Source organism: Chitinophagales bacterium, from assembly GCA_041392475.1.
In the GTDB taxonomy this organism is placed as follows: domain Bacteria; phylum Bacteroidota; class Bacteroidia; order Chitinophagales; family UBA2359; genus JAUHXA01.
Genome location: JAWKLZ010000003.1, coordinates 668,870 through 726,540, shown reverse-complemented (window position 1 = coordinate 726,540; position 57,671 = coordinate 668,870). Strand labels below are relative to the sequence as shown.

Annotated in this window: 43 protein-coding genes (2 of these 43 running past the window's edge); 27 read left to right on the top strand and 16 right to left on the bottom strand. The window is 38.8% G+C overall.

Annotation, left to right across the window (positions count from 1 at the left end):
- On the top strand, nucleotides 1–243 hold the end of the coding sequence (locus R3E32_25740; GenBank protein MEZ4888157.1) for a sodium/solute symporter. Its footprint begins 1,323 nt before the window's first position; the window shows 243 of its 1,566 coding nt (coding positions 1,324–1,566); its start codon lies off the left edge, out of view; it ends in the stop codon at nucleotides 241–243.
- 215 nt (nucleotides 244–458) lie between these two features.
- Here R3E32_25740 and R3E32_25735 read toward each other — a convergent pair whose 3' ends face one another.
- Entirely contained in the window at nucleotides 459–971 is a 513-nt protein-coding gene (locus R3E32_25735) for an RNA polymerase sigma factor (protein MEZ4888156.1), read from the bottom strand.
- 688 nt (nucleotides 972–1,659) lie between these two features.
- Between R3E32_25735 and R3E32_25730 the strand changes: the two genes are divergently transcribed.
- Nucleotides 1,660–6,069: a PKD domain-containing protein gene (locus tag R3E32_25730; protein ID MEZ4888155.1), complete on the top strand. Its 4,410-nt coding sequence runs from the start codon at nucleotides 1,660–1,662 to the stop codon at nucleotides 6,067–6,069.
- Between the two features lie 262 nt (nucleotides 6,070–6,331).
- Here the strand turns inward: R3E32_25730 and R3E32_25725 are convergent, their stop codons facing one another.
- The 3 genes from R3E32_25725 to R3E32_25715 all read right to left on the bottom strand — a co-directional run bounded on the left by R3E32_25725 (nucleotide 6,332) and on the right by R3E32_25715 (nucleotide 9,596).
- A complete protein-coding gene (locus tag R3E32_25725; GenBank protein ID MEZ4888154.1) occupies nucleotides 6,332–7,084 on the bottom strand; it encodes an SDR family oxidoreductase in 753 nt (250 codons plus the stop codon).
- Nucleotides 7,085–7,153: 69 nt separating this feature from the next.
- Nucleotides 7,154–8,332, bottom strand: coding sequence for a hypothetical protein (locus tag R3E32_25720; protein MEZ4888153.1), 1,179 nt, complete (start codon nucleotides 8,330–8,332; stop codon nucleotides 7,154–7,156).
- A 7-nt stretch (nucleotides 8,333–8,339) separates the two neighbouring features.
- Entirely contained in the window at nucleotides 8,340–9,596 is a 1,257-nt protein-coding gene (locus tag R3E32_25715; protein MEZ4888152.1) for a serine hydrolase, read from the bottom strand.
- A 196-nt stretch (nucleotides 9,597–9,792) separates the two neighbouring features.
- On the opposite strand from R3E32_25715, the gene R3E32_25710 reads away from it, so the two are divergent.
- Nucleotides 9,793–10,464 (top strand): C40 family peptidase, encoded by a 672-nt coding sequence (locus tag R3E32_25710; protein ID MEZ4888151.1) that lies wholly within the window; start codon nucleotides 9,793–9,795, stop codon nucleotides 10,462–10,464.
- 154 nt (nucleotides 10,465–10,618) lie between these two features.
- Nucleotides 10,619–11,512, top strand: coding sequence for a metal ABC transporter permease (locus tag R3E32_25705; protein MEZ4888150.1), 894 nt, complete (start codon nucleotides 10,619–10,621; stop codon nucleotides 11,510–11,512).
- Nucleotides 11,513–11,527: 15 nt separating this feature from the next.
- On the opposite strand, the gene R3E32_25700 is transcribed toward R3E32_25705, so the two are convergent.
- Nucleotides 11,528–12,523, bottom strand: a complete 996-nt coding sequence (locus tag R3E32_25700) for a DUF2279 domain-containing protein (GenBank protein ID MEZ4888149.1) — start codon at nucleotides 12,521–12,523, stop codon at nucleotides 11,528–11,530.
- 139 nt (nucleotides 12,524–12,662) lie between these two features.
- Here R3E32_25700 and R3E32_25695 point away from each other — a divergent pair, with 139 nt between their 5' ends.
- The 3 genes from R3E32_25695 to dnaE all read left to right on the top strand — a co-directional run bounded on the left by R3E32_25695 (nucleotide 12,663) and on the right by dnaE (nucleotide 18,739).
- On the top strand, nucleotides 12,663–13,028 hold the full coding sequence (locus R3E32_25695) for a nuclear transport factor 2 family protein (protein ID MEZ4888148.1): 366 nt from the start codon (nucleotides 12,663–12,665) through the stop codon (nucleotides 13,026–13,028).
- Nucleotides 13,029–13,163: 135 nt separating this feature from the next.
- Nucleotides 13,164–13,928 (top strand): hypothetical protein, encoded by a 765-nt coding sequence (locus R3E32_25690; protein MEZ4888147.1) that lies wholly within the window; start codon nucleotides 13,164–13,166, stop codon nucleotides 13,926–13,928.
- A gap of 275 nt (nucleotides 13,929–14,203) precedes the next feature.
- A complete protein-coding gene (gene dnaE, locus R3E32_25685; GenBank protein MEZ4888146.1) occupies nucleotides 14,204–18,739 on the top strand; it encodes a DNA polymerase III subunit alpha in 4,536 nt (1,511 codons plus the stop codon).
- Between the two features lie 114 nt (nucleotides 18,740–18,853).
- Here the strand turns inward: dnaE and R3E32_25680 are convergent, their stop codons facing one another.
- Nucleotides 18,854–19,606, bottom strand: coding sequence for an IS5 family transposase (locus R3E32_25680; GenBank protein MEZ4888145.1), 753 nt, complete (start codon nucleotides 19,604–19,606; stop codon nucleotides 18,854–18,856).
- A 701-nt stretch (nucleotides 19,607–20,307) separates the two neighbouring features.
- Between R3E32_25680 and avs2 the strand changes: the two genes are divergently transcribed.
- The 15 genes from avs2 to R3E32_25605 all read left to right on the top strand — a co-directional run bounded on the left by avs2 (nucleotide 20,308) and on the right by R3E32_25605 (nucleotide 38,922).
- Entirely contained in the window at nucleotides 20,308–25,056 is a 4,749-nt protein-coding gene (avs2, locus tag R3E32_25675) for an AVAST type 2 anti-phage system protein Avs2 (protein ID MEZ4888144.1), read from the top strand.
- Nucleotides 25,043–26,143, top strand: a complete 1,101-nt coding sequence (locus tag R3E32_25670; protein ID MEZ4888143.1) for an MBL fold metallo-hydrolase — start codon at nucleotides 25,043–25,045, stop codon at nucleotides 26,141–26,143. Before avs2 ends, R3E32_25670 begins: the two co-directional genes overlap by 14 nt.
- A 206-nt stretch (nucleotides 26,144–26,349) precedes the next feature.
- Nucleotides 26,350–26,790, top strand: a complete 441-nt coding sequence (locus tag R3E32_25665; GenBank protein ID MEZ4888142.1) for an NUDIX domain-containing protein — start codon at nucleotides 26,350–26,352, stop codon at nucleotides 26,788–26,790.
- An 85-nt stretch (nucleotides 26,791–26,875) separates the two neighbouring features.
- Nucleotides 26,876–27,913, top strand: coding sequence for a serine hydrolase domain-containing protein (locus tag R3E32_25660; GenBank protein ID MEZ4888141.1), 1,038 nt, complete (start codon nucleotides 26,876–26,878; stop codon nucleotides 27,911–27,913).
- Between the two features lie 47 nt (nucleotides 27,914–27,960).
- Nucleotides 27,961–28,761, top strand: a complete 801-nt coding sequence (locus tag R3E32_25655) for a GNAT family N-acetyltransferase (protein ID MEZ4888140.1) — start codon at nucleotides 27,961–27,963, stop codon at nucleotides 28,759–28,761.
- A gap of 70 nt (nucleotides 28,762–28,831) precedes the next feature.
- Nucleotides 28,832–29,410 carry a hypothetical protein gene (locus R3E32_25650; protein ID MEZ4888139.1) on the top strand — a complete coding sequence of 193 codons (579 nt, stop codon included), beginning with the start codon at nucleotides 28,832–28,834 and terminating at the stop codon, nucleotides 29,408–29,410.
- A gap of 139 nt (nucleotides 29,411–29,549) precedes the next feature.
- On the top strand, nucleotides 29,550–30,122 hold the full coding sequence (locus R3E32_25645) for a hypothetical protein (GenBank protein ID MEZ4888138.1): 573 nt from the start codon (nucleotides 29,550–29,552) through the stop codon (nucleotides 30,120–30,122).
- A 98-nt stretch (nucleotides 30,123–30,220) separates the two neighbouring features.
- On the top strand, nucleotides 30,221–31,693 hold the full coding sequence (mqo, locus tag R3E32_25640; GenBank protein MEZ4888137.1) for a malate dehydrogenase (quinone): 1,473 nt from the start codon (nucleotides 30,221–30,223) through the stop codon (nucleotides 31,691–31,693).
- 99 nt (nucleotides 31,694–31,792) lie between these two features.
- Nucleotides 31,793–32,836 (top strand): hypothetical protein, encoded by a 1,044-nt coding sequence (locus tag R3E32_25635; protein MEZ4888136.1) that lies wholly within the window; start codon nucleotides 31,793–31,795, stop codon nucleotides 32,834–32,836.
- Between the two features lie 15 nt (nucleotides 32,837–32,851).
- Nucleotides 32,852–33,325 (top strand): DUF1572 domain-containing protein, encoded by a 474-nt coding sequence (locus R3E32_25630; protein MEZ4888135.1) that lies wholly within the window; start codon nucleotides 32,852–32,854, stop codon nucleotides 33,323–33,325.
- A 12-nt stretch (nucleotides 33,326–33,337) separates the two neighbouring features.
- Complete coding sequence (locus R3E32_25625) at nucleotides 33,338–34,402, top strand: pyridoxal-phosphate dependent enzyme (GenBank protein ID MEZ4888134.1); 1,065 nt, start codon at nucleotides 33,338–33,340, stop codon at nucleotides 34,400–34,402.
- A gap of 150 nt (nucleotides 34,403–34,552) precedes the next feature.
- Nucleotides 34,553–35,626, top strand: a complete 1,074-nt coding sequence (locus tag R3E32_25620) for a DUF1611 domain-containing protein (protein MEZ4888133.1) — start codon at nucleotides 34,553–34,555, stop codon at nucleotides 35,624–35,626.
- A 91-nt stretch (nucleotides 35,627–35,717) separates the two neighbouring features.
- Nucleotides 35,718–36,773: a dipeptide epimerase gene (locus R3E32_25615; protein ID MEZ4888132.1), complete on the top strand. Its 1,056-nt coding sequence runs from the start codon at nucleotides 35,718–35,720 to the stop codon at nucleotides 36,771–36,773.
- Between the two features lie 152 nt (nucleotides 36,774–36,925).
- Nucleotides 36,926–37,696, top strand: a complete 771-nt coding sequence (locus R3E32_25610; GenBank protein ID MEZ4888131.1) for a hypothetical protein — start codon at nucleotides 36,926–36,928, stop codon at nucleotides 37,694–37,696.
- 11 nt (nucleotides 37,697–37,707) lie between these two features.
- Nucleotides 37,708–38,922 carry an NAD(P)/FAD-dependent oxidoreductase gene (locus R3E32_25605; protein MEZ4888130.1) on the top strand — a complete coding sequence of 405 codons (1,215 nt, stop codon included), beginning with the start codon at nucleotides 37,708–37,710 and terminating at the stop codon, nucleotides 38,920–38,922.
- A 179-nt stretch (nucleotides 38,923–39,101) separates the two neighbouring features.
- Here R3E32_25605 and R3E32_25600 read toward each other — a convergent pair whose 3' ends face one another.
- From R3E32_25600 to R3E32_25590, 3 genes are all read right to left on the bottom strand, one after another.
- Complete coding sequence (locus tag R3E32_25600; protein MEZ4888129.1) at nucleotides 39,102–41,189, bottom strand: tetratricopeptide repeat protein; 2,088 nt, start codon at nucleotides 41,187–41,189, stop codon at nucleotides 39,102–39,104.
- A 528-nt stretch (nucleotides 41,190–41,717) separates the two neighbouring features.
- Entirely contained in the window at nucleotides 41,718–42,212 is a 495-nt protein-coding gene (locus R3E32_25595) for a GAF domain-containing protein (protein ID MEZ4888128.1), read from the bottom strand.
- 199 nt (nucleotides 42,213–42,411) lie between these two features.
- Nucleotides 42,412–43,470 (bottom strand): hypothetical protein, encoded by a 1,059-nt coding sequence (locus R3E32_25590; protein MEZ4888127.1) that lies wholly within the window; start codon nucleotides 43,468–43,470, stop codon nucleotides 42,412–42,414.
- A gap of 119 nt (nucleotides 43,471–43,589) precedes the next feature.
- Here R3E32_25590 and R3E32_25585 point away from each other — a divergent pair, with 119 nt between their 5' ends.
- Nucleotides 43,590–44,855 (top strand): DUF5706 domain-containing protein, encoded by a 1,266-nt coding sequence (locus R3E32_25585; GenBank protein ID MEZ4888126.1) that lies wholly within the window; start codon nucleotides 43,590–43,592, stop codon nucleotides 44,853–44,855.
- Nucleotides 44,856–45,186: 331 nt separating this feature from the next.
- On the opposite strand, the gene R3E32_25580 is transcribed toward R3E32_25585, so the two are convergent.
- Together R3E32_25580 and R3E32_25575 are read right to left on the bottom strand one after the other, a co-directional pair.
- Nucleotides 45,187–45,645 (bottom strand): hypothetical protein, encoded by a 459-nt coding sequence (locus tag R3E32_25580; protein MEZ4888125.1) that lies wholly within the window; start codon nucleotides 45,643–45,645, stop codon nucleotides 45,187–45,189.
- Between the two features lie 60 nt (nucleotides 45,646–45,705).
- Nucleotides 45,706–47,775, bottom strand: coding sequence for an OmpA family protein (locus R3E32_25575; GenBank protein ID MEZ4888124.1), 2,070 nt, complete (start codon nucleotides 47,773–47,775; stop codon nucleotides 45,706–45,708).
- Between the two features lie 247 nt (nucleotides 47,776–48,022).
- Between R3E32_25575 and R3E32_25570 the strand changes: the two genes are divergently transcribed.
- The 4 genes from R3E32_25570 (at nucleotide 48,023) to R3E32_25555 (ending at nucleotide 51,592) form a co-directional block, all read left to right on the top strand.
- Nucleotides 48,023–49,690 carry a hypothetical protein gene (locus R3E32_25570; protein ID MEZ4888123.1) on the top strand — a complete coding sequence of 556 codons (1,668 nt, stop codon included), beginning with the start codon at nucleotides 48,023–48,025 and terminating at the stop codon, nucleotides 49,688–49,690.
- A gap of 179 nt (nucleotides 49,691–49,869) precedes the next feature.
- Nucleotides 49,870–50,331, top strand: coding sequence for a hypothetical protein (locus tag R3E32_25565; protein ID MEZ4888122.1), 462 nt, complete (start codon nucleotides 49,870–49,872; stop codon nucleotides 50,329–50,331).
- Nucleotides 50,277–50,687, top strand: coding sequence for a retropepsin-like aspartic protease (locus R3E32_25560; GenBank protein MEZ4888121.1), 411 nt, complete (start codon nucleotides 50,277–50,279; stop codon nucleotides 50,685–50,687). The genes R3E32_25565 and R3E32_25560 overlap by 55 nt, the downstream gene beginning before the upstream one ends.
- Nucleotides 50,688–50,701: 14 nt before the next feature.
- Nucleotides 50,702–51,592 (top strand): lysylphosphatidylglycerol synthase transmembrane domain-containing protein, encoded by an 891-nt coding sequence (locus R3E32_25555; protein ID MEZ4888120.1) that lies wholly within the window; start codon nucleotides 50,702–50,704, stop codon nucleotides 51,590–51,592.
- Between the two features lie 6 nt (nucleotides 51,593–51,598).
- On the opposite strand, the gene R3E32_25550 is transcribed toward R3E32_25555, so the two are convergent.
- From R3E32_25550 to R3E32_25530, 5 genes are all read right to left on the bottom strand, one after another.
- A complete protein-coding gene (locus tag R3E32_25550) occupies nucleotides 51,599–52,372 on the bottom strand; it encodes a hypothetical protein (protein MEZ4888119.1) in 774 nt (257 codons plus the stop codon).
- A 201-nt stretch (nucleotides 52,373–52,573) separates the two neighbouring features.
- Nucleotides 52,574–53,398, bottom strand: a complete 825-nt coding sequence (locus tag R3E32_25545; GenBank protein ID MEZ4888118.1) for an RICIN domain-containing protein — start codon at nucleotides 53,396–53,398, stop codon at nucleotides 52,574–52,576.
- Nucleotides 53,399–53,598: 200 nt separating this feature from the next.
- Entirely contained in the window at nucleotides 53,599–55,113 is a 1,515-nt protein-coding gene (locus R3E32_25540; GenBank protein MEZ4888117.1) for a long-chain fatty acid--CoA ligase, read from the bottom strand.
- Between the two features lie 39 nt (nucleotides 55,114–55,152).
- Nucleotides 55,153–56,142, bottom strand: coding sequence for a ketoacyl-ACP synthase III (locus tag R3E32_25535; GenBank protein ID MEZ4888116.1), 990 nt, complete (start codon nucleotides 56,140–56,142; stop codon nucleotides 55,153–55,155).
- A gap of 354 nt (nucleotides 56,143–56,496) precedes the next feature.
- Nucleotides 56,497–57,671: the 3' portion of a hypothetical protein gene (locus tag R3E32_25530; protein MEZ4888115.1), read on the bottom strand. It continues 307 nt past the right edge of the window; only the last 1,175 of its 1,482 coding nucleotides appear in the window; its start codon lies off the right edge, out of view — the gene reads right to left on this strand; the stop codon is at nucleotides 56,497–56,499.

The following is a 57,671-nucleotide window of genomic DNA, read 5'->3' as shown; positions in this document are numbered from 1 at the left end:
GCGGTGAATGTTTTTCTGTGGTTATTTGTGCCACAGGTATTTTGGTTTTGGTGGAACGTCACTGGAGCAGTCGTTACCCTTGCAGTTGCCTATATGGTAAGTTTGATTTCAGTCAAACAAGACACAGAGGATGGATATTTTATCCCCCTTCAATGGGAATTTAGCGCAGTGAACGCCTCCATTTTGGTTGGATTTTTCTTCCTCATTTTATTGATTTCTTGGGCGATTCCTTATTGGATTTAAACGAAGATTTCATAAACATACTGATTTACTTTAATAACGTAACAACGGGGCTGTTTGGCTTGTTGAATGTTCAAATTAAAATATGGCATCGAAGCCAAAATTGAACTCACCCAATTTGACCAAGCATCATTCTATCTATACCTTCAAAAAAATGCCCGCTTCACAATCACTGCAAAGCGGGCATTCCTATAAAAATAATTGGATTCTGTATCTATCTATTTTTCATCTTCATAAACCATCAACTCTTGCTTCAATGCCTTACGAGCAAAGAAAATACGGCTCTTGACAGTACCCAAAGGCAGGCGTAAATCATCTGCAATCTCTTGGTACTTAAACCCCTTAAAGTGCATTACAAAAGGAACTTTGTAGTCTTCATTCAACCGTTCTATAGCTGTCACTACATCCTTCATCACAAAGTTGGACTCTGCCCGATTACGAATAGATGTTTGTGAAGAATTGATGTAATATAGATTTTCAGTTGTATCTACAATTGTATTACGCTTCGATTTCTTTCGGTATTTATTAATGAAGATATTGCGCATGATGGTGAACAACCATGCCTTTAGATTAGTCCCTTCTTTGAACTTGTCTTGATGCGAAAAAGCACGAAACATAGTTTCTTGTAATAGGTCTTTAGCCTCGTCCATATTCTTGGTAAGGTTAATAGCATATGGTTTTAGACTAGAAGTCATTCCCAACACGTCTTGATTAAAACTATTAGAAGCCATAATAACTTTTGTTTAATGTTACGGTTCAAAAATACAACAAAAAATGATAACCGCCAAATTTTTATTGCATTTTTAGTCAATTTCATTACAAAATTATGATATTTTCAATTTTTACTGAAAATATCATAATTATGCTACAAAAACACATCTCAAAGAAAGAATGTTTTGGGAAACAGATTATTTTACAGAAAAATGATAGCCCCAAAACATAGCAATACTACTTAGAATTGCCGATTAAATCATCCTCCATTTCAATTGACTCCTCTATATCAACTTTTTATAAAAAAGGGCATAAGCCAAAAAGTTTTTTTATAGATGCCACATAATCTCACCTTCTACAACTCATTGGATGAAGCAGGAAAATGAGCCGCAATAAATCAATACTTTTTAAGCTTCACCCAACGAATAACAAAGTCCATACTTACAAACTTAATATTTGCAGTAAACACTCTATCCATTTTTCCGCAAATATTTTATGTTTAACTCTTAATGAAAAAAAATAAACAATCCTATTGCTTCACATAGAAGAATTCAGTGAACATTTGGGTGATAATCCCCAAAATTGGATAGATTAATGCCATATACCCGACAAGAAATGAGCATTTCTCTATCATATTAAATAATAATGTAGTAGATTGCATCTGAAAATAATGGCGCACATTTTGAAGCGAAATTTAAACACCCAAATATGAACAGACGAGTAGCCTTCTTTATCAGCTTACTACTTTTTTTATCCCTCACATTGAGCCTTAAAGCACAAAAACCACCTACCGAAGCAGCCCGTGATACCAGCAATTACCCCTACTGGATCGAAATGATGCAAGACCCCAATGCCAATTTTTACGCCACTGTGCGTGCCTTTGAACAATATTGGGAAGGTAGAGACATTCAAAAAGGCAATGGTTGGAAACCCTTCAAACGTTGGGAAAGTTTCATGCAAACCCGCATCAAAGAAGACGGCAGTAAACCTGCTCCCGATGAAGTGTGGAACGCCTATTGGAAAGCTCAAAAAGGGAAAAGTCCTTTAAAAACCACTTCTACCTCCAATGCGAACTGGACAGAAATAGGCCCAACTTACCTCCCTGCAAATGGTACAGGACAGCCCAATGGCGTGGGACGACTCAACGGCATTGGCTTTCATCCTACCAATGCCAACACCTTTTATGTAGGCGCACCACAGGGCGGTGTTTGGAAAACAACAGATGGAGGACTAACTTGGAGCAGCACTACTGACGCACTTCCCACTTTGGGAGTTTCGTCCATCTTAGTAGATTACAATACCCCTAACACTGTCTATATCGGAACAGGAGACCGAGATGCAGGAGATGCGCCAGGCCTGGGTGTGATGAAATCAACCGACAGTGGAGATACATGGGTCAGTTCAAATACGGGCATGAACAATAAAACCGTGGGCATGATGGTGATGCACCCTACCAACCCCAGCATCATCTTGGCTGCCACAAGCGGTGGAATTTATAAAACCATCAATGGTGGAACCAACTGGACACTCGAACAAAGCGGCAACTTCAAGGACATCGAATACAAACCAAGTGACCCCAATATTGCCTATGCAACCGCTTCAGGCAATTTTTACCGTTCGACCAATGGCGGAGATAGTTGGACACAGTTAGGAACTCTACAGGGAATTCCAAGTGCAAACCGAATGGTAATTGCAGTCACTCCAGCCAACCCCAACTACGTTTATGTATTGGCCTCTAACTCTTCTACATTCAAAGCCTTGTACCGTTCTACTGATAGCGGAGCAAGTTTTACTACCCAATCTACTACTCCCAATATCATGGACTACTCTACCGATGGTAGTGGATCAAGCGGACAGGCATGGTACGACCTTTGCTTGGCTGCCGACCCCAACAATGCAAATACCATCTATGCAGGTGGAGTGAACATTTTCAAGTCCACCAATGGTGGAGCAAACTGGACGCTTAGTGCCCATTGGGTGGGAAGTGGTGGTGCAGACGATATTCATGCCGACCAACACGCTTTGGAATTTTCTCCTGTCAATGACTATTTATACAGCGGCAATGATGGTGGTGTGTATTTCACTAGCGACAATGGCACCATTTGGACAGACCGAAGTAGCGGGCTGGGCATTGCTCAGGTTTATAAAATCGGACAAAGTGCCACCGTCAAAGATTTAGTCATCAACGGTTATCAAGACAATGGAACAGCAGTATATGATGGTGCTTGGCGAACCGAAATTGGGGGCGACGGAATGGAATGTATCATTGACTACACTGACTCCAATTACCAATACGGAGCATTGTATTACGGAGATATGCGTCGTTCTACCAACAATGGTGTTAGTTTCTCCCAAATAGCAGCCAATGGAACAAACGGCATTACCGAAAGTGGCGCATGGATCACCCCCTATGCCCTACACGAAACCGACCCCAATACCATGTTTATTGGCTACCGAAATATTTGGCGAAGCACCAATGTCAAAGCAGCCAATTCAGGCAGTGTTGCTTGGACAAAAATCACCAGCACCAACTCAACTGTTTATGTGGTAGAACCTTCTCCAGCCAATACCAATATACTCTACTATGTAACCAATAGTGTATTGTACCGCATTGACAATGTGATGGCTGCCTCACCTACGGTGGTTGACCTCAATAATGGATTGCCTACTTCAGGAACACCAACCGACATTGAAGCCCATCCCACCAACGAAAATATTGTTTACATGACCCTTTCCAATAATGTCTATAAATCCACCAACAAAGGAGCAAGTTGGACAGACATTTCCGACAATATTCCCAACATTAATACCAATTGCTTGGTTTATCAAATCGGCACAGACGAAGGTTTGTATGTAGGCACAGATGCAGGAGTTTACTACAAAGACAATACACTAAATGATTGGGTAGTGTTTGACGAGAATCTACCGGTCAACTCAGAAGTAACCGAATTGGAAATCTACTACGATGCCGAGAATTTATGTGAGAGTAGAATCAGAGCATCCACTTATGGACGTGGCTTATGGGAATCTACATTGCAGAATTCGGACGAGTTTATAGCAGCAGATTTTAGAGCATCAAGTACTGAAAGCTGTACAGGAAGCAGTATATTATTTGAAGATTCATCTTGCAATGCGTCAACATACCAATGGACATTTTCACCCAGTACCGTCACCTATACTAACGGTACAAGTGCAACGAGTGCCAACCCAGAAGTACAGTTCAATGCTGCGGGAACTTATAGTGTTAACTTATCTATTACAGGTACCCTTGGAAACGACACAAAAACGATCAATAACTACATCACTATCAACCAATCCACCAATCTCCCACTTTCAACAGATTTTGAGAACGTAAATGCTTGTGGTACAAGCAGTGATTGTGGGGCAACAGTCTGCAACCTGAACCTAAGCAACAACTGGTTCAACGAAACAAATGGAGTAGCCGATAACATTGATTGGAGAGCCAATAGCAATGGAACACCCAGTGGGAGTACAGGCCCAAGCGCTGACCACACAACAGGAAATAGTACAGGTACTTACCTCTACTTAGAAGCCTCCAGCGGATGTTTTGGACAAACTGCTTTGCTTACAAGTCCTTGTCTATCTATTCCTTCTGGCACCACCGAACTGCGTTTTTGGTACCATGCTTATGGATTTTCAATGGGTTCTCTACATGTAGATGCCCTCGAAAGCAGTGGGTGGAATGAGGATATTGCAAATACTGTCAGTGGCGATCAAGGCAACCTTTGGTTAGAAATGGTAGTGGATTTGAGTGGATATGTAGGTCAAACCATAAAACTACGGATCAGAGGAGTTACTGGAAGCGAATATGCAAGCGACCTCGCCATTGACGACATCACTATCCAAAACACGCCTCCAACGGGCATTGTCGCCAGTTTCACAGCCAGCACCACACAAGGTTGTCAAGGAACAATGGTCAATTTTACCGATACTTCAACAGGCACCCCCACTGCTTGGTCTTGGAATTTTGCAGGAGGCACACCCTCCACTTCCAACCTCCAAAACCCAAGTGTCACTTACAATACTGAGGGAACATATACAGTTTCACTCACTGCAACCAATGCTGGTAGCAACAATACCCTTGTCAAACAATCACACATCACCATTTTCGCTCCTCCAACCGCCAACATCACAGGCGATTTGCAGATTTGCCAAGGAGAAAGCACCACTTTGACCGCTTCGGGAGGCGGTTCTTACCTTTGGAATACTGGCAGCAACAATGCGGCAATCAACGTAAGCCCAACCCAAAACACATCTTACTCTGTGGTCGTAACCGATGCAAATGGATGCACAGATTCGCAGCAAGTAAGCGTCAATGTAAATGCTGCTCCAACTGCAAACATTGCAGGAAACTTAGACATTTGTGAAAACGAAAGCACCACTTTGACCGCTTCGGGAGGCGGTTCTTACCTTTGGAATACTGGCAGCAACAATGCCGCAATCACCGTAAGCCCAACCCAAAACACATCTTACTCTGTGATCGTAACCAATGCAAATGGATGCACAGATTCGCAGCAAGTAAGCGTCAATGTGGGTACAGGTACAAACTGTTGTGAAACAGTTGTGTCAATTGAATATGAAAACACCAATGCCTTGCCGCCTTGCGTGACCGCAAGCGACTATATCACTGCGGGGAACTATGGAGCAGGAAATACGGTTATTGGCAGCAGCCAACAAGTGCATTTCTCGGCAGGAAACTACATTAGTTTTGATCCAGGATTTTCAGTTGAACAAGGCGGTGTTTTAAGCACAACTATTACAACCATACCCACAACTACCAGCCCCAACGAAGCTGCCAATCTTAAAAAGGAATTGGACACCAACACCTTATCAAACCATCTTACACAGTTATGGATTTATCCCAACCCTTTTGCAGATGCCACAACGGTTACTTACCAGCTTTTTGAAGAAGCAGAAGTGAGCTTGAACATTTACGATATGGCGGGTAAAAAAGTAGAGTCGCTCATCAACTTACAAGGGCAAGTTGAAGGTACTTATAAGGTTCGCTTTGAATCCTGCAATTTGCAACAAGGCGTTTATTTGTGTGTATTGGAGGTAGATGGCGAGCGAAAAATGAGTAAGTTATTGAAACAGTAAGCATTAGTGAAAACTTTGGAATTTTATAAAGACTTCCCAAGTTTTCAATTAAAGACTAAAAAAGAACAGGCGAGTGGTTCACACTCGCCTGCCTTTGATAAGGAATTATACAAAAAAACACTATGAAAGAAAATTTACTGGTTCAACTGAAAGTTTGACTGTTTCAGTTGCTTATTGTAACATTTGGGTAATAATTATTGTTGCGTCTTTAATTTTATTTTTGATAAAAATCACTCCAAATATTATACTAATAGCTTGTATGTCACAAAGTTCGAATAGAGGACAATCCTCCATCAATATGCAATATTTGCCCTGTCATCCAAGAAGATTGCTCTGACAAAAGGAACATGGCTGCCGATGCCATATCATTCGGTGTGCCATACCTTCCAAGCGGATGCCTTTTGTTGGCTGCGGTTTGTTTGGATTCCGTTGAAAGCAAATCTCCTGCTAAAGGCGTATCTGTCAAAGAAGGTGCAATCGTATTGACCCGAATATGGCTATTTGCCCACTCTGCCGCCAGTGATTTGGCGAGCCCTTCCACAGCCGATTTTGCAGTAGCGATAGCAGCATGAAATCCCATTCCCTGCGAACTTGCAACTGTACTAAACAACACCACACTTGCGCCTTTGCTTTTCTTCAAATTTCGATAACAAGACTGCAATACTTTCACTGCTCCCAACACATTGACCCGAAAGCTGTCCAAAAACTCCTCCTCGCTGATTCGGTGAAATGGCTTCAATTGAATGGTACCAGGACAATAGACCACTCCATGCAATTCATTGGGTAAATCCGTCAGTTCAAAATCCGCTGCTGTCACATCCAATGCTTGATAATGCACCTTCAATGTGTCAAAATCAGCGTGTTTGCTCCTTGACACAGCATACACATTCGCACCATTTGCAGCCAAATCCCGTACTATTTGAAGTCCAATACCAGAACTTCCCCCGATTACCAAATAATTTTTGCCGTCCATATTTCGTTGTAAATGTTGAAAAACATTCGCAATAACAGACATTGCTGCAAAAGGTTCAACCTTATTTTTAGACTTTAGACAAAAGAGGAAAGACGCAAGAATAGATATTGATTACTTCCCATCCTTACACTCAAACTGCTCCAAAATCTTTTTGGACTCCCATCGACTGTCAATCCGAAACAGCAAACCACGATTTTCCCACTGACTGAAATAATCACAGAAATAGCGAGCAATGGCATATTGCACCCTCGCTTGAGGATAAACAGGTACATTTAACTCCTTCAAAGCCCATATATCGGCATTGATATACACAAACAAAGGCGTATTGGAAACTGCTTGCGTATGTTGTCGAATAGCAATAGGTAGTCGGTCTTCATAATTTTCTTTGGGCATCACCACCAACAAACGGGTCGTTTTTCCAGCATACAGCGTGTTCGACAGATAATAATCCCACATCCCGAAATGACTGAACAAAGGCATCACTACCACCAAAACCACAATCCCCCACCTCAATAGATTCACACTCAACATAGAAGGCAACAAAAGACTTTGCAATGAAACTTCCTCGTTGCGGTAAAAAACAACCACCACCAAAACCATCATCGCCACATTCCATGGAACGATGACCAGATTTTCGGCTCGACCAAAAGGCCCTAAAACCACCAAAATAAACAAGTGCATCCCCAAAGCTGCAATAATGGCATACTTTCTACTGGGTTTCCACAGCAAAGCCAAACCGATGCCCAACTCCGACAATGCCATGCCATACGCCAAAACCGTGTGTATCGTTTTCGTTTTATCTATCTGCATACCAAAGGTTTCGACCAAATAGGGGTAAACAAAATTGGCGAATCCAGAATGTAGTTTATGGACACCACTCCAAAAGTACATACTGCTCAAAATCAATGCGGCAACGGTGAAAACAATCCTTTCGCGTTTTCGATTGGAAAAGGGTATATGCACAATCAGCAGCAAGGCAAATAACAACAAATACAAATAAAACCACGGCTGCCAACGCATTTGATCAAAAATGCACAGGATTATGGCTACCGTCAAAAAACCTATCAACCATCGCCGTTTTCGCTGCAATAACAACAAAACCAAAAACAACAAAGCCATCCCAAACAACACATAGTCAAAAGGATAGGCAATTTCAGGCAATTGTGAACTAATAGGAACATTCGGAAAAAAACGGGTGCTGACCCACAGTTTGAAGCTAAAAAGCATGGTTGCCATTGCAGCCAAAATATTGACGGTTGTAAGCCACCAAATACGGGTTTGTTCTTTCATTTTCACCTCAATTTTTATTTTCCTTCAAAAACGATTCATAAATCACCTCATGTATGCGTGGGCGAATGTTCAGGTTGTAAATCACTGAATTGTTGCGGGTTGGATAGACCCGATTCGACAAGAAAATATACAACAAATCGTATTTGGGGTCTGCCCATACAAAAGTTCCTGTATAGCCCGAATGTCCAAAACTATCAGGACTTGCAGCTTTGGCAGTCGAACTTAGATTGGCATCGTAGGTAATCAAGGGTTTGTCAAAACCCAACCCTCTCCTATTTCCTTCCTCACAGTATTGACAGCGAGTAAATTCTTTCAATGTCGCTTCACTGATGTAGCGTCGATTATCATAAACCCCTCTATTGAGGTACATCTGCATTAATTTTGCCAAGTCTTCGGCATTGCCAAACAAGCCTGCATTGCCGTTCACACCGCCCACCATTGCTGCCCCTTCGTCATGCACATATCCATGCAGTACTGATTTGCGAAAAAAAGTGTCTATTTCAGTCGGAACAATTTGATTTAGAGAATAATACCGCCACGGATTGAAGGTCAAAGTATGCGCTTCAAGAGGTCGGTAAAATTCGGTTTTGAGGTAGATTTCGTAGTCGGTTTTGGTGAGTTTTTCGATGATGTTGGGAAAGAGATAAAACGCCAAACCTGAATATTTGTAGCCTGCATTCTCGTTGAGCGGCGACTCTTTGATGGCTTCAAACATTTTTTTGTGGTACTTCCGATGCAGCCACAAATTGGGTGTCACCTTGACCGAATAGCGTCTGGAAGAATCGGTTTTGAAGGTACGGCGTTGGAATTCTCCTTTTTCATCCACCGTATTTTCCCAAAAGGCAATCCACGCTTGCAGTCTGGCATTGTGCGCCAAAATAGGCCGCATTTGCAGGTCGGCTTTGTTGGATTTTTTGAGTTTCGGCACATAATCCGCCAATGTCGCTTCTAAATCAAACTTACCCTCATCGTAGAGTTTCATCAAGGCAGGTAAAACGGTAGTAATTTTGGAAACAGAAGCCAAATCGTATATATCGGTTTGTTGCAATAACTGCAACTTGTCGTAGGTATGGTAGCCAAATGCCTGATGGTAAACAATGTAGCCACCCTTTGCTACCAACACTTGCGCCCCTGGAAATGCCTTTCCTTCAATGCCTTGCATGATAATGGCTTCAATGCTGTCCTTCAAAAATTGACCATTCATGCCCAATTGTTCGGGAGTTGCGTATTGCAGTTTGCCGAGATTTTTGGGTAAGTTTTCCATTGAAGCAATTTTGCTTTGTTCTACAAAGTAGTTGCATTTAAAAAATAGAAGAATAAGAAAAAAAGGTTGTAACTTCATAGCTGGTATTTTTAACAGAAATCAAGATAGACATTTTGAAGATTTTTAAACCCATACTCTTTCAAAAAGTCAAAAAAAGGTCTGTAATTCATTGAAGATGAAATATTAAACATAAAAAATGAAAAACCTATTTTTCTTATCCATCGCCTCTCTCCTACTCTCTTTTACTTTTTCCTCTAATGTATATGCCCAAAAAACCTTTGTACCCAAGGGTAAACAGGAACAAACGCCTAAAACAGAGATAGTGAAACCTGGGCCTGAAAGAAAAACTACCCCTGCCCCAAAGCCTCTTCCTTCAAAAAACAGCAAAGTCGAGACGCTTCCCAATATGGCAAACCTACTTACCATTGCCCAACAACACATTGGCGTTCCTTACAAATGGGGCGGTTCTACAACGCAAGGTTTTGACTGTTCGGGATATGTGCAGTATGTTTTTAAAAATGCGGACCACAATCTAAGTCGCACCACAAGTACGCAAGTAAATGAGGGCAAAAAAGTATGCGTTAGAAAGGTGCAGAAAGGAGATTTGGTGTTTTTTGGGGAGAAAAAACGGGATATTGACCATGTTGGATTGGTTGTATCGAAAAAAGGTGAACCGCTTCAAATGATTCACGCTTCTTCTTCAAAAGGGGTCATGATTACCAATGTCGAGGCTTCAACTTACTGGAAACCAAAGCTGCAAAAGGCTCGGCGGGTGTTGGATAAATACGCATTGAAGATGGTCAATGCCAAATCTGAAGGGCAATTGAAACGGGCGGCTCGTAGGTATTTGAAAAAACAGCAAGGGTGAGAAAGCTTAAAATTCAAACACAAAGAAAAAATCAAGAACCTCTGTTGGAAAAATCTAACAGAGGTTTTTTGTTAGACATTTCTAACAGATTTCAAACCATTTTCTACTATCATACGTTACATGTGATTGTTCTTTTTCGAATAGAGTTAATACTATGAATGAATTTTGGATTATCTTAACTGGCTCTCTCATAGCCGTTTCTTGTGGATTGTTGGGTTGTTACCTCATTTTGAGGCAAATGGCAATGATGGGAGATGCAATATCCCATGCTGTTTTGCCGGGGATATTTTTTGCCTTTCTAATTGCAGGGCATGGTTCGATAGCGAGTCTGATTGGAGCTTCAGTTTTGGGAATCATTGCCGCATTGATGATTGAAACTTTCTCTCGAAAAGCCAAGTTGCAATCGGATGCAGCGATTGGTTTGACCTTTACCCTCCTTTTTGCTATTGGTGTGATACTCATTGCAGCGTATGCACAACAGGTTGATTTAGACCAAGAATGTGTGTTGTATGGTGAAATTGCTTTTGTTCCTTTCGATACTTTTACCTTCAATGGGATGGATTTGGGACCACGAGCCGTTTGGATTGGCGGTGTCGTTTTGGCTTTGATTGTCACGATGATTGTGGTGGGTTACAAAGGTTTGTTTTTGACCACTTTTGACCCTGCGTATGCAGCAGCGTTGGGTTTTTCGACTGCTTTTTGGCATTATTTGTTGATGGCAGCCGTTTCTTTGACTACCGTAGTATCTTTTGAATCGGTCGGTGCGATATTGGTCGTAGCGTTTTTGATTGGCCCTGCGGCAACAGCTTATTTGCTCACCAATCGCCTTGAAGTGATGTTGGTTTTGTCGGCTGCAATTGGCGTTTTGACTGCCATAAGTGGTTATTATTTAGCAGTTTGGCTAAATGGCTCTATTGCAGGGGCGATGGCTGCAATGGTCGGATTTTGGTTTCTATTGGCTTTCTTGTTTTCGCCTATTCAGGGAGTGTTTAGGTTGGGTAAAGCGGTGGATGAAAGTGGATTGGATGAGTTAGCTCAGGGTATATAAAATGAATTATCCACTTCAATAATAAATCGCATGAAATTTCGTCCCCTCTTTCCCAAACTCCAATGCAGGAGCAGGAAATTTCAATACATTCACCGCCCCTAAGATCACCTTCAATAGTTTGCTATTTGTCGGAATGCGGTCTAAATCTACATCTACCGACAAATAGTATTGCCGAGTACGAGGAATCGAGTTTTCATAGTCGTGATATACACCCCCATCATCCGTCCACTGATTGAAGTGACCACCAAAAATGCCATCCCCACCGTACCCCACTGCAATGCTCAACCATTTCGGAAACTTAGAATCTGGATTTTTGATAAAAGTCGAAGGATTCACCGTCAGCCAATACGTCTGTCCATTGTAGTCCTTCAATAGCTGTTCTGCAATCGTCGTTCCATACAAATCCTCTGCCCTAAGCTGCAAAGGTGTGTCAAAATCCTTGTAATCAGGACGGTGTGCCGAATACTTCAACCGAAAACGCTGCTCTTGCCAAGCCAATTCTTGAAAAATCACCAAAGCCGAACCCGTAGAATTTGCCACCAAATCGCCCACACTTGCGCCCCATCTCGCCGAAAAACCATCCAAGACTTCAATGCCTGCCTGAAAAAACGTGCCGACCATTCCGCCAATCCAAATCGCCTTTTTGTCCTTCAATCCTGCCCATCGAAACAAGGCCACTCCATACAATCCCTCAGAATAAGAAGTCCAAGCATGACCCACCTTGTCCATTTGCAGCCACTCTGAATTGTCATTGAAGAAGTGAAACTTGCTCCGTTCATACTGCGAATACCAAACATTGTTGAGTGAAATCATGGTGGCAGTATAACTTCCCAAACTCCACGCTGTCAAGCCAATAATGCGTCCTTTGTGCGGTTGAGGTGCAATATCTAATAAGCCCAAATGTGGTTTATCAACTTTCTTCTCTTCAATAGGACTTTGAGCTAAAATGCTCGTACTTATCAAAAACAGAAAAAGAATGAGAAAATGTGGTAGTATATATTTTTTTGTCATTGAAGTAAAATTTGAAAACCAAGCTATTTATTTGTTTGAGGATTGTCAATAAAATGATTCGATAATCTTTGCCAAATATAGCGGTTTGTTTTAGATTTGAGGGTGCATGAATATTTAAAAAAACCAAAAAAGAACACACATGGCACAATCACCGATGCAAGTTTTTGAAGCGTTTAGAGCAAGTATGATGGCAAAATCAGAAGACTGGATGGATTTATTGGCTGAAAATGTGAGCCTAATCGGCCCTTTAGCACAAGTAGAAGGCAAATCGCTTTTTATTGAAGTAAACAAGCCTTTTTTTAGTTCTATCACTGATAGTACCCTTTACAAACTCGTAGAAACTGAGGATTATATCATTACCCAAATCTCAACAACAATTGCTGTACCATCTGGCGAAACGCTTACTTTGGAGGTCAGCGAATGGTACGAAATTCGAGAGGGCTTACTTCAATCCTTGCGGGTATATTTTGATACGGCTGAATTTTTGAAAGCGGTGACGGGGTAAAGTTGTTTGACAATTTTTGCGAAAAAATCGAGGAATATAAATTCCTCTCTCTCGTTATTTTATCAAAGAACCAAACGTTAAATATTATTAATATTTTTGTATATGATTATCTTGCCATTACACAGTATAAGCCCAATGGATTTAATAACTTTGGTTTACAAGCCTTATGACAAAAGTTCGCCTCTTCAAATTACAAATTCTTTAGAAAAAGATGCTGTAAAAGACGTTAAATTTATTCAGTTCTGTATGCACTTTTTGATGGATATGCAGACTACGAAATACTATAAATTGACTAAAACTGGAAATTTGATTCGTAAGGTTTTGCATCAATTGTATGATTACCGAATTTATACGGATGAGTACGTTGATGATGGTACCAGAAAGATTCTGCAAGAAGAAGATTTTGATTATGCTCATCTTACCCATACATTGCTCAAAATGGGAGGAGTTGTTAGAAAGCAGCACAATAAATTGTTGATTACCAAGAAAGGGGAAAAACTCATGCAAGACGAAGGAAAGTTATACCTTCAATTATTAGAAACTTATACTTCCAAATACAACTGGTCTTATATGTCTTATGACCCAGAAGATGTAGTACAATTAGGCTGGGCATATACCATGTATCATTTTATGAAACACGGCAATCGAGAAATCCCAGTGGAAACCTATGCAGAAGCATATTTGTTAATTTTCCCTAAGCAATTAAAAGAATTTAACCGTTCTTATTCTACTCCTAAAGAGCAATACTTAGCGTGTTTCCGAAATCGCTTTTTTGGGACTTTCAATAACCTTTTTGAATTTGCTGAAGTTAAAAGAGTAGAAGGCAAATACAAAACTCAAATAATTTCGGCAGTAAAAAAAACACCCTTAGCTGACAAGGTTTTTGCTATACGCAATTAGTCTCCTTTAAAGTTTGGCGCATCTCTTATGTGATAGGTTTGGAGGAAAATATTCCCATTTATTCAATTGATGCGGAAATTTCTTTGAAGGACATTTATGCCTTTATTGAATTTTTGGGAGGCGTGTAGCGAAAGATGGATTTGTGATGGAAAAATCGTTCAATAATCCCTAACTTAGCCTTCTCAAAACTAATAATCACCTACTTAGTTTTCAATAATTTCTAACACAAAAAGCCGCCTGTCGCCCTTCGTCAGCCGTCTTCCAAATAAATAGCCATGCCCGAATTTTGTCACCTACATTGTCATACCCAATATTCCCTACTCGATGGCGCAAGCGACATCGGCGTAATGATGGACAAAGCCGTAAAAGATGGTCAAAAAGGTGTTGCCTTGACCGATCACGGCAACATGTTTGGAGCCTTCAAATTTGTAGCCGAAGCCAACAAACGAAACATCAAACCCATTGTCGGTTGTGAATTTTACATGGTCGAAGACCGCCACAAACAAGCCTTTTCCCGAGCTAAAGGCGAAAAAGATGTGCGCTACCACCAATTGATGCTCGCCAAAAACCAAGTCGGATATCACAACCTCGTCAAACTTTGTTCCTTGGGTTACATTGAAGGAATGTATGGTAAATATCCACGAATTGACAAAAGTTTGGTCGAAAAATACCATGAAGGAATCATTGCCAGTTCCTGCTGCATTGGTGCTGAAGTTCCACAATTACTTTTGCACAAAGAATACGACAAGGCAGAAGAAGCATTGAAGTGGTGGCTCAATATTTTTGGAGAAGATTATTATATTGAAATTCAAAGACATCGAGGCTTAGAAAACATTGACAATTCAGGAGTCAGTCAAGAAGACATCAACCAGCATTTACTTCGATTGGCGAAAAAATACAATGTCAAAGTCATTGCCACCAACGATAGTCACTATGTAGAAGAAGAAGACTCCGATTCACACGATATTTTGCTGTGTGTCAATACAGGCAATTTATTGGAGGAGAAAAATCGCTTCAAATTTCCCTCCTCAGATTTCTACTTCAAAACGCAGGCAGAAATGGGGCAAATCTTTCAAGATGTGCCTGTGAGTTTGGACACCACAATGGAAATTTTAGACAAAATCGAGCCACTTCAATTGGCACGAGATGTACTCCTTCCAGCTTTCCCGATTCCCAAAGGCTTTAACACCCAAGACGATTACCTCAGACACCTCACCTTTCAAGGTGCAAAAAAACGCTACGGTACGATTACCCCCGAAATTGAAGAACGCCTCAACTTTGAACTCGAAACCATCCGACGAACAGGTTACCCTGGTTACTTCTTGATTGTGCAAGATTTTACGACTACTGCAAGACAAATTGGCGTAGCGGTAGGGCCAGGTAGAGGATCGGCGGCAGGATCGGCGGTTTCTTATTGCATTGGAATTACCAACGTCGACCCCATCAAATACGACTTGCTTTTTGAGCGTTTTTTGAATCCAGAACGTATATCCATGCCCGATATTGACATTGATTTTGATGATGAAGGGCGGCAGAGAGTAATTGATTATGTGGTAGATAAATATGGGAAAAGTCAAGTTGCCCAAATCGTAACCTATGGCTCGATGAAAGCCAAATCTGCACTGCGAGATGTGGGGCGTGTAATGAATATTCCCCTACCAGAAGTAGATAAAGTAGCCAAAACATTTCCCGATCATTTGAAGGCAAGTTTGGCAAATGTATTGGCTGAAGGTGATGTCGATAAAAAATTGAAGGAGAACCTCAATGCCGATGAATTGCAGAAAGCGCATGAGTTTCGCAAACTCGCCGAAGGAAATTTACCCATTGCCCAAATGATTCGAGCCGCCAAAAAACTGGAAGGTTCTGTTCGGAATACAGGTGTTCATGCTTGTGGAGTGGTGATTACACCTGACGATGTGACCCAATACGTTCCTGTCTCAATGGCGAAAGACAACGACCTCTATATTTCGCAATTTGACAACAGTGTGGCGGAAGATGCGGGTTTGCTCAAAATGGACTTTTTGGGTCTCAAAACGCTGACCATCATCAAGGATGCAGTCGAAATGATTGAGGAAAACCATGGCGTTAAATTGGACATTGACGAAGTACCTTTGGACGATTTGAAAACCTATGAACTCTTCCAACGTGGTGAAACAGTCGGTATTTTTCAGTATGAAAGTGCTGGAATGCAGAAATACATGAAGGAATTGAAGCCCACTACCTTCAATGACCTCATTGCGATGAATGCCCTCTACCGCCCTGGCCCATTGGAGTACATCCCAAACTTTATCAATCGAAAGCATGGACGTGAGGAGATTGTCTATGATTTGGATGCGATGGAGGAGTATTTGCATGAAACTTATGGAATTTGTGTAACTGGTGACACTTTGGTTTTCAATCCAAAAACGGGTGAGCGCACTCGCCTTGACCAAATTGCAGGCAGTGCAGAAATCTTTGAAGTACAAGGTGTAAGTAAGGATTTAAAAACAAAATTTGCGAAAGTCAGCTATTGGGTCTGTAATGGTGAAAAAGAGGTTTGGGAGGTCAAATTGAAGAACGGCAGCAAGGTTCGTTTGACTCCCAACCACCGTGTTTTGACCGAAAATGGTTGGCAAGAAATTGGTGATTTGAAGGTAGGAGATGCGATTGCAACTCCTCGAAAACTGGAGGTAATTGAAGGGAAGGAATACGACAAAACGGCTTTGAAGGTCCTGGCTGAACAGCAACTTATTCCTGAATTTGTGTTTTCATTGAAGGAAGAATTGATTGTATTTTTTGTGGCAGAACTTTGGAAAAATTGTGATTTTTCGGAAACTGCAAAAAGAACTTTTACAACTGGCTCTGAAAAATTTGCTTTTGATTTGCAGACGCTTTTGTTGAGGTTGGGGATTGCTGCAAATATCATTCACCGCACTATCCACACAGCGAATGAATTCGCTGATATAGAAAACATTTATGAGGTTGCTATTACAGATTTCGAGCTTTTTCAAAATTTGTGTATTGTTAATTTGCAAAAAGATTCTGATAAGAATCAAATATTTATAGAACAAAAGACAACAATTCTTACAACTTCTATGGGAGTTGAACACCTACGGAGTTCTGAATCTATAAATTACAATAAGGCTACAAATATTGAAGTCCTAACGGACTTAACAATCAATGAACATATCCAATTATCTGCCAATAGCTATACATTTTGTCATTCTAAGCAACAAGATTCTTGTAGAATGACAAAAGAGAGCCTAAATATTAACTGGCAAGAAATCACCTCCATTGAAGCAGTCGGCAAGGAACTTGTTTATGACATCACAGTTGAAGGCATACACAATTTTGTAGGCAACAACATCATTCTGCACAATTGCGTCTATCAAGAACAGGTCATGCTCCTGTCCCAAAAATTAGCCAACTTCTCCAAAGGTGAAGCCGATGTATTGCGGAAGGCGATGGGGAAAAAGCAGAAATATGTGTTGGACAAAATGTATCCTCAGTTTTTGGAAGGAGGGGACAAAAATGGACATCCAAAGAAAATTCTGGACAAGGTTTGGAAGGATTGGGAGGCTTTTGCTTCGTATGCCTTCAACAAATCCCACTCGACCTGCTATGCTTTGGTGGCTTTTCAGACTGCCTATTTGAAGGCGAACTATCCTGCCGAATTTATGGCGGGGGTGTTGAGTCACAACATGAAAGACATCAAAAAGCTGAATTTCTTTTTGAGTGAATGTAACCGTATGGGACTTACCTGCAAGTCGCCCGATGTGAATGAGAGTAACATCAAATTTGCGGTGAACAAAAAAGGCGAGATTCGTTTTGCGATGGCGGCAGTGAAAGGCGTTGGAGCAGCGGCAGTAGAGGACTTGATTGCAGAACGAAAAAAAGGGGGAGCATTCAAGGATATTTTTGACATTGTGAAACGGGTCAATTTGAGGACGGTGAACAAAAAGGCGTTTGAAAACTTGGCTTTGGCGGGTGCTTTTGACAATTTTGGACTGCATAGAGCGCAATATTTTTACGAACACAATGGAGAGGATGCTAACTTGATTGAGCGTATTCTTCGATTTGGCAATCAATACCAAAAACAAGGCTCGACTTCTCAAATGAGTTTGTTTGGAACTGCGGTGCTGGATGAGGAGGTAGCGACTCCAACGGTCTATGAATGTGAGGAATGGGGCTTGATGGAAAGGTTGAAGCAAGAACGAGAAGTGACAGGTATTTTCCTTTCGGGGCATCCTTTGGATGATTACAAAATGGAGGTGGATTTTTTCTGCAATGCTACTTTGGAGGACATTACCAAACGCCCAAATAGTGACCTGATTATTGGCTGTATTGTGATGTCTGCCGAACATAGAACGACCAAAAACGGCAATGGATTTGGTAAATTTTTGGTGGAAGACTTCAACAATAGCTATGAGATTGTCTTGTTTGGAGATGATTATTTGACCTTCAAAAACTACTTAGAGGAAGGTCTTGCTATACAAATCAAAGGACAGTACAAAAATCGTGGTTGGGGCAACAATGATCGCTATGAGTTCAAACTTTCGAAGGTGCGTTTGCTTTCTACAATTTTGGAGGAGGAAGCCAAAATGATTACGGTCAGCATTCCGCTCGACATCATCGACAATACGTTCATTACTCGTATGCAAAACCTCTGTCACCAACATCCTGGTAAAATGGCTTTGGCTATCAATGTGATTGACCGCAAGAATGGCTATGGGAAGGTGGAGTTGTTTTCTAAGTCTTTGAAGCTGGATGCGAAAAAGGAGGTTTTTGAGAAATTGAAGGGGTTTGGGGAGATGCGGGTGAAGTTGAATTAGTTGTCGACTGTTGCCAAGATGAATTGTATATATTTTCATACTAATAACAAACTCTTTTCTTTTAAGAGGCTGTCTTGATTTGTCATATAATTAAATAATCCATTCGTATTATTATTAAACGACTCTTGCCACCATGATCCGAATCATCGCCAGTTGAATCATGGTTTTGCTGGTATCTGGATTAAACTCATAATCTTTGCTTAATCTTCTATAATGCTCAAACCAACCAAAAGTACGCTCTACTATCCAGCGTTTAGGCTGCACCGAAAATCCTTTTTGTTGCCTGCTTCGTAAAACTATTTCTATGACCCAATGTTTGAATCTCTTCGCCCAGTCTCCTCTATAAGTTCCGTCTGCTAATATTTTCACCAATCGCCAAAATTTTGATTTTACCCCTTTAGCTAATAGGATAAATCCTTCTTTATCACTAACATTAGCAGCTGTAATGGCTATGGCAATAATCAACCCCAAAGTATCTACCATAACGTGTCGCTTGCGTCCTTTTATCTTCTTATTGCCATCAAAACCTTTCGTTTCTTCGATAAACGTACCAGTAGCTACGCTTTGGCTATCCACTATGCCTAAGCTTGGACTGATGAATTTGCCTTCTTTTTGGCGTACTAATCGGCGTAAGGCTTCATGTAGTTTTGCCCATATTTTTTGTTTTTTCCAACGGTAAAAATAGTCATAAACAGTTTTCCAAGGTGCAAATTCTTTAGGTAACATACGCCATTGACAACCTGATTTCAATACATAAAATATCCCATCAAGTATTTGAGTACGTAAGTCCCATTTACGTTTTCTTTGGTTATCTAAAAGTTTTTCAATAACTTCCCATTCGGCATCGGTTAGACTGCTACTATACATATTTATTGTTTTTAAGTTTATCAACTATGTATTAGTATATATAACTAACTGATGCCTTTTTAGTTCATTTCTCTAAAATCAAGACAGCCTCTAAGAAATCATCAAATTTTATTTTGGTGGTATAAGAGAGATTTTTTACTTTTGGATATAGAAGGTATATACGTAACTGATTTTGTTCTTGAAGATGTTACACACCACCAATAAAAAATACAAAACGGCATTTTAAAGTATCTTATCATAGTAATTCTATATGTTGGTAATATGCCAAAAAGTTAACTAAATATTGAAGTAGGCATAACTTTTAAATTATTTACATGAAATACTTAGTCCTCATTTTAACTTTCATTCTTGGTTGTTCAGGCCAGCCTGAAACTTCAACGAGTTCTATAAAAACCTCTCTGAATTTTCATGAAGCGTTTTGACGAGTTCAAAGTGGCTCAACCGAAATATGCCGAAAGGATACTCATTGGGCATTATTCGGGGTCGAACCATTTGGTTGATTAAAGAAAAAAGAAGGCAGTGCTAAACGTTATGGTGCATATAAAATCAACAATGGTATAATAGCCTCGAATATACTATCAATAGTTCGGGTAGTTTTTATTAAACGCAGAGAGGCATAGAGATTTGATTATTAATTTATTAGAAAAACGCTACGGACTATTGTACTATTCGTCAATGAATATTTTTGAATGACTCACTCAATGATAAACTTAGAACAAGACATTCTAATTTCTCGACTTACTGTTAGACTTCGAGAGAAATCATCAAAGGCAGTAATCGGAACTGGACTAATTTACTATTCGGATGATTTTAGGGATAACGTTTATATAATAACAGCCTCACACTGTTTGCACAATGATGGAGATTCTTTTCAAGAAACACTCTCCTCCCTACTCATAGACATGTACAATCCTATAGAAAAAAAATACTTATCAATCAACGTAAGTCACATAAACGAAAATCTCCTATTTAAAGATTCAGATAAGGATTTGGCTCTAATACTTCTAAATAAATCGGAGGTGGAAAGTATAATAGGAGGTATTCCAAAAGTAAGAGTTGTGACTACTCGACAAAATAAAACGCAATTCATTGTTAAAGGATTTCCAAATGCTACAATGGGAAAAGAACTTGATGTAATTTATCCCACATGGAAACAGGAGTTAACGGCAGTTCGAAAGTTTCAGTTGCAATTAAACGAAGATTACAATGACTATGCGACTGAAGGGTTTTCGGGGAGTGGCATTTTCTTGAATGATAACGAGTATGTGTACTTATTTGGCATCTTCACGAGATTTCGCCCAGAAGATAGAGGCAGGGTTATTTATGGTCAGCATATTGAATTGGTTAATGAATTGCTCTCACATAACTTTTTACCTTCTATAAAATTTGATTACTTAGGAGGTAATAATCTGAATCACAGTTTTTTTAAGAACAATGTAGAAAAGGCAATTCATAATTTAGGGCAACGCTATAGGAAGGAACTCAATTTAGAACTACCTATTTCCAAACTGTTCAATGATCTCGTTCGTGACAAGGATTTTGAACACCGTTTTCTTCAAGCAATCGACAATTGGATAAATCAAAATCGATACTCAAACCCAAAAGAAGAATCTGCACTTTTCGATATTGAGACTGAGCAAAACAATCTGAAAACAAATGTAACAAATTGGATTGAGTCAATCTCTATCAATGTGCCTAATATCATTGACTACACATGGATTACTGACGAAATCAATCGTATATCTGAATTGATTAATAAAAAGCAATCAGAGTTGTATGAACTTCAGAGAGAAAAAATAAAAGCAGAAAAGGATACTAAAAAGACATTCAATTATAGAGTTCCTTATGAAACTGAACTAAGCTCTTTAAGAGAAATGCAAACAAAGAATAGGGAATTGGAAGATGATTTACAGAACAAAGTAAATGTTGAACTTACAAATAATCCTGTGTTAATTGTTAAAGGGGAAGCAGGAAGCGGAAAATCTCACCTTTTAGGAGATATAGCTCAAAACAGATTGGAACGAGGACGACCATCCATCCTACTTTTGGGACAACATTTTAAATCTGGGGTTGGAAGCGTAGAAAAGAACATTTTAAGTCTACTAGGGCTTGAAATGAACATGGATAATTTTCTGAAGTCTCTTAATAAAATAGGCGAACAATTAAATGAAAGAATACCTATTCTAATTGATGCACTGAACGAAGGAGGAGGTGTTCGTTTGTGGAGGGATGAGGTTTTTGGATTAATAAATACTATTGTTAAGCACCCATATTTAGGTGTCGCTTTGAGTATCCGAACGACCTATTTTGACCTAATGTTTCCAGAAGGTATTCCTCAAAAAATTTCGATTATAAACCATGAAGGGTTTGCAGGTAACGAATACGCAGCATTAAAACTTTTTTGTAAGCATTATAAGCTTAAACAGCCAGACTTCCCAATACTGGCTCCTGAATTTACCAAGCCCCTGTTTTTATTTTTGATTTGTAAAGGGGTACAAAACTCTCCAACAAAAGAATTTCCTCAAGGTTTTCAAGGTATTGGGACAATATTCAACTATTACGTCAAAGCATTAAAAATCCAATTTCAAAAACTACGTGAGGAATACTATTTAGCACCTAACCTAATCTCGAATGCAATACAAAAGTTTTCATTAGAGTGTTTCAATAAAAAGGAGAGCGTATTATTGCTTGAGGATGCTCATATATTCTTCAATGCGAATTTCTCTAAATATCCGTTCCTATTGAATGATATGATACAGGAAAGTGTCCTTATCAGGAATTGTAAGGAGAGCTATAGTGCTGGAGAAAAGGAAGAGGTAATATACTTTGCATATGAACGATTTGGCGACTATTTCATTGCTAATGAACTCATTAAATACTTCAAGAATCAGGAAGAAGTATTAAGAGCATTTAGCAAAGAAGAGGAACTCGGTAAATTGATGGAAGAATATTATTGGAAATACGGAGGTGTTTTGGAGTCTCTCGCAATTTTACTACCAGAAAAGCATGGGTTAGAATTATTTGAGGTATATAGCTGGGTGTATGAGGATATAAAAAAGGACGAATCCGAACTTAGAAATATCATTATTGACTGGCAAAACGGATTCCTATTAGACAGCCTGAAATGGCGAACTATCGAAAGCATCAATGAAGAAAAACTAATTAAGTGGTTTCAGGGAGATTTCTTCAATGTTGACTTTGATAATTATTTACTCACTATTGAACAACTTGCAACAATAAAAAATCATCCATTTAATTCGGATAGACTACATCAAATCCTTTTAAAAATACCAATGCCAAAAAGAGACAGCTTTTGGCAACGTCACGTTTTATGGTATTCAGGGTACAACGATAATGAAATTGGTTTTCCTCTTCGCCGATTGATTGATTGGGCATGGTCTCCCTCTATTTCAAGTTCTGTTGACAGTGAAACCGCAGTACTGGCTGCTCAGACGTTATCATGGCTACTTGCATCAACTAATCGAAAGCTAAGAGATGAAGTAACCAAAGCTATAGTCAACTTACTCGAACAGCAGCCAACTGCACTCCTTAACCTACTTACAAGGTTTAAAGCTGTAGATGACATGTATGTTCAAGAAAGACTTTATGCAATTACATATGGATGCATACTCAGAACAGAGCGACAAGATTCAATTAAATTAATAGGGAACTTTGTATATAATCAGATTTTCAAAGATAATCCACCTGAACACGTTTTACTTCGTGATTATGCTCGCAACGCAGTTGAGTATATGATTTATAGAGGTTTGGGTGAAGAAATAGATGCACGGAAAATTCGTCCGCCATACAAGAGTGACTTACCTATTTATCCAACAGAGGAAGAAATTAGTGTCTATGATATAGACCATAAAAGCCCTGAATACGATAAAAAGTTTGGAGGAATATACAATGGAATATATTTCTCAGTGATTTCATGGGATTTTGGACGAAAAACAGTTGACCCGAGTATTGAATTTTTTTTCCCCATTAGCTTTACTAAAGAGCCTGGTTACAAGAAATTCATTGATGAATTATCAGAAGAACAAGAAAAACATCTTACTCTTTTGAGTGAAATGATTAATTCAAAAGAACAACTTCAAAGCAAAAACAACAGGTATGAAATAGAAAGGTTGGGTGGACAAGAGAAATACGATAAGTTGCTTAAAGAGCATGAGAAAGGAGTCAAAGAAGGATTTGAAATTCTTAGAACTCTTTTTAATGAACAACTCGAATACGTAATCAAAAGTATAATCCCCTATTTACAGGATGTTAAAAGACTTAGTAGTTCAAACTATTATTGGAATTTTTTTAATACTGCTCCTGTGAAAAGATGGATTGTAAAAAGAGCACACGAATTAGGTTACGATGTCAAATTACATGGAAGATATGACCAAAACAATGGATATCGTAACAGTAGACCAAATACTGAGCAAATTGGCAAAAAATATCAGTGGATTGCATTTCACCAAATACTCAGCATTCTTGCTGACAATCATAAAATCAGGGATAGGTATTTAGATAAGAACTATAAATATTACCAAGGAGCATGGCAATTTTCTGTAAGAGACATTGACCCTATATACACAACTAAGAATACTGAAGAATTACCTGAAGATGATATGATGATCTTAGAAAAAGAATACAAATGGTGGCATGATGACGAGTATTCTTTTTGGAATCAAGAAAATCAGGAATGGGCAAGAAACATAAATGATTTGCCCGAAGTCAAATATATAATCTCTAAAAAAGATGTTAGTAATGTTGAGTGGCTATTTTTGAACAAGTTTACCAAATGGAATATGCCAAAGCCGATGAGTGTAGACAAATATTCCATGTATAGAAAAGAGTTGTTGTACATGATTCAGGGGTATATAGTCAAACGAGATGATAAAACACAAATAGTTGAATTTCTGCAGGGCAAGAATTTCTGGGGAAGATGGATGCCAGAACCAAGTAGTGAGTTTAACCAACTTTTAAATAGAGAGAAATATTGGTCTCCTGCATACAATAGTGTTGAGAGAGAGAATTCGTGGAAAGAAATCTACTATAATAATAACCCAACTGGACTATTCGTTATGTGTGGTACGCAAGATGCTAAAGCACATATCAGTGAGGATAAATCTGGAGCAGAATCAACTTATAATATTCCTTGTGAGCAACTTTTTAATGACCTTGAACTAATTTATGCTCCTAATGACGGCGATTTTGTTAACTCTAAGGGAGTATTAACAGTTCAAAACATTCCCTTATCTGGTGGATTAATGATAAACAAACAAATCTTTTTAAATTATCTGGAAAAGAATGATTTGGATATAATTTGGACTCTTCTTGGAGAAAAAATGGCGCATAGCTTACATAGGGAACAAAGTGATTTTGGAGTACCTTGTGGGGTATTCTATCTTGAAAATGGAGAAATAAAGGGACAATTAAATTACTATGAAAGAGATTAAAAAAGAAATATTTTTCTACCAAGCTGAATGTGGTGATGCTTCTAGAATAAGGTATTACGGAAGTGATGGTAAATACCATAATATTTTTATTGATGCAGGATATAGAAGAACTTTTAAAGGTATCATCTCCTCTCATGTAAATGAAATTCAAGCAAGTGACGAGTCAATTGACTTATGGATTGTATCGCATATACATGATGACCATATTGGTGGAATAGAACAGTTCATTAAACAAACCAAATCTGGAGAGTCTAAAGACACTACTAATCTTTGGCTTTATAATCGTCCTAGAAGAACAAATCAATATACAAAGGATAATAAATCCGTAAGTGTTGCTAGGAGCATTAGGCAAGGTGATATACTTTCGAAGTATCTTGAAAGTATCAATAAGGTTCCTACAAGGGATATTGTTTCAAGTATAAAGCCCATTGACCTATTCGGCTTAAAAATCTATATTCTTACTCCTTCATCAGAAAAGCTTCACAAGTTGAGAGCAAAATATGAGAATAACCCCAAACTGCCACTGGAAAAACAAGAGGGAGAAGCCATTAGTGAAGCCAAAAGAGCCGTAAGAGATGATTATCATATAAAACTTAATGATTTTGACCTTTCTATTTGGGATGAAGATAACTCCATTGAAAACGGAAGTAGTATTAGTGTAATGACTGATTATGATGGAATAAGAACTCTTTGGCTTGCTGATGCTCACCCAAGTGATATTGTCTCAACACTTGATTCAATGGGATACAAAAAAGATAATAAAATTGTCTGTGACTTGGTTAAGGTTACTCATCATGGCAGTAAAGCAAACAATAGTGATGACTTATATAGCTTGATTGACTGTAAAAACTTCCTCTTTAGTGCGAACGGAAAAAATAAGCATAAATTACCAACTAAAGAATCTATCGCAAGAATACTCAGAAATGAAAATAGGAAAAATGAAGAACATTACATTCTTTATTTTACACATGATAATGAAGTTCTCAGAAATATTTTTGCAAATGAAGATAATGCAATTTTTGAGGAGTTAAATTTTTCAATCATTTTTTCAAATGAACCAAAATTTCTAAAATTTGAATATAAATAAAAACGACACCACAATCGAGCAGGTAGCCCGTAAGCAGTTTGCCTACGGGAGTTTCTCACACCGCCGTACATCAGACTGTTCACTATTGCTGCCTTACTCAATGATAGTTTTCGCCAAAATTCATAAGCCCTTCCCTCCAAGCATTTGAAGACGATAGTTCATAGATTTGTAATTGAAGTATTTTCAAAACAAACACTAAAACAAACATGGCAAAACCAATAACCCCCTTACTAGGCTGTGACGTTTTTGTGGTAAACAAGGAACTTGAAGTATTGCTCATCAGAAGAACGGATAATGGACGTTGGGCAATGCCAGGAGGTTGTAATGATTTAGGCGAAACCCCAAGTGAGTGTGCCATAAGAGAGTGCAAGGAGGAGACTGGTTTTGAGGTGAAAATATTGGATTTGATAGGCGTTTGGAGCTCGATACATTACGAATATGTATATTACCCGTGGAAAGAGAACGAGTTTGTTCATTTGGTTTTTAGGGGTGAAATTGTAGGCGGAAAAGCTAGGACTTCGAGCGAATCGGATGAAATCGCATGGTTCAAGGCAGATAATTTACCTCCATTATCTGACGGTCATGAAACAAGGATTAAATATGGATTTGAGTTCTTAGAGAATAACGTGGAAACCTACTTTGAATAATTCACCATTCAAAGCACACACACTGTTGCGAGTACACTCCGTCCATTATAAGCAATTTACTCAATGCGTTCAGTCCTAAAATGGTATGAAGAAGAAACGAACAAAACAAATAATCAGAATCGTATTGCTCTTGGGAACTATTATCTCCCTATTCTTTGTCCCTTGGCTATTGGTAAAAGCATGGATTAAGCCTTTGCCAAATACTGTTCAAGAGCAGTTAGATGAAGCTATTGGTCATGGATTTGATGGAATGATTGTGTATGTAGATGAAGGTGGAAAAGAACCCAAATTTTATGCAGCTGGCTGGAAGAATCGAGAAAATAAAATACCTGCAGACCCTCATTCCTTATTCAAAATTGCGAGCATAAGCAAGCTGTATGATGTTGTGGCTATCTCCAAATTGGTAAGTGATGGATGTCTTTCTTTGGATAAAACCATCGCCGATTATTTACCAGAGCTTGTAGGAGGAATTGAAAACGCTGAGAAAATTACCTTGAGGTTGATGATACAGCATAGAAGTGGCATTCCCAATTTTACAGATGCTCCGAATTTTTGGGCTGCTCCAACGCAGACCTTTGAAGAAAGTCTTGCATTGATTCTGGACAAGCCCGCTAACTTTGAACCTGGTGAAGACTACGAATATTGTAACACGAATTACCTTTTAATCAATAAGATAATGGATGATGCATTGGGTTATCAGAACTTCCAATTCATTCAAGAAGAAATTCTAATGCCGTTAAATCTTAACCATACCTTTGGTTCACTAAGTGAAGTCAATATGGACGATGTGATGAGTGGCTATCATGTAGGACATCCCTTTGATTTAAAGGCAGACGAACACGGCATGTTAGCCACAGCAGAAGACGTGGGTATTTTCCTTAGGGCATTGAATGACGGGTCATTGTTTGAACAGGGAGAACAGGAAATATATTCCTCCATTTACAAGTATGAACATGGTGGTTGGGTTCCAGGATACCAAAGTTTTGCAAAATATCACAAAGACCTTGATGCGGTTCTTATTCAGTTTTACAGCACAACCGACTCTAAACTGTACAATTGGAACTTGTCAGAAATCATAAATAATAGAATTGTCAAAATATTGAGGAGAAGTAAAAGCTTATAATTGAATAGCCTATATTCAAGTGACTTTAAACCAAATTTTGTTATCAAATGGACATACAGAATTTAGAACATAACGATATAAATTTTATCTCAGACTTACTTCCAATCGGTTGGGAAGACGTTCTTCCGATTATTGCCTCTTATACAAACACAAAATTTTGCTTTCCGATTAAAGCGAGTATTGACAAAAAAATAGTGGGCATTGGGACTGCAATAATTCACACGAAAACTGCTTGGTTGGCTCATATTATTGTTCACCGTGACTATAGAAATCAAGGTATTGGGACGATAATCACCCAAACTTTAGTTGAAACCTCCTATTCAAAAGGCTGTGAAACAATCAATCTTTTGGCAACCGAGCTTGGTGAGCCTATTTATAAAAAAATTGGTTTTGAAATAGAAACTGAATATTTAATTTTTAGGTGTGAAGGAGCAAACGAAGCATTTGAAAATTCCGAAAATATTGTTGCAATTAACGGTGACTTCAAAAAACAAATTTTAGATTTAGATAGAAAAGTTTCAGACGAAAACAGAATTTTGCTTCTTGAACCACACCTTTCAAACGGCTTTGTATATTTACAGGACAACGAAGTGAAAGGTTTTTATTTGCCGAATTTAGGACACGGTTTAATAATAGCAACGACAAGTTCAGCAGGACAAGAACTAATGAAGTTACGCTTGAAATCAAAAGATTTCAATGCATTTCCAATTGACAATTTAAGTGCGAGAGAGTTGATGAGACAAAATAATTTCAATGAATTTCGAATAGAAAAACGAATGCGATTAGGAAAGAAAAGAAATTGGCAGCCCCAAAATATTTATGCCATCATTGGAGGTAACTTAGGATGATGACTATGTTAAAGTCGAGTTGTTTTCTAAGTCTTTGATTTGGATGCGAAGAAACTATAAGAACAGAAGCATGGACAATATACTTTTTAACTATATTTCTAAATATATGCTATTGACTGATGAGGAAAAGAAAACCATCACAGACTTGGATATATTCAGGCAATTTAAGAAAGGAACAATGCTTCTGGAAGAGGGGCAGCGGTCAAAAGAAGGTTATTTTGTACTAAAAGGCTGTATGAGGAAATTTTACATCATTGATGGGGAAGAAAAAACGACCAATTTTTATACCGAAATGCAAGGGGAAGTACCTGAATGTGTAGCAACCCAAAGACCATCGTCCTATTATCTTTCGTGTGTGGAAGATTCCATAATCTCTGTTTCTACTCCTGATATGGAAGCAGATGTTTTCGCCAAATTTCCAAGATTTGAAAGCCTATGCCGTATCATTTCCGAAGAATTGTTGGTGAAAAGTCAAGCCTCACTTGACGACTTTAAGAATTCTTCACCTGCCCAGCGATATGAAAACTTATTGGAAACCAGACCTGATTTGGTCCAAAGAGTTCCACAACATCAATTAGCAAGTTTTTTAGGAATTACCCCACAATCATTAAGTCGTTTGAAGGCAAGGCTGATGAAAAATAAAACATAGAATCGCTTTATTTCTTACCTTAAGTGAACGTTTTTTACCCTCTTCTAGCTGCAATTTTGCACTATCTTTTAACTTAAACCTTAAAAATATGCAAAATTGGATTTCAGTAATTGTTTTAACCTTAATATTCGCAAACCCTATGCAAATCAAAGCACAATATGCTAAAAATGACACTACTCACAGCAAGTTTTTTGTGGGAAGTACATTTTTTGTGCTTTACAATTTAGTGCCTGATGATAACCCACCAAACTTCGTCCAGTTGAACTTCGGCTACCGACTTAGTCCTAAAGATGCCTTATCTTTGGAGCTGAAAACTTGGACTTATAGGTGGTCACTTGGCATTCCTTATGGTGATTCTAAAGAAGCACCCGAAGAAAAATTCCCTGGTTTTATTAAGGAATATGGATTTGCCTTAGCCTACCAACATTTTTGGTGGAAGGGTTTATACACAGGTGTCCATGTCATGAATGCTTGGCAAACTTTTAAGGATGAGGAGGGTAAAAAAATCGATAATGGTTTTCAAATCTTCAATACCTATAGAGCAGGCTACCACTTCAAACTTTTTAAGGATAGATTTTTTATTGAGCCATCTATTGCTATTACACACCGTCCTTACCATAGCGAAATGCCTGAGTCGTTTAAGCAAATGGACGATAAGTGGTCAAAATTCTTTTTTGGAGAACCAGGCCTTCATTTTGGCTTTAACTTTTGAAAATGAACCAAATTATTGCCTTTGCAGAACACCGTTTGTGGCTAAAAAAACTTATCTTGCCTATTTAGAATCCAACTAACCCTTACAACAAAATACCTATGGAAAGTAAAAAATACGATTTGATATGTGTGGGAGGAGGAATCATGAGTGCAACCTTAGCAGTATTGTCTAAAATTCTTCATCCCGACATAAAAATCTTAATCTTAGAGCGTTTAGACGAAGTAGCAAAAGAAAGTTCTGCCACATGGAACAATGCAGGAACGGGACATTCAGCACTTTGCGAATTAAACTATACGCCAGAAAATGAAAACGGAAAAATTGACATCAGCAAGGCGATAAATATATGTCAGCAATTTGAAATATCAAAACAATTTTGGTCTTACCTCGTCAATCAAGGTTTCATCAAAGATCCGTCCTCTTTTATCAACAATGTTCCCCACCATAGTTGGGTTTGTGGTGCAGACAATGCAGACTATCTTGAAAAAAGATATAAAGCCATGAAAGAACATTTTATGTTCAATACCATTGAATTCACAAGAGATAGGGAGAAAATGAAAGAATGGTTTCCACTAATGATGCACGACAGAGAAAAGAGTGAGGTCATGGCATCCTCCCGAATTGATAGAGGAACAGAACTAAATTATGGCGCACTCACCAAGCACCTTTTCCATATTTTAGAAACTCAATTTGACACAAAAGTACAATGCAACACTCAAGTAGTAGATGTTGACCCCAGTAAAGATATCGACTGGACGATAAAGGTTAGAAACCGACTAAATGGCGAATCAAGCTATTTAGAGGCAGAGCATGTTTTTATTGGAGCAGGCGGAGGAAGTTTACTATTGTTGGAGAAGGTCGAAATTCCAGAAAAAGATGGATATGGAGGTTTCCCTGTAAGTGGAGAATGGTTGGTTTGCAAAAATGAAACAATTATCAATCAGCACTTTGCAAAGGTATATAGCAAGGCTGGAATTGGAGACCCGCCTATGTCGGTGCCGCATTTGGATACCCGCTATATTGATGGCAAACGGGAATTATTGTTTGGCCCATTTGCGGGCTTCAATACCAAATTTCTGAAAGAAGGCAGTTATTCAGACCTGTTTAAATCCATCAACATGGAAAATATACCTTCAATGTGGGGCGTATTTTGGCGCAATTTACCCTTGACCAAATACCTTATCAAACAAGTGAGTATGTCTTTTGAAGACCGAATGAATGCGCTACGGTTTTTTGTGAAAGATGCCAAAAATGAAGACTGGCGCATACTTGTAGCGGGTCAAAGGGTTCAAACTATAAAGAAAGATGATGAAGAGGGCGGGACTTTAGAATTTGGTACTCAAATAGTTGCCAGCAAAGATGGCAACATTACCTGTTTATTGGGTGCGTCACCTGGTGCATCAACTTCCGTTGCCATAATGATGAAGGTGATTGAAAAAGCATTCCCTGAAATTTTATCTTCAGATAAAGGAAAAGAAATGCTAAATTCAATGATTCCTTCTTGGGGAAAACCGATTGATTCAGCATCATTTAACACCAACCTGCAAAACTCCAAAAACAGCTTGAAATTATAAACTCCAAATACTATGGGTTAACCCAACAGAGGTGTTTGGGAAATTGAACGGATTTGGAGAAACACGAACAAGGCTTAATTAATTAAAAATCAGATTATTATGCTTTCTTTCTTTATGAACACATCATTTAAAGTAGGAGACTCCGTGAAAGTGAAAAATGGAGTAAAACATCCTAAAATAGATGTCGACTTGTCAGGTTGGCAAGGAAGAGTGGTAAATGTGGATGGAAAAGAAATTCAAGTAGAATTTGACACCATCACCCTCAATTCCTTGACCAATCACATTTTAGCAGAATACGCTTCCCTAGAAGAATATCCTATTTTAGTCTATCTGCAATCCAAAAAATTGGAGATTACTGAAGAAAGAGACAAATATGAAGATATAGAGGCAGTTCAAGATAGATTGATTGAAAAGATGGACAGGAAGTATAAACCTACCCTGCCTCCTCGAATACAATTTTTTGAAAAATGGACTCGACATTTTCAAAGAAGCAGTTTTTATAGGGAAATGGAAGCCGTAGATAAAGAGAATTATTTATTCGTGCTGGAAACTTTTCACGACTATATGTATGACTATGAAGGTCTAACTCCTAAAAGATGGACTGTCGAAGCAATGACAAGAGTCTGTTTGATAAAAGTACCCGAAAAAATTACAGCAGAAACGGATGTTTTTGAATCTTATGGTAAAGTTTTGCATCAGTATTTTGCTTTTTTAGAGAGTCGAAACTATCACTCAAAAGCCCATGAACTAAAGGAGGCGGTTGCTGATATTCAAAGAAAAATTTTGGTAAGGTCGCAAAACCAAGACAATTGGGGAATGGCAAAAACTGCTATGATGAATTCTACTAAAGGAGGTGGATTCAATCCTTTCAAACCCTTCAAATTGACCGATAAACATATGGAGAAATTGGAGAAATTAGATGGAGATAAAATCCTATCAATATCTGAGGAAAGTGATGATTATATATTTTCCAAAAAACAACTGCCTTCAAAGCCAATAGTGGCACACAATCCCTACCGACACCTCAAAAGAAACGACCTCGTCGGTGTAAAATATAAAGATGGTAAAGTATTGGAGAAGGTGAAATTCAAAAAAATAGAAAAGGATTTAGTCACAGGAAAATGTGAATTGATTGACAAATAACAATACAGCACTGAAATGAAAAATCCAAATCAAATAGCAAATCGTTTTAGAGAAATTCTTTTAGATGGCAAATGGATTGCTAATACAAATTACAAAGACCAATTGACCCAAACAACTTGGCAGCAAGCCATCCACAAAATCGGGACTTTGAATACAATTGCTGCTCTGACATTTCATGTGAATTATTACATAGGCGGAGTGCTGAATGTTTTTGAAGGTGGTAACCTTGAAATAAGAGATAAGTACAGTTTTGATTGTCCTCCAATAAGTTCAAAAGAAGAATGGGAGAATCTGCAAAACAACTTGTTCACCAATTCAGAAGAGTTTGCAAAGCGCATTGAAGCTCTATCAGAGGAGAAATTAGACGACCCCTTTGTGGATGAGAAATACGGAACTTACCGAAGAAATATTGAAGGAATAATTGAACATTCTTACTATCATTTGGGGCAAATCACTTTGATAAGAAAGATGCTATTAGAATTATTATAAAAATCATAATACATGAACATAAGAGACTTAATCAATGCTACTGAAATCAAAGTATCTAAGGAAACAAACGCCTTGAGCGAAATTGTCAAAAACACTTCTCTCGACTTGCGGGAGCGGCTCATTGCTTTTGAAGATATTCAAAACATTGAAATAGGAGATTCAGGAATGCACAGAGCCAGAATTTCGGAGCGAGATTACGACATTCGACAGTTGTACTTGAAAATGGAAGGCGACAATCCTACAGGTACGCAAAAAGATAGAATTGCTTTTGCACAAGTTTACGATGCCTTGCGACGAGAATACGACATCATCAGCTTGGCAACTTGTGGCAATTACGGTTCAGCCGTGGCCCTTGCAGCGAATTTAGCAGGGCTGCAATGCAAGATATTCATTCCCAAATCCTACCACACCGTCCGAATTACCGAAATGGAACAATTGGGTTGTGAAATCATTCGATTGGAAGGCAGCTACGAAGACAATGTGATGCAAAGCAGCGAATTAGCCAAGGAAAACGACTGGTACGATGCCAATCCTGGTGGCAGTAATACTTCGCTGCAAATTTTGGCGTACAGTCAAATCGCTTTTGAAATTTACGACCAACTCAGAGATGCACCCAAAATCTGCGCTGTGCCTATCTCCAATGGAACACTCTTAGCAGGCATTTATCGAGGTTTTGTATCGCTCTACAAACGGGGTAAAACCTCTCGCATACCGCAAATGTTGGGAGCTTCTTCAACAGGCAAAAACCCAATTGTCTATTCCTTCAATAGAGGGTTAGAGCATTGTGTGGATTTGAATCCCGATATGATTAAGGAAACCAAACTCAACGAACCGCTCATCAATTGGCACAGCTTTGATGGTGAAGAAGCACTGGAAGCCATCAGAGAAAGCAAAGGGACTGCCTTCAATGTGAGTGACCGTTCGATGAGTTCAATGTCTAAATATCTTGCAAAAAAAGAATCCATTAACATATTACCCGCTTCAACCGCAGGGCTTATAGGTTTGCTCAAAATGCACGAAAACAAAGCCTTAGACCCAGATAGGTATGTGGCGATTTTAACTGCAAAAAATAGTTAATTACATCAATAAAATAATTTAAACATTTAGACTTTTGAAGTTTGGCTTGAAAACCCTCGATATATAGAGAGAATCCATTTCCTTCAAAAATGAAACTTCAAAAGTCTTTGTTCTAAATGTAGATTTATTTTATTGCCAACCCTAAATAAAATGAATAAAAGAATTGACGGACAAGCAATTGTCTATTGTGATGGTGCCTTCAATACGCCCAATGGCAAAACGGCACATGGTTTGGTGAGATTCACCGAAAGGTATGAGGTACTTGCATTGATTGACCATACCTATGCAGGTCAAGATACTGGTGAAGTATTGGATGGCAAAAAGAATGGCATTGCAGCTTTTGTCAGCTTTGAAGATGCTTACAATCACGCAATTGAAGCGGGTAAAAAACCGACTCATTTTGTGATTGGTCTTGCACCAGATGGCGGTAGATTGCCGAAGGAAGCAAAAGCAGTTATTGCAGAAGCCCTCAAACGGGGTTTGCACGTAGATTCTGGTTTGCACGACTTTTTGACCAACGACCCACAATTGGTCGAATTGGCAAAACAGCACAACTGCCAAATTAGAGATGTTCGCAAAACACCTGATAGAGATCAGCTCCACTTTTTTACAGGCGATATTGAGGAGGTCAAATGCCTCAAAATCGCCGTATTGGGTACGGATTCTGCAATCGGAAAACGGACAACTTCTTGGCTATTAGTGCATGGCATGAGAAATGCAGGTCACAAAGCAGAAATGGTCGGCACAGGTCAAACGGCTTGGATGCAGGGCGCAAAATATTCGATGATTATGGACAGTTGCATCAACGATTTTGTGTCGGGTGAAATCGAACATGCTGCAGTGAGTGCTTGGCGAGCAGAACACCCTGATTTGATTGTTATTGAAGGGCAGGGCAGTTTGATGAATCCAGCTTATCCAGGCGGTTTTGAGATTTTGGCGGCTGGAAGACCAGATTATGTGGTGTTGCAGCATGCTCCCAAAAGACTGGAATACGATGGTTTTCCTGGCTATCGACTTCATTCGATTCAAGAGCAAATCAATGCAATCAAAGTCGTTTCGGGAAAAGACGTGATAGCCATTACCCTCAACCATGAGGATATGACCGAAGCTGAAATTTTGCCTGCTTGTGAGGCAGTTACGAAAGAAACGGGATTACCTTGCTACGACGTATTGAAGTACGGAGCGGCAGAATTGATTGAACTCCTTATTGAAAAATTGAAGTAAAAGAACTTCAAAGAACGGACGTTTTTGAGTCCCAGACAATGGAAGTTTTGAAAACTTCCATTGTCTTTTTTCACAAAATAAAAAAATGTAAATGAGAATCACCGACCTTTCATTGGAGCGCTATGACCTTCAACTGACCGAACCTTACACCATCGCCTACGAAACGATTTCTACCTCCACCAATTTCATTTTACGGCTCAAAACGGACAATGCCGCAATTGAAGGTTTTGGATGTGCTGCTCCAGATATTCCTGTGACGCATGAATCACCAAAAGACATAGAAGACATATTCGAGAATGTCCTTGTTCCATCTTTGAAAGGAGCAGATTCCTTTCATTTTACCCAGATTGTTCATCAGCTAAAAGAAAGTAAACTGCTCAAATCTTCAGCCTTGAACATGGTGGACATGGCCTTATTTGATGTGGTTTCCAAAATTGCAGGAGTACCCTTATACCGCTACTTGGGAGCTTTTCGCAAACGCATCCCGACAAGCGTGACCATCGGTATTTTACCTTTGAAGGAAACCCTCCAAAAAGCAGAAGAATTTGTGGAACAGGGTTTTTACATCCTCAAAATCAAAGGTGGCCTTGACGTTGAGGAAGATATTGGCAAACTCACCGCCATCAAAAAGAAATATCCTTCAATCATCTTGCGTTTTGACGGAAACCAAGGTTATACATTAGAGGAAACCATCTATTTTGCTTCAAAAGTAGAAACACTCAATGTAGAAATCATTGAGCAACCCATGACTACAAGCGAGGAAGAAAATTATACTACGCTGAGTGCTACGATTTCCCAAGCGGTCATGGCAGACGAAAGCCTCAAAACCCTGAACGATACTTTTCTTTTGGCAAAAAATAGTCGAGTCAATATGATCAATATCAAGTTGATGAAAGTGGGCGGATTGCAGGAAGGTTTTCACATCAATTCGGTCGCCAAATCAGCAGGTTATGACGTAATGGTCGGCTGTTTGGATGAATGTCAATTGGGTATTTCGGCGGGCTTGCATTTTGCGCTTTCTCGCCCGAATATTGAATATGCAGATTTGGACAGCTTTTTGGACTTCAAAAACGACCCTTACCCCAACTTGTTTCACCTCAAAAATGGGGTTTTGTATCCAAGTGAAAAGGCGGGATTGGGGATTTAGTTTTTTTAATTTTCATTTATTCCTATGTTTTGATGCAATAGAGAGGATTGCTTATATTTGGAGAGTAAAAAGTTGTTTGTTGAAAAAATCGAGTTTTTCAATGTAATAACGAGCAAAAATCTATATTTATTAACTATTTTAACCCTATTTTTATGACTAATCACCTGTTTATTAGCATAGTTTTTTTGGTCATGAATGTGCCTCTTTTTGCCCAAACAGAATTTATTGGCACCTACTATGGGCAAATAAATGGCGACAATGCTGAATTGGTGCTTCAATCAGCAGGCACCAATGCTTTGCAAGGAACGATGAAAGATAGCCAACAAAACTACGCCGTAAGTGCCACTACTTCTGGAAACAAACTCACAGGAAAAGCGGTGGAAAACCAATTAGGCATTATTTTTATACTGGATGGAACGCTTGACAACAACCAATTAAGTACCACAATGACGGTTGAAGTCCTTGGAAATACACAGACGATATACATAGATTTCATGAAGCAAGGATCGGCAAGCACAATGCCAACAGTTGCTAAAAATGAAAAAATAACTCTCCCCGATAATGCCCAACACAATTCTTCTTTGGTAGGTGTGTGGTCTAAAGAAGAATACTACAATTCTGGCTTTGGGGACAACTACATGGGAGGATCATTCTCACAAAGTTTGGTGTTTTATGCCGATGGATCGGCAGCAGACGGCGGCTCAAGTGCTGGCATCAGTGGAAGTAATTATTCAGGAAATAGTCAAAGCGGCGTACAAGCATTGCCGAATATTATGTGGTACAACATTGGAAATCAACTATACTTAATGGCTAACCAAAACGGAAAAACAGAAACCATACACCTCGGACGTTACTTTATCGAAAGAAACAAACTCTTGATTACAGGTGCCAATGGAAATGAGATTCTTTTGACCAAGCAGTAATCCAACACAACATGAAAATTGCAATTATTGGAGGTGGAGCAGCAGGTTTTTTTGCGGCAATTTCTGCAAAGGAAAACCATAGAGAAGCGGATGTAGTGCTGTTTGAAAAATCGCAAAAACTGTTGGCGAAAGTCCGAATTTCGGGCGGCGGCAGGTGCAATGTCACCAATGCGTGTACATCTATCAAACAACTTTCGGAAGCCTATCCACGAGGCGGAAAAGCTCTCAAAAAAGCATTTCGCACCTTCAATACCCAAGACACAAAAGCATGGTTTGAATCAAGAGGCGTGCCTTTGTATGCACAAGACGATAGCAGGGTATTTCCTGTTTCGGACAACTCACAAAGCATAATTGACTGCCTTTTGTCAGAAAGCAAAAGACTGGGAATTCTGATTCAACTGGGTACTCAAATTGAAACCATTGAAGTCAATAACGACCAACTCCTATTGCATTTCTCAAAAACACAATGTGAATCGCAAACATTCGATAAGGTAATCATAGCTTGCGGCGGTTCTCCCAAAAAATCTGGCTTGACTTGGCTCGAAAATTTGGGTCATCAAATAGAAACACCCGTTCCCTCGCTTTTCACCTTCAATATGCCTTCAGAACCAATCACCCAACTCATGGGCGTGGTAGCGGAAAATGCTTTGGTGTGGATTCAAGGTTCTAAACTTCAATCACAAGGCCCTCTGTTGATTACGCATTGGGGTATGAGTGGGCCAGCCATATTAAAGCTGTCCGCTTTTGGCGCACGCTTGCTCAGCGATTGCAACTACCAATTCAAGGTACAGGTTAATTGGGCGGGAGTTCCGAATCACGAAGAAGTCAGGGCTTCTATCCAAAATACCATTGCAGCGCATCCCAAAAAACAACTCTCCAATCATCGGCTTTTTGGCCTACCCGAACGTTTATGGCTTTTTTTATTGCATAAAAGTGACTGTGCCCCCACCAAAAGATGGCTCGATTTGAGCAAAAAAAATATCCACAAATTGGTGGCGGTTTTGGCCCACGATGTGTATTCAGTCAGCGGGAAAACGACTTTCAAAGAAGAGTTTGTGACTTGTGGTGGAGTAAGTTTGAAGAGTATCAATTTTGATACGATGGAAAGCAAGGTTTGCAAGAACCTGTATTTTGCGGGGGAGGTGATGGATATCGATGGCATTACGGGCGGCTACAATTTTCAAGCGGCATGGACAACGGGGTTCATTGCGGGCAAGTTGGGTTGATTGGTGAACACCAACTAATCACCAATCACTGATAACCAATATTCCCTTTTTGGTAATAAAACACTATTTTTAAAAACAGAATAACCGCTTGATTATAAACCCCATTCGTAGCCCATGAATTAATTCATGGGCTACGAATGGGGATAATTTTTAGCGAAATATCGTCATAAAAGAAATAACTAATCACCAGTCACTTTCTTCAAATCCTTCGCAGCTTTCGCATTTTTCCCAATTTGTAGGTAAGCATCGGCTCGATTTTGGTAAAATTCGGGTAGCGGTTTGGATTGAATCGCTTTGGAGAAATCTTGGATGGCAGCTTGGTGATTACCTATTTTCGTTTTCGATATTCCACGCCAATTGTAGGCTTGTGCATCGGCAGGGTTCAGTTGGAGGTATGCATCAAAATCTGCAATGGCGGCAGCGTGTTGATTCGTGCTGCCATAGATAATGGCTCTGTTCAACAATGCTTTAGCGGTTTGGGGTTTTGCAGTCAAGACCTTGTTCATATCCAAAAGTGCTGCTTCAAATTGGTTTTGTTGAAAATATATCCCTCCTCTACTTAGCAAGGCATTGACATCATTGGGTAGCAATTCCAGAATACTGGTGTAATCGGCAATTGCTGCATCGAATTTTTGGAGGTTTTCATACGCTTTTGCCCTTTGCAGATAAGCTTCTTTTTGGGCATTTTCTTTTTGCAGTGCCAACATTCTGGTATAGTTTTTTACAGCCTCCTCATATTGTCTCGATTCCAACAGTGCTATTCCTTTGTATTTGAGTGCATTGACATTTTTGGCTTGTAGCTTTAGCACCTCATTGAAGTCTATAATGGCTTTTTGATATGCCTTCTTTTGCAGGTAAACAATACCTCGCTCAAAATATCCTTTGGTGTTATTAGGACGCATGGTGATGTATTGGTCGTAGTCTGAAATGGCTTTATCAAGTTCTCCTTTCTCCAAATAATAGGCACCTCTGCTTGTGTAGGCAAAGGAGATATTGGGGTATTTTTGCAGTGCATCTGTCCAAAGTGTGGCATCATTTTGCCATACTTTCGTCCTGTTGAAAGAATTGATACCCAAACCGATAAGATATATTCCTATCATTCCCATTGTAGCCCATTTCCATTGCGGTTTAAGGTATAGCAAATAGGAAAATGCTTGTGCCATGATAAAAAACAAACCGAGATAGGCAATGTATGAAAACCTATCTGAAATAAAACCTGCTCCTGCTTCAACTACCTGCAATAAAAATACAATATTGAAGAAGAAAAACCCGACTCCAAATAGTACGATTCGGGTGTATTTGTAGCTAAAGGTGACCAATACAGTGAACAAAAAAACCAATATCGGAACGATGTAATACACGATTGGCAACCAGTCGTCTGCTTTTTGAGGATAAGGATAATAAGCAGATAATGGATATGGAATCAAGGATTTGTAAAGGTATGTTCCCAAGGCATATGCTCCCATGAGTGGACGTTCGTACCACGCAATGCTACTTGTGACATTGAAGGCTCCCGCTGTTTTGAGAAATGAAATGCCTATCAATCCGAAGATGAGCGATAATAAGAAAAAGGGTATTTTTTCGGCAATTAGCTTCCAATGAAATTTGCGGCGAAAGTAATAGTCTATCAATAACATGGACAGCGGCAGAGCAACTGCCTGTATTTTGGAAAACAAAGATAAGGTGGCTAGTAAAATACAAAGTAGGTAATAAGCAGGTTGTTTTCGCTTCAAAAAGTAGGTATAACTTATCAACGCACCCAGATAAAAGGCAGCAAATAAGACGTCTTTGCGCTCAGTAATCCATGCAACCGATTCTACGTGCATGGGGTGAATGGCAAACAAAATACTCACCAAAATGGCGGCTTCCAACTTCAACCTCATCCGTATGACCAGCCAAAAAACAAATATGGTATTGAGCAGATGGAGTAATAAATTATTGAAGTGGTGCACGTAGGGATTCGTACCAAAATAATGCTTTTCGATGGCGAAAGTCAAAAATGTCAAAGGGTTGTAGTTCCCAAACAATGCATTCGTAAACATTCCTTTGACATTCTGAAAACTAAGTTTATTGATGTACTGATTGTTAACAGCATAACCATAATCGTCCCAAGAGCTAATGAACTGACCGTCTAATGAAGGATAGAATATGAGAAAGGTGATGGTAATTATGGCAGCTAAGTAAGCCCATATATGCGGATATCGCCACCAATATAATTGTTTGGAATCACCTTTAATATAGGCCTCTATACTCTGATTTTTTGCCATGTAGCAAAGATAGAAAATCTATAAAAACTAAATTGAACTTATGCTACAAAAAAAAGCTGCCCCAAGTGTGGAGCAGCGTTAGCCTAAAATAAACAATTATGAAAAGAAAACTACAAACTTTTTATTGGATTTTTCTTGCCTTTTGCAAGTATATTTTGTTCTTGAATAAAAAAAGCTACCCCAAGTGTGGAGCAGCGTTAGCCTAAAACAAACAATTATGAAAAGAAAACTACAAACTTTTTTATTGGATTTTTTTCTTGCCTTTTGAAAGTATATTTTGTTCTTGAATAAAAAATGCTGCTCCAAATGTGGAGCAGCGTTAGCCTAAAACAAACAATTATGAAAAGAAAACTACAAACTTTTTTATTGGATTTTTCTTGCCTTTTGAAAGCATTTTTTTTGAGTAAAAAAAGCTGCTCCGTTTGGAGCAGCTTAGCCTAAAACAAACAATTATGAAAAGAAAACTACAAACTTTTTTATTGGATTTTTCTCGCCTTTCGCAAGTATATTTCTGTTGTTGAATATTTATTAACAACTCATATTTGGATGTTTACTATTTATTAATTGAATTATTTTTTCCAAATATTGAGCATCTTTGTCATCAAAGTCATTGAAATTAGTACTATCTACATCCAAGATTAAAACGGTTTTGTTGTCTTGCACCAAGGGTACTACAATTTCGGAGTTGGACAAACTGCTGCATGCAATGTGACCAGGAAATTCATGCACATTTGGTACTATCACCGTTTTTTGTGTTGCTGCTGCATGACCACAAACACCTCGATTCATTGCGATTCGGGTACAAGCCAATGGCCCTTGAAAAGGTGCTAAAACCAACTCCTCTCCTACTCGCCGATAAAAACCGACCCAAAAAAAATCAAAACACTCTTTGAGCATAGCTGCAATATTCGCCAAATTGGCAATCCAATCGCTTTCGGCTTCAATGACTGCTTCAATTTGTGGAATGAGTTGTTCATACTTCGTTGCTTTGTCAAGATGCGTATCAATCACTAATTCATGCATAATGGTACTGATTTCACAAAAAAACATTTATTTCAATAAGCAAAGAACATTCAACAAAACGACTTATTCTTTAAATGAAGAACTATTTTGCTTTGTTTCATTGCAAATGTAATAAAAATTCGGTTAAAACACCATGCTTTTTTGTTTTTTTTTTAAAAAAAATGTGATTGTATTAAACAATCGTTAAAATAACATCAATTTATTCCAAATTTAATAAATGGCATAGGTTAACACCTTCAATCGGTTCACAATTTGCTTTGATGGTTTCGATGAAAGCCTTGGTCAATGCATCATCAATGGTAATTTTTGTGATGTCCTTTACCAAACTTGATTCAGTCGGTGAAGGATCGTCCATCAATTTGCGGAGAGCTTCGGGCGAAATGTTTTCTAACAACAATACTAACCGCAACAATTTCAAGGCACTTTCTACATTATCTGCCTTTTTGATAAGCCCCAAAGGCAGCCATTGCAGCAAAGAAACTTCGCCTTTTGATTTTATTTCAACCAATTGCATCACTGCCAATGGTTTTTGCAACTCTGCATTTTTATTGACACTATACAACAACACATCGTTTTCGCTGTAAAACTGGATATGGTTGATTTTTCTATTTGCGGCAAGCATCACGCTCTTTGCATTTCCTTCAAACTGAATCGAAACCGCTACTTGACCTGATTTGGGAACGACTATTGCCCCTTGTGTGGTAGCAAACTGTATTTTTTTCTTTGCGACACAACTCAATCCCACTTCAACATTTTTGAAATCATTGGGCTTCAAAACTGAGAAAGTTTCTCCAACAAAAGATTGTATCAATTGTTGTGCATTTGCCTGTAGTTTTTGAAGTGTGGTTTGAAGGGAAGGATCTGTGGTCGGATTGTAATTTCGTTTTTCCAATGGAGTTTTAACAAACAGTTTTTGACTCATCGAAATCAACTCATTGCGTAGGGTTTTTCCTATTATTTTTCCCCAAAAATTGTCAGAAACTTCTACGGCAGATATTTTAGCCTGTCGAAAATCATAAAATGCCCGATCCCATTTTACTTGAATGGCATTCAACACTTCAATGTCAATAGCTGGACTAAAATGTATTTGCAAGCCATCAGTAGTGAGACTCAAACTGAGTGTGGTCAATGTGGATGTTCTTAATTTTACATCAATGAAACCCAATACTTTCTGCTCACTTAAAACAATATTTTGGGGCAAATCTGCGGACAATGCTACAAAGGTAGGCTCAATTGTATCAAAAAATGCAAGGTTCATTGGATAGAAGTTGAAGGTAAAAAGAGTACTTAAATGTAAGTATTTTTTCCTACAATGAATTGAATGTGTATATTTGTTTGATTAGAAACCCTCATTAATGCACAACGCTCCTTTATCGCATGGAAGAACAAGTAACAAATGCTACTATTATAGAAGAAAAAAACAAAAAACCAAAGCTTCTAGACAAAGCTCAGGAATATGTTTTTCAGTTTTTTAAAGATAGGCTAAATACGGTGTATGTTTATCATGACTATACACACACCTTCGAAACGGTTGCAGCTACAGAGGAGTTGGGTGCAGGAAATGGATTGAAAAAAGGTGAAATAAAAATGCTGCAGCTTGCAGCTTGGTTTCACGATTTAGGTTATGTGGATACTGTCGAAGGACACGAAGATTGGAGTGTAAAATATGCGAGGGCTTTTTTGGAGTCACATGACTATCCCGAAGAAAAAATTGCACTTATTGAAGGGTGTATTCTGGCAACAAAAATGCCTCAAAGTCCCAAAAATATTTACGAAGAAGTGCTTTGTGATGCTGATTTATACCATCTCGGCAGCAAAAATTTCTTTGAAAAAAGCAATTTGTTGCGAATTGAATGGGCAAATACCAACCAACTATATGGAGATGAAATCAAAAGTTTGGAGCATGAAATTGATTTTCTGACCCAACATCGCTACCATACACCTTTTGCACAACTGAATTTGAACCAGCGAAAATTCAAAAATATAAGCGATTTAAAGAAAAATCTGCAAGCTGCCAAAGACGACCAATACAAAAGAGCAGTCAAACAAGCAGAGGTTGACCGAAAAATCAAGAAAGACGAATACGACTTAGAGCGAAAAAAAACCAAAGACGAAATGCCCGAAAGAGGCATCGAAACCATGTTTCGGATTTCGCTCCGCAACCACATCAGTTTGAGTGCCATTGCTGACAGCAAGGCAAACACTATGTTGAGTATCAATGCGCTGATTCTTTCTATCACCTTCTCCACTCTTGTTCCTCAATTTGGTAACAATCCTGGACTGTTTATTCCTACCATGATTCTGTTGGTCGTGTGCATGTCCGCTATCATTGCGGCTACTTTCTCTACCATACCAAAAGTAACCATGGGTACTTTCACGAAGGAAGACATCCATCAAAAAAAGGTAAATTTGTTGTTTTTTGGTAACTTCTTCAATGTCGACTTGGGCGACTATGAATGGGGTATGAAAGAAATGATGAAGGATCGGGATTACCTATACGGCTCACTGATTCGTGACCTCTACTTCTTAGGAAAGGTGCTCGCCAAAAAGTACCGCTACCTCCGCTACTGCTACAATATTTTTATGTACGGTTTGGTGATAACATTGATTGCTTTTGTGGTATCGTTTGTGTATTATCGGTAAAAACTGTTATTTGAGTGGCATACACAGGCTTGAACATAGTCTGCTTCGAGGTCTCGGAGAATCGGTTACGAAAAAAAATCTTATAGGACGTGACCAGAAACCAGAATTTGGGATTTCGGAGGATTTTTTTTACTACCAAAATCTTCCATTATTCTATTCAACAAGCATTGTTGCGACACTATTTGTAGGTTTGTAAAGATGATAGACGAAGGAATCGAAACATTGGCAAAAGACTTTTACAAAAAATAAAGACCATTTTACTGCAATAGCTTGTAGAGTTCTCAAAAAATAATTCTCGATGTTTAATTCTTATGTATAAGTTTACCAAAAACTATTGTCCATACCATTCTACTTCATATTCCTTCAATATGGATTCCAATGGTTTGTCCTGATTGAGCAGTTTGAACATTTCGGTTTCTAATCTGCTTTGTTCACCTCCGCCAATCCTGATTAGCCCATCTATATACTTTACAAAATCCTCCGATTCATCTCCAAATCTTTTGCCCTTCAATATTACTTTTTGAACAGGATATACGCCACTTCGGACGGATAAAGCTTGTTCGGCGGAAAATCCAACAGTTGTAAAACCATATTTATCAGCCAATTCGTAGGCAATTTTGGGTACTCCAGAATTGGTATATCCACTGACTATTTCGATTTCTTTTCCTGCGTGCCTTTCGTTTATGTCCTTGAAGAGTTCGTCCAATATTTGGCAAGCTGATGGTTTGTCAAATTGATTTCTGCTGAAACCTACGATTCCGAATTTGATTTTTTGGGTTTGATTGGTCATTTTCTCAATGAATCCTTTTTGATTAACTTTTAAAATCCATCGAATAATCTTTATTGAAGCTTAGATAGGCCGCATTGCCTCCAAACTACGAACTTTCTGCTTCAACTGCGCCAGTGTTTTTTCTTCAAAGTTCATGGGTATTTTGATGTCCGTTTGAGTGACTTCAAAGCTTTTGTCTGCCATTAGAAATTTGCCGTTTTCAATCTTCATGCCGATGATGGTGAATTTTTCTCCCACTGGAAGTTTTACCGTAGATAATTGATTTTTAGTATTCTCCAAAACCCCAAAGCAACTATTGAAGGTGTGGCTAACCGCAAAAAACCTTGTTGTTTTATCTTTTTCAGCAATTACCATCACTTCTTGCATTCCTTGGGTTTTGAGCCATCGGTCAATATTTATCCACCCCAATTCATCAACGGAGGTAGTGAAGTAGCCGAAATATTGTGCATCGGTGATGAGTCCCATGCCCTTTTTCTTTTCGATGTAGCGTTCATCCAAAAGACTCAACATTTCTTCCACGGACTTGCAGTAATCCTGATTGATAGTCAATTCTCTGGCTTCATTCAAGGCCTTTCGATAGTCGACCCTATATTTTTGGTTGCGTTCATCACAGAAATGCTTAGCTTCTTTTGCTGTGATTCCCAAGTTTTTGCAGATAAAATCTTCTCCTATCGGAAGGTTCAACCGAGCTTTGGTTTTAAGTCCAAAAACGGAGTAAATCTCGGTTGGGTTTCTTTCTCTTAATCCATTTTTTTCGATGTATTTTTTGAGGTAATTGACCACCAATCCCGACTTCAAGTATTCTTTGTAATCATTCACCACATTTCGATAGAGGTCTATCACTGCAATGTTGTAAATAATTGTGTTGGTTCGCTGCTTATTCAATTCTTGGTACTTGACAACAGCTTCTTGATAAGCCTTCAAATTGTCTTCATATCGAGCCATATTTATATCGTAATCTGCCTTTCGTTTCTCATATTTTTGCAGGGCCTCCTCATATCTTTTCTCGCTCAATTGATCTATTTTTTTTCGGCTGAAAACCAGTTTTTCCCATCCAGATGGTTTGTATTGATACCTATTTTTGGTCGGTTTAGTTGGGCAGTAAGGTTTGTAAGGTTTCTTGGGTGAGTCAGGTTTTTTAGTAACGTTTCTAAGTCCTGTCAATTGAGGCAGTGCCACTTTAGCCATCTCAAAATTCTCCAATTCGGTCAAATCAATTTCCACTTTTGGATGCGGCGGAGTTGTTCTGACCTTCTTATTCGTGGGCTTCCAATCCATTGCATTGTTTTCTTGTGAAACACCGTAAAACAGTTCCATATCATTTTGTTTTTCAACTGCAATGTCGTTTTTCGGCACAGCCACTTCAATATTTTTTCCTTCCTTCAATTGCAGCTTTTGCCCTTGATAACTGGCTTCAATCGAAATCATTCCACCAGTTTCCAAAATTTTATCACCACTCATCGTACTCAGATTGTTCAACAACATATCTTCCAAACTGAGGGCTTCTTGCAGTTCAATTTCTACCTTTGCAGTAGTAGGAATTTCGCTGCCATCTTCCAACTCAAAAGCATGAGAAGGGATGGTCAATTTGGTGCCTTTTCTTCCTTCAATGTGCTGTTCTTGATGGGTCGAAATCGTAAAATACTGCTCAGTATTAGTGGTAGTCAGTCGCTTCAAATCTTGGAAATCTATTATTTTAGGTTCGGCTTTTGCCTGCAATTGTAGGCTTGCTTTCGATACAAAAAACACATCTACTCGCCTGTTTTGCTGCTGCCCTGTTTCGGTTTGATTGCTGAAAGCAGGATTGGTTTCTCCTTGTGCTACGATTTGCAGGTCATCGGTATTCATTCCTTGAAGAAGTAAAAAATCATAGACCGTATTGGCTCTCCTTTCGCTCAATAACTGATTGTAAGTCAATGAACCATCATCATCTGTGTGGGCTTCAATTTTTACTGCATATTCCTCTACATCAAGAATGGATTGAAACGTTGAAGTCAAGGTATTTTGGGCTTCAATGCTTAGAATGGCTTTGTCTTTGTCGAAATAAACAGCTACTTGCTGAGAAGTTTCTTGGGCGATTGCAGTACTCACCAATAAGAATGCAATGAAAAGAGTGAATAGTTTTTGCATGAGTAGGGCATTTTTGAGTGAAATTAAAAAATGTTAATATCGGTATGTGTATTTAACGATGTGGTTTTGAAGATTATTACATTCCATGAATTACTTTTTGTAATTCAGCAGCAATCGAAATATAACTTTTTGTATTACATTGATAACTCGGTAAAAGTTCCCCAAAAATTTTGTGGGGAATGGAAGTACATCGTTTTTTGCAGCCAAAACAATTACCTTTGCTGCCGTTTTTGAAACAGTGTTTTTAATGGACGAAACAAATCTTAGGATGCTTATAGTAGTAGAAAAGAAAAATAACTGGCTGTTTGCACTTATTTTAGGCTTAATGGTTTTTGGTTATTTTTGGAATATTGGATTGAAGCCTATTCGCGGTGAAGAACCTCGTAGGGCTTTGGTCGCTTTTGAGATGGATCAGACGGGCAACTATGTGATGCCGACAACACATGGCGAAGTTTATTATGCCAAACCGCCACTTTACAATTTGGTGGTGATGGGTTTTTACAAGGTTTTGGGGTCTTATTCGCTTTGGGTAGTCCGCACTCCGCCGATTATTTCGCTGTTTGTCATGGGTTTTATGATTTTCTTTTTCACGATGTATTATGCCAATATTCAGGTAGCAGCCTTGGTGAGTTTGTTGTATGTGCTGAGTGGAGATATTTTGCTGTTTTTTTCGCTGTTGGGTGAGATTGATTTGTTTTATACATTGATTGTGTATTTGCAGGTAATCGCTATTTTTCATTTTTTCCAAAAAAAGCAATATCTGTTGCTCTTTTTGGTGTCCTATTTTTTCACTTTTCTTGGCTTGATGACCAAAGGATTGCCCTCTCTCCCATTTCAAGCATTTACGCTATTGGTATTGTTTATTTATGAACGCAAATTCAAAATGTTGTTTTATTGGCAGCACATTACGGGGATTTTGTTTTTTGCAGCTTTGACTTTTGCCTATTTTTTTAGCTACAATCAGTACAGTGATGTTGGGCCTTATTTGACCAAATTGTTTACCGAATCTGCCATGCGGACGGCACTGCATCAGGGTTGGTGGGCGCAGGTCTTGAATATATTTATTTTTCCGATGAGGCTGCTGAAAATCATGTTGCCTGGTACGCTCTTGGTGTTGTTCATGGTCGGAAAACCTGTCCGCAAGGAGGTTTTTGACAATGATTTGCTGCGGTTTAGCTTTCTTTTTGTAGTGGCGAATATTTGGGTATATTGGTTTTCACCTGATACCCGTGACCGCTATGTGTATATGTTTATGCCGTTTTTGTTGACGATTTTGGTGCATTTTTATGTGAAGTATTCGGAGGAAAGTGAGTGGGCAAATCGCTGGATGAATCGAATGATTGGGGTGTTTATTGGAGTATTTTTAGTGGCTTGTGTTGTTGCACCTTTCATTCACTACTTTGAAGTCGTGTCTTATTTGTGGTTCGTTGTAGTGGCGTTGCTGGCTTTGGGAGGATTTATTGCTTATTTGTTTGCAAAGAAAAAAACGCCCAAAATTTTGATTGTCTTACTACTGATGGTGGCTCTAAAGCTTTGGATGAATGGACTGTATGTACCTGTTCAAGCGACTTACACAAATCGTCAAGCGATTTTGAAGCATACAACAAACATCAATAAAATCGTTGATAAGGCTCCTGTTTATTTGACGGGAAAGGCAGATATAGATAGTGCTGTTTTTAGAATTCTGGGACACGAACTGGTGGACGCACATTTTGAGATTCCTCCTTTTTTGCCTCGTGAATATGTGTATTACATTGTCCGCAACAACCATCAATTGATGTATTACCGAAGAGAGGAAGAACCGAATACCTTCTATATCACCAAAAAAGAGTACTTGGAAAATCGGGATGTGGAACAATTGTATGAGTTTACGGATTTTATGGGTTATGGGGATTTTGTGTTGTATCGGTTGTGATTTTTTGTGTTGGTGTGTTGTATTTATATTTAAAGTATTTATTTGTGATAAATATTTTTAATTTGTATTCTCTCCGAGTTTTCGGAGCGAGTTATTTTAATTTGCGCTCTTTAGAACACTTTTTAATTGTTTTTTTGTTAGACTGTTGGAGTATATTTTTTCATGTAAATTTTATGGTTATGCTTACGTATCAAATCACATTTAAGGAACAGGAATTAGAACAAGTAAAGGCTTTGTTGCAGTTTGTTCGTACGTTGAGTTTTGTGGAGGTGGTGAAAGAGGTGGAGGCGCAAGTGGTGGTTGAAGAGGAAGAGGCTGTGGCAGAAATTGAAGTGGAGAAAGAGGCTGTTGATATAGAAGCGATTGAAGGTGTGTTTTTGCCGATTGAAGATATTCGAGCTTTGTATCCTGATAGTTGGGTGGTTTTGAAAAGTCCTAAATATGAGGGAACGAAGATAGTTGGTGGTATTGTGTTGGTTCATGGTAAAGATAAATACGAAGTAAGCAATAAAGCGTTGGAAATTAGGAAAGAAGGCGATATTGTAAATTTAATTTATACCACAATTTATAAATCTGAAAACCCCGTATGGTTAAGAAATATTCCTTTGAGCGAAGCGATGAAAACGCACTTATCGAAGTAAAAGTTGGATTAAAGAATGATTTGGAAACCATTCCATTGGTTTTTGCTTTAGATACAGGAGCATCTCATACTGTTATTGACTTGACTGCTTTGTTATTAGCAGGTTATGTACCTGACAAGAAATCCAATATTATTGAAGTAGAAACAGGAGGCGGGGTTGTCAAGGTTCAACGAGTCGTATTGCCGTCCTTTGGTGCGTTTGGAATACAGAAGGAAAACTTTGAAATAACCACGTATGATTTTATGAAAGAAGGACTTATGAGTGAATATCATGGCGTATTAGGTCTCTATTTCTTCCAAAACACCCTGCTGCACATTGATTTTATCAACAGCGAAATATGGGTAGAAACAGTATAAAAAGAAAATTTGTTTTGACTAAAAAATATTTAAAACTCCTCTTGAAGTTGGGGCTTACCATCTTGGCTTTGTACCTCGTCTATCGGAAAATTGATCCACAATTGGTCAAAGAAGCCTTTTTAGAGGTGCATTTTGGTTGGTTGTTTTTGGCATTTTTGGGCTACAATGCTTCAAAAATCGTGAGTGCTTTTCGTTTGAATCACTTCTTCAAAAGCATCGAATTAATGCTATCTGATTGGTTCAACTTAAAGTTGTATTACATCGGTATGTTCTACAATTTGTTTTTACCTGGAGGAATTGGAGGAGATGGCTACAAGGTTTTTATATTGAAGAAAGGGAGTCATCAGTCGGTCAAAGCATTGGTCAGTGCGGCTTTGTTGGATCGAATCAGTGGTTTGGTAGCATTGTGTTTTTTGGCATTGATATTATTTTTGTTCAGCAGTAGCTTTGTCTCCTTACAGAATTATCGGTGGTTGATTTACCTATCAATTGCAGGCAGTTATCCCGCTTTTTACATTGGCTTGAAGTTGTTTTTCAAGCGTTTTATCTCTGTTTTTACGATTACCAACCTCTTGTCATTTGCGGTTCAAGGAATTCAAGTAATCGCTGCCTTTTTTATACTGCGAGCTCTTCATGTCGAAAGCGGCTTTGTAGACTACCTCACCCTATTTTTGGTGTCTTCTGTTGTTGCTGCGATTCCCTTCACGATTGGAGGAATTGGCGCACGGGAGATGGTGTTTGTCTATGGCAATACTTTTTTTGGGATAGAAACCCATATTGCAGTCACCTTTAGTTTGCTCTTTTTCTTATTGAATGCACTTAGTTCGTTTTTGGGAGCTTTTTTAACAGTTGATTTGCAAGAAGATACTCAACAACAAAATACTTTGGCTTCTAATACCTTGTAAATTTAACTACTCAGTGATATCTTCATTACTTCCATCTTTTGGCGACTCTATGTATTGAAGCAAAGTCAATAAATCCGTTTCGGTTTTCACCTTACTTTTGTTTTTCTTCAAATATGAAACAATGAGTGACTTGTGTTTTGGAAAGGCTTTGAGTATATCTCTCCTTTTGATTTTCAATTCTTTAAATTCCCCTTGATTGTCTTTTACATAATACGTTTCAGCAGTATAAAAGAAATCAAAAGATGCATCACCACAACTCGAACAGTAAAAAGAATTGTTGTTAAGTTGTCCATGATGCTTGCTGCTTTTTTTGAGTAAGGTAAACCGATCATGGTGCAGCACTTCAAAAAAGGTATTTGTTGTTTGTTTGCCTGTTACCCCTGCAAAATCTGAACTAACAAAATAATGTTGTTGTCCATCCTGCTCTATCATGAAAGCCTGAATATGGCTTTTCAATGGAATTTTTACCTCTCCTGAAACCAACAATACATGTAGTTCATCCTGAAATGTATTGTATTTAAACAACCATTCACTTCCCAACTCCTGTCCATCTTTCAATAATATTCTTCCCTTCAACCATTTGTTATCGTAGAAAGGACCTCCATTGATATTTTCCAAATCATCACTGAAGCCTACGGCAATAGGATCATTCAAGATGACCGTAGTTGGAGAAGACAACTTCATATTCGCTACTGTCGCCAAAGACAAAAGACTATTGCTTTGTGCATTCAATAAACAATTGACTGTCAATAAAATAATTGTAGTAATGATACCTTTCATAGCTTTTGAATTTTCAATGTTAATTTAATGTTAATTTTTCATAAAATTAAAGTTAAGCTAAAGTTATCTAAAAAACAAGTGAATAGCGAAAAAAAATACATAAAAAAAGCAATGCCCTTTTGATAGGACATTGCTTTGATTATGAGAAAATGTTGGTGTAGGAAAGAATTTTGAGGGATTCAAAAAACAAGGTTGATACATTTAATTGGCAGCCAAGATTTCGTAAAGTGGGGTTTTTGTTTGATTACCTGCACTGTACATTACTTTTTTGGTATGCAAATCCAATTGAATATACACATTGCGTGATTGATCATGCAAATAAACAGACCATTCATCTCTATGAGTTTCGGTAAAAGTGAAGGTAGATGATCCTACTCTCCTGCCTGTTTCTTTCCATGTTTTGGTATTACCTACTTGCTTGAAAACACCTAAGTTACCGCCATTTCGTCCAAATTTAACTTCAACTGTAGTTTCGCCATTCACTACTTTGGGAGCAGGCTTTGGAACAGCAGATAGTTGCGTCAATTTGATGAACTGCCCAGAATAGTTACCTGTTTTGGCTAAGTGTACTTGGTTGTTTTTGCCATCGTTGATGACATCAAAAGATTTACCCTCTCCTTGCCACATCGTCGTCATGCGATAGTAACCATTGCCTTGTGGAGTAAGTTTCCAAAATTGACCAGAGTAGTTGCCCGTTTTGGCGAGGTGCAATTTGGTGTTTTGACCATCGTTCACCACATCCAAAGATTTTTCATCGCCTTGAAACATCGTAGTCATTCGATAGTAGCCATTTCCAAGTGCGGTGAATTTCCAAAACTGCCCAGAATAATTGCCCGTTTTGGCGAGGTGAATTTGGTTGTTTTGACCATCGTTGATAACATCTAAGGCTTTGTCTGTACCCTGCCACATGGTTGTGATTCGGTAGTAAAAATTGCCATCTATTTCTTGGGCGATTGCATTATTAGAGGTGAAGATTGAGAAAATAGAAACTAAAGCGATGATGAATGCAAAATTGAAAGTTCTCATGATAAATAAAGTTTTAAGGTTTTGATTATGGTTGTTGTCTGTGTTATTGAATGTCTTTTTTATTAAAGACACCCGATTAGACGACTCCTTAAAACTCGTTCCGACAAATTGGAGGAAAGATTTTTCTTTTATTGAAGGAAAACAGTCTTCCTGAAACAGCATAAATAACTGAAATTCAATTATTAAATTCAATAATTATTTTAATAAAATTCCTTCAAAATTTTTCGATTAAACTTCCCTGTATCGTTTTTGGGCAATTCGGTCAAGAATACGATTGATTTTGGGACTTTGAATTTGGCTAATTTTGAAAGACAAAAATCCTGCAACTCCTTCTCTGTCACTTCAATTAGTCCTGTCTGTACCACAAAAGCCTTTCCCGTTTCGCCCCATTTTGCATCTGCCACACCAATAACTACCGCTTCCGATACCGCCTTATGCGTCACCAACACCCGTTCAACCTCCGCAGGATAGACATTTTCACCACCAGAAATGTACATATTTTTGATGCGGTCCACCACATACAAGTAGCCCTCTTCGTCCAGCCTCACCATATCGCCTGTATGAAACCAACCATTTTGAATCGCCTTTGCAGTAGCCACCTCGTTTTGCCAATAACCAGGCGTAACCATCGGCCCCTGCAGCAACAGTTCTCCCGCCTGATTTACAGCGACCTCCTTCCCTATTTCATCGACAACCCTGATTTTGACATAAAAATTAGGTCGCCCAATCGAGCCTTTTTTGCGAATCGCATCTCGTTGGTGAAGCGATGTCAAATTCGGGCCAACTTCGGTCATTCCATACCCTTGTCGAATCGGCACTTGTTTTTCATGCCATTTTTCAATCAAAGGAATCGGCATCGGTTCACCGCCCACTATTATATAGTATAGGCTGCTAAAATCTGTCGTTTCAAATTCGGATAAATCGGTCATCATTTTGAGCATGGTAGGCACGCCCATGAAAATCGTTGCTTGCTCGTCGGCAATGGACTTCAAAACCGCCAAAGCATCAAATTTTTTCATCAAACAAACATAACCACCGTGATGTAAAAAAGGAGTCACAAACACATTCCAACCACCTGTATGAAACGGTGGCATACAGTTGATGGTACGGCTTTCGGAATTAACAATCAAAGACATAGCGGTATTGATACTGTTCCAAAAAAGCATTTTGTGGGTGTAAAGCGCACCTTTCGGAAAACCTGTCGTGCCAGAAGTATATAAAATGAAAATCGGGTCATCGTCTTCCACTGGCACTACTTCAAAACAATCCTGCGCCCCAGTTCCCTTTCCGTATGCTTCACAATCTGCCTTTATCACTGCAATGTCCCATTTGTGAAGGATTTGGGAATAAAAAGAAGTCGCTTCCAAAGTCTCTTGAAAAATTGCTTCTCCAATTACCAATTTGGGTTGAGCGTTTTGCAGCAAAAAATCTATTTCGGCACTCGCCAATCGGTAATTCATCGGAACCAATACCCCCCCCGTTTTTTGAGCAGCCACAAAAAGAAGGATATACTCCAAACAACTCTCTGCCAAAATCGCAATCCTGTCGCCTTTTTGAATATCAAACACATCCTTCAAATAATTCGCCAATCGGTTTCCCTGTTGGTTGAGTTCGGCATAGGTCAAAGTGCGTCCCGTTTCGTACTCTTTGAAGGCTATCTTATCGGGGCTGTAAACCGCCCATTTTGCCGCCCAATCCTGTTGAAGTGCTTGCATGTTTTCTGTCAATCAAAATTTTAAAAAAAAAAAGCAATTTTACAACCTAAAAGCTGCACTTGCAAATGCCAATCCACCACCAGAGCCTATAAAAAACACCAAATCCCCTTCCTTCAATAAACCCTTTTCCCACGCATCATTGAATGCCATCGGAATACATGCCGAACCTGTATAACCATAATTGTGCATTACCTTATGCCCTTTTTCTCGTGGTACATCCAATCGGTCGAGAGTGTCAAAAATAGAATTGACGTTGATTTGGGTGATGAAAAACTGATCAACATCTGCGGGTTTCACTTCAATCCGTTTGCAGAGATTTTGCACCATTTCAGTCCAAATACTTGCATTCAAATCGCTCGGAAACCTGCGTACAAACTTCAATTCATGGTCGTGATTTTCCAACACTTTTGCATTGACAGGCATATTCGTGCCTCCGCCATATACGCCCATCCATTCGTTGTACTGACCTTTAGAAATCAGTTCACTCGCCAAAAAACCTTTTGTTTCAGTTTTCGATGCTTTCAGCAAAACCGCCCCCGCACCATCCGCAAAAAGGGTAACAGTCTTTTTGTCATTCAAATTTAGATGCTTGCTCATTGCATACGCTCCAATCACCAAAACATGCTGATACTGCTCGTCTGCCTGTATGTATTTTGCACCCATATCCAAAGCCGTCACAAAACCTGCACACGCCGAATTAACATCAAAAGTACCTGCGTTGGACGCTCCAATACGGTGCTGAATCACCGAAGCCGTTGAAGGAGAAATAAACTCTGGCGTATCGGTTGCGACAATAATCAAGTCCAGTTTGTCCGCTTCAATTCCTCCTCGCTCCAAAGTTTGAAGAGCCGCTTTTTCGGCAAGGTCTGCAGTACTTTCATCTTCGGCACACCAACGTCTTTCAAATATTTGGACTTTTTCTTCGAGCCAAGTGCTTACGTCTTCGCCCAGTTGTTCATTGAAGTAACTGTTCGGAACTACCTTTGCAGGTGCATAAGCTCCACAAGAGAGAATGATTGCGTTTTGCATTGAAATTGAATAAAGTTATGTTTAAAAATTATTGAAGAAGAGAATATTGAAGCTATGCCTGTTCAAGTCTCACTAAAAAAAAAAACTAACTGGGTAATTTAGGTTTGACTTCTTTTTGAAATCTCTATCCATAAACCTAATTTCTAAAAATTTAACCACAGGATATTTCCAATATGACACACTCTTCCTTTTGTCATTCCGAGGGAATCTTGTGGCTTAATTTCACGAATCTTAGAACTGCTACTATGCTTTGAAAATACCCGTTTATTCTTTAAACCAATTAGGCGTGAGTAAAGCCCTTTTTTAGAGTGTCCACACTTCTTTATTACCTTCAAGTGTGTACACTTGAACGAGCTATCGCTTCAAATAACAAATCCCCAAAGTTGGAAGGACACTGCAAATCAAGGCAATAGCAGCTGTCACTCCAGGATTGCCAAAAGCCAGTGTACTGTTGGGAAATAAGGCTGCACCCCAAACATATAAGCTGAAATGAATACTCAAAGCCAATATTGACATACTCCAAACCAATTGTATGCTCACTTTTTGGAACAACACTCCCGCCAACAAAGGCGGCACGGCTGCCAAAACCAAACCATACACGCCTACTTGACCAAAAATGCCGAGCAGTTTTGGAGGATTCAGTGTGACGAAAAAAACAAGCACTGCAATGACTATCAACACAATATGGCTCGATTTGAAGGCTAATTGCATTTTTGCATTTTCAGAAAGCGTACTTTTTCCATATTTTTCGATGAGGTTCAAAACCAAATCATTGGCGGTAATCGTAGAAATGCCGACCAAAAGTCCATCCAAAGTCGACATCGCAGCCGCCAAAAGCACCACGCTCACTATGGTAAACAGCCATTCGGGAAAAGCATTTTTGAGGTACATTGTCATCACCAAATCTTGCCGAAAAAGTCCTGTCTCAGCATCTCTCAATTGCTCCAAAGGCACAATGCTGTGCGCCCAAAATCCAGCCAATAACAAGAGTATGAAAAGGAAAAACACAGCACTGAATACGAGAATGTAATTCCGAACGGCTCGGTCTGTTTTGACATACAAGGCTTTGGTCAAAATATGTGGCTGACAAACCAATGCGCCTCCGATACAAAAACCTGCAATGTAAGTAGAAAAGTAATCGTTGAAGAGCTTGCTATCAGGGTTTACCCACTTCAATAAGTTTGGGGAAGAGACATACAAATCTGTCCAAAATCCATCGGATTGAAGCATCAATTGTATGCCCGACCACAAAACAATTAGCGTAATCAATATCATCAAGAAGCCCTGAAACATATTGGTAAAAACATGGGCATAAGTACCTCCAAATAAGACATATCCAGTCACAAATACCAGTGTGATTAGCAATGCCATCATATTGGACACATCCAGCAAGTTTTGCATCACAATAGAAATCCCACCTACCAACAACACGATAAAGGCAAAGGACAGCAGATTGATAAAAGCGAAATACAGCGAAAAATTTGGAGACTTGTACCGCTTTCCTATCCAATCAGGAATCGTGAGGGCTT

Bases quoted from the DNA above. Each gene is read 5' to 3' on its own strand.
- R3E32_25735 (MEZ4888156.1), bottom strand. From the start codon at position 971: ATGGCTTCTAATAGTTTTAATCAAGACGTGTTGGGAATGACTTCTAGT.
- R3E32_25730 (MEZ4888155.1), top strand. From the start codon at position 1,660: ATGAACAGACGAGTAGCCTTCTTTATCAGCTTACTACTTTTTTTATCC.
- R3E32_25725 (MEZ4888154.1), bottom strand. From the start codon at position 7,084: ATGTCTGTTATTGCGAATGTTTTTCAACATTTACAACGAAATATGGAC.
- R3E32_25720 (MEZ4888153.1), bottom strand. From the start codon at position 8,332: ATGAAAGAACAAACCCGTATTTGGTGGCTTACAACCGTCAATATTTTG.
- R3E32_25715 (MEZ4888152.1), bottom strand. From the start codon at position 9,596: ATGGAAAACTTACCCAAAAATCTCGGCAAACTGCAATACGCAACTCCC.
- R3E32_25710 (MEZ4888151.1), top strand. From the start codon at position 9,793: ATGAAAAACCTATTTTTCTTATCCATCGCCTCTCTCCTACTCTCTTTT.
- R3E32_25705 (MEZ4888150.1), top strand. From the start codon at position 10,619: ATGAATGAATTTTGGATTATCTTAACTGGCTCTCTCATAGCCGTTTCT.
- R3E32_25700 (MEZ4888149.1), bottom strand. From the start codon at position 12,523: ATGACAAAAAAATATATACTACCACATTTTCTCATTCTTTTTCTGTTT.
- R3E32_25695 (MEZ4888148.1), top strand. From the start codon at position 12,663: ATGGCACAATCACCGATGCAAGTTTTTGAAGCGTTTAGAGCAAGTATG.
- R3E32_25690 (MEZ4888147.1), top strand. From the start codon at position 13,164: ATGGATTTAATAACTTTGGTTTACAAGCCTTATGACAAAAGTTCGCCT.
- dnaE (MEZ4888146.1), top strand. From the start codon at position 14,204: ATGCCCGAATTTTGTCACCTACATTGTCATACCCAATATTCCCTACTC.
- R3E32_25680 (MEZ4888145.1), bottom strand. From the start codon at position 19,606: ATGTATAGTAGCAGTCTAACCGATGCCGAATGGGAAGTTATTGAAAAA.
- avs2 (MEZ4888144.1), top strand. From the start codon at position 20,308: ATGATAAACTTAGAACAAGACATTCTAATTTCTCGACTTACTGTTAGA.
- R3E32_25670 (MEZ4888143.1), top strand. From the start codon at position 25,043: ATGAAAGAGATTAAAAAAGAAATATTTTTCTACCAAGCTGAATGTGGT.
- R3E32_25665 (MEZ4888142.1), top strand. From the start codon at position 26,350: ATGGCAAAACCAATAACCCCCTTACTAGGCTGTGACGTTTTTGTGGTA.
- R3E32_25660 (MEZ4888141.1), top strand. From the start codon at position 26,876: ATGAAGAAGAAACGAACAAAACAAATAATCAGAATCGTATTGCTCTTG.
- R3E32_25655 (MEZ4888140.1), top strand. From the start codon at position 27,961: ATGGACATACAGAATTTAGAACATAACGATATAAATTTTATCTCAGAC.
- R3E32_25650 (MEZ4888139.1), top strand. From the start codon at position 28,832: ATGGACAATATACTTTTTAACTATATTTCTAAATATATGCTATTGACT.
- R3E32_25645 (MEZ4888138.1), top strand. From the start codon at position 29,550: ATGCAAATCAAAGCACAATATGCTAAAAATGACACTACTCACAGCAAG.
- mqo (MEZ4888137.1), top strand. From the start codon at position 30,221: ATGGAAAGTAAAAAATACGATTTGATATGTGTGGGAGGAGGAATCATG.
- R3E32_25635 (MEZ4888136.1), top strand. From the start codon at position 31,793: ATGCTTTCTTTCTTTATGAACACATCATTTAAAGTAGGAGACTCCGTG.
- R3E32_25630 (MEZ4888135.1), top strand. From the start codon at position 32,852: ATGAAAAATCCAAATCAAATAGCAAATCGTTTTAGAGAAATTCTTTTA.
- R3E32_25625 (MEZ4888134.1), top strand. From the start codon at position 33,338: ATGAACATAAGAGACTTAATCAATGCTACTGAAATCAAAGTATCTAAG.
- R3E32_25620 (MEZ4888133.1), top strand. From the start codon at position 34,553: ATGAATAAAAGAATTGACGGACAAGCAATTGTCTATTGTGATGGTGCC.
- R3E32_25615 (MEZ4888132.1), top strand. From the start codon at position 35,718: ATGAGAATCACCGACCTTTCATTGGAGCGCTATGACCTTCAACTGACC.
- R3E32_25610 (MEZ4888131.1), top strand. From the start codon at position 36,926: ATGACTAATCACCTGTTTATTAGCATAGTTTTTTTGGTCATGAATGTG.
- R3E32_25605 (MEZ4888130.1), top strand. From the start codon at position 37,708: ATGAAAATTGCAATTATTGGAGGTGGAGCAGCAGGTTTTTTTGCGGCA.
- R3E32_25600 (MEZ4888129.1), bottom strand. From the start codon at position 41,189: ATGGCAAAAAATCAGAGTATAGAGGCCTATATTAAAGGTGATTCCAAA.
- R3E32_25595 (MEZ4888128.1), bottom strand. From the start codon at position 42,212: ATGCATGAATTAGTGATTGATACGCATCTTGACAAAGCAACGAAGTAT.
- R3E32_25590 (MEZ4888127.1), bottom strand. From the start codon at position 43,470: ATGAACCTTGCATTTTTTGATACAATTGAGCCTACCTTTGTAGCATTG.
- R3E32_25585 (MEZ4888126.1), top strand. From the start codon at position 43,590: ATGGAAGAACAAGTAACAAATGCTACTATTATAGAAGAAAAAAACAAA.
- R3E32_25580 (MEZ4888125.1), bottom strand. From the start codon at position 45,645: ATGACCAATCAAACCCAAAAAATCAAATTCGGAATCGTAGGTTTCAGC.
- R3E32_25575 (MEZ4888124.1), bottom strand. From the start codon at position 47,775: ATGCAAAAACTATTCACTCTTTTCATTGCATTCTTATTGGTGAGTACT.
- R3E32_25570 (MEZ4888123.1), top strand. From the start codon at position 48,023: ATGGACGAAACAAATCTTAGGATGCTTATAGTAGTAGAAAAGAAAAAT.
- R3E32_25565 (MEZ4888122.1), top strand. From the start codon at position 49,870: ATGCTTACGTATCAAATCACATTTAAGGAACAGGAATTAGAACAAGTA.
- R3E32_25560 (MEZ4888121.1), top strand. From the start codon at position 50,277: ATGGTTAAGAAATATTCCTTTGAGCGAAGCGATGAAAACGCACTTATC.
- R3E32_25550 (MEZ4888119.1), bottom strand. From the start codon at position 52,372: ATGAAAGGTATCATTACTACAATTATTTTATTGACAGTCAATTGTTTA.
- R3E32_25545 (MEZ4888118.1), bottom strand. From the start codon at position 53,398: ATGAGAACTTTCAATTTTGCATTCATCATCGCTTTAGTTTCTATTTTC.
- R3E32_25540 (MEZ4888117.1), bottom strand. From the start codon at position 55,113: ATGCAAGCACTTCAACAGGATTGGGCGGCAAAATGGGCGGTTTACAGC.
- R3E32_25535 (MEZ4888116.1), bottom strand. From the start codon at position 56,142: ATGCAAAACGCAATCATTCTCTCTTGTGGAGCTTATGCACCTGCAAAG.